General features: G+C 69.8%; 46 protein-coding genes and 1 tRNA gene (2 of these 47 running past the window's edge). 23 read left to right on the top strand and 24 right to left on the bottom strand.

The features are described from left to right. A protein-coding gene (locus M2283_RS16090; RefSeq protein ID WP_280876885.1) for a GH1 family beta-glucosidase crosses the window boundary here: on the bottom strand, positions 1-199 show its 5' end (the start). The gene continues 1,229 nt to the left of window position 1, outside the view; 199 of the gene's 1,428 nt are visible here — the first part of the coding sequence; its start codon is at positions 197-199; its stop codon lies beyond the left edge, outside the window. A 111-nt stretch (positions 200-310) separates the two neighbouring features. After that, positions 311-1,354, bottom strand: a complete 1,044-nt coding sequence (locus M2283_RS16085) for a LacI family DNA-binding transcriptional regulator (protein WP_280876884.1) — start codon at positions 1,352-1,354, stop codon at positions 311-313. Between the two features lie 493 nt (positions 1,355-1,847). On the opposite strand from M2283_RS16085, the gene M2283_RS16080 reads away from it, so the two are divergent. The 6 genes from M2283_RS16080 to M2283_RS16055 all read left to right on the top strand — a co-directional run bounded on the left by M2283_RS16080 (position 1,848) and on the right by M2283_RS16055 (position 8,678). Beyond that, complete coding sequence (locus tag M2283_RS16080; RefSeq protein WP_280876883.1) at positions 1,848-3,170, top strand: ABC transporter substrate-binding protein; 1,323 nt, start codon at positions 1,848-1,850, stop codon at positions 3,168-3,170. 277 nt (positions 3,171-3,447) lie between these two features. Continuing rightward, positions 3,448-4,440 (top strand): carbohydrate ABC transporter permease, encoded by a 993-nt coding sequence (locus tag M2283_RS16075; protein ID WP_280876882.1) that lies wholly within the window; start codon positions 3,448-3,450, stop codon positions 4,438-4,440. 14 nt (positions 4,441-4,454) lie between these two features. After that, complete coding sequence (locus M2283_RS16070) at positions 4,455-5,375, top strand: carbohydrate ABC transporter permease (RefSeq protein ID WP_280876881.1); 921 nt, start codon at positions 4,455-4,457, stop codon at positions 5,373-5,375. A gap of 171 nt (positions 5,376-5,546) precedes the next feature. After that, the gene (locus tag M2283_RS16065) at positions 5,547-7,010 is read left to right on the top strand and encodes a GH1 family beta-glucosidase (protein WP_280876880.1); all 1,464 of its coding nucleotides are present in this window, start codon (positions 5,547-5,549) and stop codon (positions 7,008-7,010) included. A 111-nt stretch (positions 7,011-7,121) separates the two neighbouring features. Further along, complete coding sequence (locus M2283_RS16060) at positions 7,122-8,177, top strand: LacI family DNA-binding transcriptional regulator (RefSeq protein WP_280876879.1); 1,056 nt, start codon at positions 7,122-7,124, stop codon at positions 8,175-8,177. Between the two features lie 45 nt (positions 8,178-8,222). Continuing rightward, positions 8,223-8,678 carry a DUF6228 family protein gene (locus M2283_RS16055; protein WP_280876878.1) on the top strand — a complete coding sequence of 152 codons (456 nt, stop codon included), beginning with the start codon at positions 8,223-8,225 and terminating at the stop codon, positions 8,676-8,678. Between the two features lie 25 nt (positions 8,679-8,703). On the opposite strand, the gene M2283_RS16050 is transcribed toward M2283_RS16055, so the two are convergent. The 5 genes from M2283_RS16050 to M2283_RS16030 form a co-directional block, all read right to left on the bottom strand. Further along, a complete protein-coding gene (locus M2283_RS16050) occupies positions 8,704-9,201 on the bottom strand; it encodes a GNAT family N-acetyltransferase (protein WP_280876877.1) in 498 nt (165 codons plus the stop codon). Positions 9,202-9,269: 68 nt separating this feature from the next. Then, a tRNA-His gene (locus tag M2283_RS16045) sits at positions 9,270-9,342 on the bottom strand. A gap of 82 nt (positions 9,343-9,424) precedes the next feature. Continuing rightward, the gene (gene orn, locus M2283_RS16040) at positions 9,425-10,027 is read right to left on the bottom strand and encodes an oligoribonuclease (protein WP_124000181.1); all 603 of its coding nucleotides are present in this window, start codon (positions 10,025-10,027) and stop codon (positions 9,425-9,427) included. 169 nt (positions 10,028-10,196) lie between these two features. Further along, positions 10,197-11,402, bottom strand: coding sequence for a helix-turn-helix domain-containing protein (locus M2283_RS16035; RefSeq protein ID WP_280876876.1), 1,206 nt, complete (start codon positions 11,400-11,402; stop codon positions 10,197-10,199). A gap of 378 nt (positions 11,403-11,780) precedes the next feature. Continuing rightward, positions 11,781-12,101 (bottom strand): hypothetical protein, encoded by a 321-nt coding sequence (locus M2283_RS16030; protein ID WP_280876875.1) that lies wholly within the window; start codon positions 12,099-12,101, stop codon positions 11,781-11,783. Positions 12,102-12,412: 311 nt separating this feature from the next. On the opposite strand from M2283_RS16030, the gene M2283_RS16025 reads away from it, so the two are divergent. Beyond that, complete coding sequence (locus tag M2283_RS16025; protein ID WP_280876874.1) at positions 12,413-12,940, top strand: universal stress protein; 528 nt, start codon at positions 12,413-12,415, stop codon at positions 12,938-12,940. 135 nt (positions 12,941-13,075) lie between these two features. Next, complete coding sequence (locus M2283_RS16020; RefSeq protein WP_280876873.1) at positions 13,076-13,639, top strand: GPR1/FUN34/YaaH family transporter; 564 nt, start codon at positions 13,076-13,078, stop codon at positions 13,637-13,639. A gap of 60 nt (positions 13,640-13,699) precedes the next feature. Here the strand turns inward: M2283_RS16020 and glmS are convergent, their stop codons facing one another. Both glmS and M2283_RS16010 read right to left on the bottom strand, forming a co-directional pair. Then, on the bottom strand, positions 13,700-15,517 hold the full coding sequence (glmS, locus tag M2283_RS16015; RefSeq protein ID WP_280876872.1) for a glutamine--fructose-6-phosphate transaminase (isomerizing): 1,818 nt from the start codon (positions 15,515-15,517) through the stop codon (positions 13,700-13,702). Positions 15,518-15,585: 68 nt separating this feature from the next. Beyond that, complete coding sequence (locus M2283_RS16010; protein ID WP_280876871.1) at positions 15,586-15,843, bottom strand: hypothetical protein; 258 nt, start codon at positions 15,841-15,843, stop codon at positions 15,586-15,588. Positions 15,844-16,029: 186 nt separating this feature from the next. Between M2283_RS16010 and M2283_RS16005 the strand changes: the two genes are divergently transcribed. Next, on the top strand, positions 16,030-17,628 hold the full coding sequence (locus tag M2283_RS16005) for a purple acid phosphatase family protein (protein ID WP_280876870.1): 1,599 nt from the start codon (positions 16,030-16,032) through the stop codon (positions 17,626-17,628). A gap of 82 nt (positions 17,629-17,710) precedes the next feature. Here M2283_RS16005 and M2283_RS16000 read toward each other — a convergent pair whose 3' ends face one another. Continuing rightward, a complete protein-coding gene (locus M2283_RS16000) occupies positions 17,711-18,598 on the bottom strand; it encodes a DUF4429 domain-containing protein (RefSeq protein WP_280876869.1) in 888 nt (295 codons plus the stop codon). Between the two features lie 85 nt (positions 18,599-18,683). Between M2283_RS16000 and M2283_RS15995 the strand changes: the two genes are divergently transcribed. Beyond that, complete coding sequence (locus M2283_RS15995; protein WP_280876868.1) at positions 18,684-20,288, top strand: beta-N-acetylhexosaminidase; 1,605 nt, start codon at positions 18,684-18,686, stop codon at positions 20,286-20,288. 80 nt (positions 20,289-20,368) lie between these two features. Here the strand turns inward: M2283_RS15995 and M2283_RS15990 are convergent, their stop codons facing one another. From M2283_RS15990 to M2283_RS15945, 10 genes are all read right to left on the bottom strand, one after another. Next, entirely contained in the window at positions 20,369-22,150 is a 1,782-nt protein-coding gene (locus M2283_RS15990; protein ID WP_280876867.1) for an IucA/IucC family protein, read from the bottom strand. Continuing rightward, positions 22,147-22,680 (bottom strand): GNAT family N-acetyltransferase, encoded by a 534-nt coding sequence (locus tag M2283_RS15985; protein ID WP_280876866.1) that lies wholly within the window; start codon positions 22,678-22,680, stop codon positions 22,147-22,149. Before M2283_RS15985 ends, M2283_RS15990 begins: the two co-directional genes overlap by 4 nt. Next, positions 22,677-23,960 (bottom strand): lysine N(6)-hydroxylase/L-ornithine N(5)-oxygenase family protein, encoded by a 1,284-nt coding sequence (locus M2283_RS15980; RefSeq protein WP_280876865.1) that lies wholly within the window; start codon positions 23,958-23,960, stop codon positions 22,677-22,679. The genes M2283_RS15985 and M2283_RS15980 overlap by 4 nt, the downstream gene beginning before the upstream one ends. Next, entirely contained in the window at positions 23,944-25,386 is a 1,443-nt protein-coding gene (desA, locus tag M2283_RS15975; protein ID WP_280876864.1) for a lysine decarboxylase DesA, read from the bottom strand. The genes M2283_RS15980 and desA overlap by 17 nt, the downstream gene beginning before the upstream one ends. A gap of 127 nt (positions 25,387-25,513) precedes the next feature. Continuing rightward, a complete protein-coding gene (locus M2283_RS15970; protein WP_280876863.1) occupies positions 25,514-26,377 on the bottom strand; it encodes a siderophore-interacting protein in 864 nt (287 codons plus the stop codon). A 70-nt stretch (positions 26,378-26,447) separates the two neighbouring features. Then, on the bottom strand, positions 26,448-27,494 hold the full coding sequence (locus M2283_RS15965) for an ABC transporter substrate-binding protein (RefSeq protein WP_280876862.1): 1,047 nt from the start codon (positions 27,492-27,494) through the stop codon (positions 26,448-26,450). A 148-nt stretch (positions 27,495-27,642) separates the two neighbouring features. Next, a complete protein-coding gene (locus M2283_RS15960) occupies positions 27,643-28,803 on the bottom strand; it encodes an acyl-CoA dehydrogenase family protein (protein WP_280876861.1) in 1,161 nt (386 codons plus the stop codon). Positions 28,804-28,809: 6 nt separating this feature from the next. Beyond that, complete coding sequence (locus M2283_RS15955) at positions 28,810-29,754, bottom strand: hydroxymethylglutaryl-CoA lyase (RefSeq protein WP_280876860.1); 945 nt, start codon at positions 29,752-29,754, stop codon at positions 28,810-28,812. Further along, on the bottom strand, positions 29,751-31,682 hold the full coding sequence (locus M2283_RS15950; protein ID WP_280876859.1) for an acetyl/propionyl/methylcrotonyl-CoA carboxylase subunit alpha: 1,932 nt from the start codon (positions 31,680-31,682) through the stop codon (positions 29,751-29,753). Before M2283_RS15950 ends, M2283_RS15955 begins: the two co-directional genes overlap by 4 nt. A 15-nt stretch (positions 31,683-31,697) precedes the next feature. Next, a complete protein-coding gene (locus tag M2283_RS15945; protein ID WP_280876858.1) occupies positions 31,698-33,314 on the bottom strand; it encodes a carboxyl transferase domain-containing protein in 1,617 nt (538 codons plus the stop codon). 95 nt (positions 33,315-33,409) lie between these two features. Between M2283_RS15945 and M2283_RS15940 the strand changes: the two genes are divergently transcribed. The 4 genes from M2283_RS15940 to M2283_RS15925 all read left to right on the top strand — a co-directional run bounded on the left by M2283_RS15940 (position 33,410) and on the right by M2283_RS15925 (position 37,202). Next, positions 33,410-34,000, top strand: a complete 591-nt coding sequence (locus M2283_RS15940; RefSeq protein ID WP_280876857.1) for an SACE_7040 family transcriptional regulator — start codon at positions 33,410-33,412, stop codon at positions 33,998-34,000. A gap of 132 nt (positions 34,001-34,132) precedes the next feature. After that, positions 34,133-35,290, top strand: a complete 1,158-nt coding sequence (locus tag M2283_RS15935; protein ID WP_280876986.1) for an acyl-CoA dehydrogenase family protein — start codon at positions 34,133-34,135, stop codon at positions 35,288-35,290. 50 nt (positions 35,291-35,340) lie between these two features. Further along, positions 35,341-36,207, top strand: a complete 867-nt coding sequence (locus M2283_RS15930) for an acyl-CoA thioesterase (protein WP_280876856.1) — start codon at positions 35,341-35,343, stop codon at positions 36,205-36,207. A gap of 11 nt (positions 36,208-36,218) precedes the next feature. Further along, positions 36,219-37,202, top strand: coding sequence for a cation diffusion facilitator family transporter (locus M2283_RS15925; protein WP_280876855.1), 984 nt, complete (start codon positions 36,219-36,221; stop codon positions 37,200-37,202). Positions 37,203-37,218: 16 nt separating this feature from the next. Here the strand turns inward: M2283_RS15925 and M2283_RS15920 are convergent, their stop codons facing one another. Next, positions 37,219-38,007, bottom strand: a complete 789-nt coding sequence (locus tag M2283_RS15920; protein ID WP_280876854.1) for a phosphatase — start codon at positions 38,005-38,007, stop codon at positions 37,219-37,221. Positions 38,008-38,139: 132 nt separating this feature from the next. Beyond that, positions 38,140-39,594 (bottom strand): helix-turn-helix domain-containing protein, encoded by a 1,455-nt coding sequence (locus tag M2283_RS15915; protein ID WP_280876853.1) that lies wholly within the window; start codon positions 39,592-39,594, stop codon positions 38,140-38,142. 121 nt (positions 39,595-39,715) lie between these two features. On the opposite strand from M2283_RS15915, the gene M2283_RS15910 reads away from it, so the two are divergent. The 9 genes from M2283_RS15910 to M2283_RS15870 all read left to right on the top strand — a co-directional run bounded on the left by M2283_RS15910 (position 39,716) and on the right by M2283_RS15870 (position 55,057). Further along, on the top strand, positions 39,716-41,179 hold the full coding sequence (locus tag M2283_RS15910; protein WP_280876852.1) for a sodium:solute symporter: 1,464 nt from the start codon (positions 39,716-39,718) through the stop codon (positions 41,177-41,179). A gap of 93 nt (positions 41,180-41,272) precedes the next feature. Next, complete coding sequence (speB, locus tag M2283_RS15905; protein ID WP_280876851.1) at positions 41,273-42,241, top strand: agmatinase; 969 nt, start codon at positions 41,273-41,275, stop codon at positions 42,239-42,241. Positions 42,242-42,319: 78 nt separating this feature from the next. Continuing rightward, positions 42,320-44,005 carry a thiamine pyrophosphate-binding protein gene (locus tag M2283_RS15900; protein WP_280876850.1) on the top strand — a complete coding sequence of 562 codons (1,686 nt, stop codon included), beginning with the start codon at positions 42,320-42,322 and terminating at the stop codon, positions 44,003-44,005. Between the two features lie 155 nt (positions 44,006-44,160). Next, entirely contained in the window at positions 44,161-47,034 is a 2,874-nt protein-coding gene (locus M2283_RS15895; RefSeq protein WP_280876849.1) for a LamG-like jellyroll fold domain-containing protein, read from the top strand. A gap of 141 nt (positions 47,035-47,175) precedes the next feature. Beyond that, complete coding sequence (locus tag M2283_RS15890) at positions 47,176-53,442, top strand: RHS repeat-associated core domain-containing protein (RefSeq protein WP_280876848.1); 6,267 nt, start codon at positions 47,176-47,178, stop codon at positions 53,440-53,442. A 2-nt stretch (positions 53,443-53,444) separates the two neighbouring features. Beyond that, positions 53,445-53,741 carry a S1 RNA-binding domain-containing protein gene (locus M2283_RS15885; RefSeq protein ID WP_280876847.1) on the top strand — a complete coding sequence of 99 codons (297 nt, stop codon included), beginning with the start codon at positions 53,445-53,447 and terminating at the stop codon, positions 53,739-53,741. Positions 53,742-53,860: 119 nt separating this feature from the next. Next, positions 53,861-54,337 carry a hypothetical protein gene (locus M2283_RS15880; RefSeq protein ID WP_280876846.1) on the top strand — a complete coding sequence of 159 codons (477 nt, stop codon included), beginning with the start codon at positions 53,861-53,863 and terminating at the stop codon, positions 54,335-54,337. Positions 54,338-54,347: 10 nt separating this feature from the next. Then, positions 54,348-54,644: a hypothetical protein gene (locus M2283_RS15875; protein WP_280876845.1), complete on the top strand. Its 297-nt coding sequence runs from the start codon at positions 54,348-54,350 to the stop codon at positions 54,642-54,644. Between the two features lie 98 nt (positions 54,645-54,742). Continuing rightward, the gene (locus tag M2283_RS15870) at positions 54,743-55,057 is read left to right on the top strand and encodes a hypothetical protein (RefSeq protein ID WP_280876844.1); all 315 of its coding nucleotides are present in this window, start codon (positions 54,743-54,745) and stop codon (positions 55,055-55,057) included. Positions 55,058-55,188: 131 nt separating this feature from the next. Here the strand turns inward: M2283_RS15870 and M2283_RS15865 are convergent, their stop codons facing one another. Beyond that, entirely contained in the window at positions 55,189-55,992 is an 804-nt protein-coding gene (locus M2283_RS15865) for an endonuclease I family protein (protein WP_280876843.1), read from the bottom strand. Positions 55,993-56,228: 236 nt separating this feature from the next. After that, positions 56,229-57,671: the 3' portion of a glycosyltransferase family 39 protein gene (locus M2283_RS15860; protein ID WP_280876842.1), read on the bottom strand. The gene runs 822 nt beyond the window's last position; 1,443 of the gene's 2,265 nt are visible here — the last part of the coding sequence; its start codon lies off the right edge, out of view — the gene reads right to left on this strand; it ends in the stop codon at positions 56,229-56,231.

Raw genomic sequence — 57,671 nt, 5'->3', positions numbered from 1 at the left:
CATCGCGGTAGCGGTGGTAGTGGTCGACAGCGATGTCACCGTGCTCGCCGCCGGCCGTCCTGCCCGGCGTATGGCTGAAGGTGTCCCAGATCGAGGGCGTACGGCCGTCCTCCCGCACCGCCCCCTCGATCTGGTACGCGGAGGTCGCGGCGCCCCAGAGGAAGGCGGGAGGAAAGGTCACGGTCGTCAGGTCGGACATGGACTCGCTCCCATGGGTCGGGTGGCGCCCATTGTGCATGGGAGCGCTCCCATGCGTAAAGGGGGTAACCGTTCCTCCCGCGACTCCGCTCGGTTCCTCCCCGGACTCCGCTCACGCGGACTCCCGCACCACCAACCGCGTCGGCAGGACCACTTCGCGGTGATCGCCCCCGCGGTGGGCGATCTCGTGCAGCAGGAGGCTCGCCATGGTCCGGCCCATCTCCTCCAGCGGCTGGCGGACGCTGGTCAGCGGGGGATCGATGTGCCGGGCCACGATCGAGTCGTCGAAGCCGACGACGGCGACGTCGTCGGGCACCCGCCGGCCCGACGTGCGCAGTTCCAGCACAGCGCCCGACGCCATCACGTCGGACGCGGCGAAGACCGCGTCGAGACCGGGCCGTCTGCGCAGCAACTGCCGCATGGCCGCCCGTCCGCCCTCCTCCCGGAAGTCGCCGTACGCGATCAGGTCCTCGTCGACGGTCATGCCCACGTGCTCCAACGCCTCGCGGTAGCCGTCGAGTCGGGCCCGGGCGGCGTCCATGTCCAGCGGGCCCGTGATGGTGCCGATGGTCCGGCGCCCCTTGGCCAGCAGATGCTCGACCGCGCTCCTGGCGCCGCCGCTGTTGTCCGCGCGGACATGCCCGAGCGGCTCCCCGGGGCCGCGCCGGCCGGCGAGCACGGTCGGTACGGCGAGTTCGTGAAGGCGGTCGGGGAGCGTGTCGCCGCCGTGGACCGAGAGCATCAGAACGCCGTCCACCCGATGCGCGGACAGGTACGTGGCGAGCCGCGCGTACTCCTTCTCGTCCGGCACCAGGACCAGCAGCAACTGCATTCCGGCGATTGCCAGTTCGGCCGACACCCCGCGGATGATCTCCGAGAAGTAGGGCTCGGAGAAGAGCCGGGCCTCGCCCTCGGGAACGACCACGGCGACCGTGTCGGTGCGGCGGCTGGCCAGGGAGCGGGCGGCCGGGTTGGGGATGTAGCCGAGTTCGGCGATCGCCTGCTCCACCGCCGCGCGGGTGGGGGCGCTCACCTTGGGAGAACCGTTGATGACCCGGGAGACCGTGCCGCGGCCGACGCCGGCGAGGGCGGCCACGGCGTTGAGGGTCGGGCGCCGGACCTCCGCGCGCGGAGGCGGCTGGTCGGCAGGGCTCATTGTTCACCTTCCGGCGATCGGTGGGGGGCTCGCCTCATTCTGGCCCAGAAATTCGGGCGACGGCCCGGACGGACGGCCGTGGCTCCCCGTCCGCGCGGCGGACCCATGAGTGACCTGCGCGAATCCTGTGCGAGGCCGGCCCGTGTCCGGCCGATGACGCCTGGTGGAGCGACACATTCACGTGACGTCCGGAACACGCTTGCGCAACAACGCCGTTTTCAAGTCTTGACACCCGGCCCGGCACGAAGGAGTCTTCCGGCATGCCGCGTGGGAGCGGTCCCACGGAACCTCGGGGGCTTCCTCCCGTGTGGAGCGAACCACCAACGGCCCGTCCCTCTATCTCGCATGGCACACCGTTGACCAGCACCTTTTCACCGCACGTCCAGTGCTGTGGGCTGGCCGCTGCTCGAAACGAGAGGGCAGGTCCGGATCGTCGAGCCTCGGCGGTCCGATTCCTGAGACCCCGTTCCCCACTGGAACAAGGAGTAGTGGAATGCGCATCACCCGTACCGGCGGCGGCCACGGCCGCAGAGCAGCGGCCCTGACCACGACGGTCCTGACGGCCTCCGCCCTGTTGCTGACCGGCTGCAGCAGCGACGACAGCTCCTCGGACGCCAAGGACTCGAACGGGAAAATCACTCTCACGGTGGACGACTTCGGGCAGTTCGGTTACAAGGAAGCCGGCCTGTTCGCCCAGTACCACAAGCTGCACCCGAACATCACGGTGAAGGAAAACACCACCGCCAACGAGCAGGACTACTACCCGAAGCTTCTTCAGCAGCTGAACACGGGCAGTGGTCTGGGAGATGTGACCGGCATCGAAGTCGGCCGCATCAAGGAGGTCGTCGACACCCAGGCGGGCAAGTTCGCCGACCTGAGCAAGACGATCGACGTGAGCGACTGGGTCTCCTGGAAGGAGAAGCAGGCCACCGCGTCGGACGGTTCGGTCATAGGCGCCGGCACCGACATCGGCCCGATGTCCCTGTGCTACCGCTCGGACCTCTTCAAGGCGGCGGGCCTGCCGAGCGACCGTGAGTCGGTCGCCAAGGCCGTCACGGGCGGCTGGGAGGACTACCTCAAGCTGGGCGAGAAGTTCCAGAAGAAGGCCGCCAAGGGCACGTACTTCATGGACTCCGCGAGCGCCATGTACAACGCGGTCGTGGGTTCCTCCGCGCAGCAGTACTACGACGCTTCCGGCAAGGCGATCTACAAGGACAGCCCGGCCGTGCAGCAGGGCTGGAACCTGGCCGCGGAAGCCGCGTCCAAGAAGCTGACCGAGGGTCTGCCCCAGTTCGGCGACGCCTGGAAGGCCGCGCTGCGCAAGGGCACCATCGCCACCGTGGCGTGCCCCGCGTGGATGGCCGGCCAGATCTCCATCAACTCCGGTGACGCCTACAAGGGCAAGTGGGACATCGCTCGTGCACCCGGCACCAGCGCGGCCAACTGGGGCGGCTCCTTCCTGGCCGTGCCCAAGACCGGCAAGCACGTCACGGAAGCCACCGCCCTGGTCAAGTGGCTGACCGCTCCCGAGCAGCAGGCCTCCGTGTTCAAGGCGATCGGTGTCTTCCCGTCGAACAAGGGCGCCTACGAACTCGCCAGCGTGAAGAACGCGACGCTGCCGTACTTCAACAACGCCCCGATCGGTCAGATCTACGCCGACGAGGCGAAGGCCATCCCCGAGGCCGTGCTCGGCGCGAAGGACGGCACGATCAAGGACACGATCTCCACGCAGATCAACAACATGGAGCAGCGGGGCACCAAGCCCGCCAAGGCGTGGAAGGCCGCGACCGACTCGATCGACAAGGTGATCGGCTGACCCAAGCCGCGGTGCGGGCGGCCCGGCGGTCGCCCGCACCGTGCTACGTGCGTGGGGCCGTGCGGCGGCTCCTGCCGTAGGCGCGGGGCCGTCCGCACCGGCCCCGGTCGTCAAGTGCCGGTCTTTTCCGCGGTGTTCGGCGCACACTCACCGGACGCCGCGGCACCGTGTCCGCCGGACCGGCGACCCGAGTACGACGACGTCTCCCGGGCCGGGTGCCCGGCCCCGCGCCGACTCCTGCCCGTACCCGGCCGAGATCCAGGGAAGGACTCCCTCCGTGGCAACCACAACCCCCACACGGGGTGCCCCCACCCCGCCACCCGGCGGGGTCGGCGCCGTGTCGAACGAACCCAGCGTGTGGCGCACGCGCCTGTGGCGCTTCGACGACAAGGCGTCGCCGTACGCGTACATCGCCCCCTTCTTCCTCATCTTCGGTGCCTTCGGCCTCTACCCGATGCTGTACACGGGCTGGATAGCCATGCACCGGGTGGAGATGACGAGCCTGAACCAGTCCGAGTGGGTCGGCTGGCACAACTTCGCCACGATCCTCCAGGACTCCGAGTTCTGGACGGCCGTCACGAACACCTTCGTGATCGGCGTCATCTCGACCGTCCCCCAGCTCCTCATGGCCCTGGGCCTGGCCCACCTGCTCAACTACAAGCTGCGCGCCAGCACCTTCTGGCGGACGGTGATCCTCACCCCGTACGCCACCTCGGTGGCGACCGCCGCCCTCGTCTTCGCCCTGGTCTTCCGGGCCGACGGAGGGCTGCTCAACTGGGTCCTGCACTTCGTCGGGATCGGCAACACCGACTGGGGCAACGGGGAGTGGACGTCCAAGTTCGCCATCTCGGCCATCGTGATCTGGCGCTGGACCGGCTACAACACCCTGATCTATCTGGCGGCCATGCAGGCCGTGCCCACGGACCTGTACGAAGCGGCCTCGATCGACGGAGCGACGCGCTGGCAGCAGTTCCGCAAGGTGACCATCCCCTCGCTGCGGCCGACGATCCTGTTCACCATCGTCATCTCGACCATCGGTTCCATGCAGCTGTTCGGTGAGCCGCTGCTGCTGCAGGGCGGCACGCTCGGCTCCACCGGAGGCAGCGAGCACCAGTACGAGACGCTCAGCATCTATCTCTTCAACTACGGCTGGAAGCTTGGGCACTTGGGCCCGGCCGCGGCCGTCGCCTGGGCCATGCTCGTCCTGCTGCTGCTCATTGCCTTGATCAACCTGATCGTCGGCCGGTTCCTGCGCAAGAGCGCGGCCTGACGGGAGCGATATCGATGACCACGACCAGTCCCACCCACACCGCGCCGGACCTCGGCCCGGCACCGCTTCCCGTCACCCCGGGCAAGGGCCGCCCACGCTTCAAGATCGGCGCCGGCCAGCAGCTCAAGGGCGGCCCGTTCACCTACGTGGCCCTGATCATCGTCGGCCTGGGCTCGGTCTTCCCGCTGTACTGGACGCTGGTGGCCGCCTCGCACGACCAGCAGCGGGTCCTCGACAGCCCGCCGCCGCTCGTGCCGGGCGGCCGGCTGTGGAGCAACCTCCAGGCGGCCTGGGACCAGGCCCACTTGGGGAAGGCCATCGTCAACACCGTCGTCGTGGCCGGCTCCATCACCGCGGCCACCCTCTTCTTCTGCACCCTCGCCGGTTACGCCTTCGCCAAGATGCGCTTCCGCGGCCGTGGGGCCCTGATGACCGCGGTCATCGCGACCCTGACGATCCCGCCCCAACTCAGCGTCGTACCACTGTTCATGATGATGGCGGACATCGGCTGGGGCGGAAAACTGGAGTCGGTGATCTTCCCGACCCTCGTCGGTGCCTTCGGCGTCTTCTTCATGCGCCAGTACCTGCTGGAGGCCCTGCCGTACGAACTCATCGAGGCGGCCAAGGTGGACGGGGCGAGCAACATCCGCGTCGTCTGGAACGTGGTCCTGCCCGCGGCCAGGCCCGCGATGATGGTGCTCGGGATGCTCACCTTCGTGCAGGCGTGGAACGACTTCTTCTGGCCCTTCCTCGCCCTGAACCAGGACAACCCCACCATCCAGGTGGCACTCGGCCAGCTCAGCGCCTCCTACACCCCCGACCAGAGCATCGTCATGGCCGGAGCGCTGATCAGCACCCTGCCGCTGCTGCTGGTGTTCGTGATCTTCGGCAAGCAGATCATCGGAGGCATCATGGCGGGCGCCGTCAAGGGCTGACGCCGACCGCCGAACTCCCGGTCGGACAGGTCCTGTTCACCCTCCCGTACGGCCCGCTCAGCACGCGGGCCGTACCCGGCCGGGCGCCCGTCGTCGTGCCCCGTCCGCTTCCCCCTCGTCGCCGGAGCACCGTCCGGCTGTCACTCACGCCACTTTGGGAGCGCTCACATCATGACCGCCGTACGACATGAGACCAAGGCCGAATCGGCCTTCGCCACCTCCTTCCCCCCGGGCTTCGTCTGGGGTGCCGCCACCGCCGCCTACCAGGTGGAGGGCGCCGCCGCCGAGGACGGCCGGACCCCCTCCATCTGGGACACCTTCAGTCACACGCCCGGGAAGGTGCGCAACGGCGACACCGGCGACATCGCCGCCGACCACTACCACCGGTACCGCGACGACGTGGCGCTGATGAAGGAGCTGGGCCTGAAGGCGTACCGGTTCTCCATCTCCTGGTCCCGGGTGCAGCCCACCGGCCGTGGACCCGCCGTGGAGCGCGGTCTCGACTTCTACCGCCGGCTCGCCGACGAACTCCTGGCAGCCGGCATCACCCCCGTCGCCACCCTCTACCACTGGGACCTGCCGCAGGAGTTGGAGGACGCGGGCGGCTGGCCGCAGCGCGACACCGCGCACCGCTTCGCCGACTACGCCGAGATCATGGGCCGGGCCCTGGGAGACCGCGTCGGTCTGTGGACCACCCTCAACGAGCCGTGGTGCAGCGCCTTCCTGGGCTACGGCTCCGGCGTGCACGCCCCCGGCCGCACCGACCCGGCGGCCACCCTGCGCGCCGCTCACCACCTCAACCTGGGGCACGGCCAGGCGATCGGGGCGCTGCGCGAGGTCCTGCCGGCCTCCGCGCAGACCTCCATCACCCTCAACCTGCACCAGGTACGCCCTCTCACCGACAGCGCCGAGGACACGGAGGCCGCTCGCCGTATCGACGCGGTCGGCAACAGGATCTTCACCGGCCCCCTGCTCGACGGCGCCTACCCCGAGGACCTGCTCGCCGACACCGGGCACCTCGTCGACTGGGCGGAGCTGGTGCGGGACGGCGACCTGGCCGAGATCTCCCGGCCCATCGACGTGTTCGGCGTCAACTACTACGCCCCGACCGTGGTTTCGGCCGGCGACGGCTCCGGCACCACCAAGAACGACGGCCACGGCGCCAGCGACCACTCCCCGTGGACCGGTTCGGAGGGCGTGAACTTCCACCTCGCCAACGACCGGCTCACCGCGATGAACTGGGCCATCGACCCCAGCGGCCTGCACACCCTGCTGACCGGCCTGGCCGCCTCGCACCCGACGCTGCCGCTGATGGTCACCGAGAACGGCGCCGCGTTCGACGACTACGTCTCACCCGAGGGCCGGGTGAACGACCCGCAGCGGATCGCCTACCTGCACTCCCACCTCGACGCCGTCCGCCGGGCCATCACCGACGGAGCGGACGTGCGCGGCTACTTCCTGTGGTCCCTCCTCGACAACTTCGAATGGTCCTACGGCTATTCGAAGCGGTTCGGCGCCGTCTACGTCGACTACTCGACCCAGCGCCGCATTCCCAAGGCGAGCGCCCACTGGTACGCCGACGTGATCCGGGGGAACGCGCTGCCGTCCGCCGGTGAAGCCGGTGAACACGGGTGAGGCCCGGCTCGGTGGACGAAAGCCCCGGTCGGCGGAGGATGATGGAGGTAAGGCGGCCGGGCCCGGCTGTTACATTCCTGGCCTGAAAGCTGCGAACGGAAGGCGGCGACCATGACGGTCAGCGGTGGGCGGAACCGGGGCGGTCGGCGGCCGACCCTGGAGGAGGTCGCCGCCCGTGCCGGTGTGGGCCGCGGCACGGTCTCCCGGGTGATCAACAGCTCGCCGCGGGTGAGCGACGCGACGCGAGCGGCCGTCGAGGCGGCCGTGGCGGAACTGGGCTACGTTCCGAATACGGCCGCACGCGCCCTGGCCGCGAACCGCACGGACGCCATCGCCCTCGTCGTACCCGAGCCGGAGACGCGCTTCTTCGCGGAACCGTACTTCTCGGACATGCTCAAGGGCGTCGGCGCCGAGCTGTCGGAGACGGAGATGCAGCTGCTGCTGATCTTCGCGGGCAACGACCGCGAGCGGCAGCGCCTGGCCCAGTACTTGGCCGCGCACCGCGTCGACGGCGTACTCCTGGTCTCGGTCCACGCGGACGACCCGCTCCCCGACCTCCTCTCGCAGCTGGAGATCCCGGCGGTGATCAGCGGCCCCCGCTCGGCCGCTGAGTCGCTGACGTCGGTGGACTCGGACAACTACGGGGGCGGCCGCTCGGCCGTGGAGCACCTGCTCGCCCGGGGCCACCGCGTGATCGCCCACATCACGGGCCGCCTCGACGTGTACGGGGCCCAGCGCCGCGTCGACGGCTACCGCGACGCCCTGCGCGACGCGGGCCACCAGGCCGACGAACAGCTCGTGGAACCAGGGGACTTCACCGAGGAGGGCGGCCGCAGGGCGATGACGACCCTGCTCGCCCGCCGCCCCGACCTGGACGCGGTCTTCGCCGGCTCGGACGTCATGGCGGCCGGCGCCCGCCAGGTGCTGCGCGAGGAGGGCCGCCGCATCCCCGACGACGTGGCCCTCGTCGGCTACGACGACTCGGCCATAGCCCGCCACATGGACCCACCCCTGACCAGCGTCCGCCAGCCCATCGAGGAAATGGGCCGCCGCATGATCGACCTCCTCCTCGAAGAGATCGCGGACCGCCGTCCGGCGGTCTCGCGGGGCCTGGAACGCCGACAGGTGGTACTGGCAACGGAGTTGGTGACGCGGGCGTCGTCGTGATCAGCCTAATGACGGCGCACGTGGCGCTGGCCTAGCCTCCCGTCCATGACCTCCCCGGACGGCGACACCAACGACAAGGCCGGCGTGACCATCCGCTGCCAGGACAACTCGTCCGTCGGCGTGGCGTTCTGCGACCGGTTCAGCTTCGACGCGGACTCCGTGCACTATGCCGTCGAGCTACGCGCTCCGGGCCTGACCGCTCGCGTCAGCGAGATCGTCGCCTGGACCGGGGCCGGTGATCTCGCCCCGTTCCTGGAAGAACTCGCCGCCGACTACCGGGGTTGGGACGGCGAACGGAGTTGGCAGACCGACGACCGGGATCTGGCGGTGTCAGCCGTCTTCCGGTCCGGCGGGCACGTCGGCCTGACCTGGACGTTGCGGCCATGGCCGAAGGCCGCCGGCGGCTGGAGCTCATCGGTGACCACCTGGCTGGAGTCCGGCGAGCAGATGACTTCCCTGGCAGCCGACATCCGGCAATTCCTGGCCGGTGAACAACGGTGACATCCGGCCCAGCCAATAGCTGACCTCAGCCGGGTAGCACCAACCGCCACCGCCGCTCCCCGTCCTGTTCCTCGTCCGTCGGCTCAAGCCCCGCCGCCCGGGCCACCGCCGCCGACGCCAAGTGCCCGGGGTGGATGTGGGCGATGACCATAGGGACGGACCGTTCTTCGAGCCAGGTGACCAGGCCGCGTACCGCCTCCGAGGCGTAGCCGTGGCCTTGCCAGGGGGTGCCGATGACCCAGGCGATCTCTGCCTCCGGGCCGGTCACCGTGGCCTGGACCGTGCCGAGGAGGTGGGTGTGGGTGCGGTGGTGCAGGACCCAGTTGAGCCAGGTCACGGTCGGGTCGGGGGAGCCGGTGGTCAGGCGTTCGTAGCGGGTGCGCAGGGCGTCGGGGGAGGCGGGGGTGCCGCCGATGAAGGTGTGGAGTGCCGGGTCGGAGAGGACTTCGGCCATCTCGGCGGCGTGGTCGACGCGGAGGGGGAGGAGGTCGAGGCGGGGGGTGTGGATCGTGGTGCCGTTCATGCGATGTCCCCTGGAAAACGAGGCGGCCGGTGGTCCCGATTCAACGGGGCCACCGGCCGACTACTCAGGGTGAGTGACGGGACTTGAACCCGCGACTTCCTGGACCACAACCAGGTGCTCTACCAGCTGAGCTACACCCACCACGTCCGGTCGTTCAATCAGGGATTTTCCGACCGGCCGAGAAAAAGTGTACAGGGTCCGAAGGGGTGCTCGTGCACGGGTTTTAACGGGCGGGCAGCACGTGCTTCGCGGCGATCGTGCGGGCCGTGTCCGAGTCGGGGCCGGGCTGCGGGACGAAGATCGCCTCGCGGTAGTAGCGCAGTTCCGCGATGGACTCGCGGATGTCGGCGAGGGCGCGGTGGTTGCCGTTCTTCTCCGGGCTGTTGAAGTACGCCCGCGGGTACCAGCGTCGGGCCAGTTCCTTCACCGAGGAGACGTCCACGATGCGGTAGTGGAGGTACTCCTCCAGCGTCGGCATGTCACGCAGCAGGAAACCGCGGTCGGTACCGACCGAGTTGCCGCACAGCGGGGCCTTGCCGGGCTCCTTGACGTGTTCTCGGACGTAGGCGAGAACCTGCTCCTCGGCGTCGGCGAGCGTCGTACCGCCGTCGAGTTCGTCGAGCAGTCCGGAGGCGGTGTGCATCTGGCGCACCACGTCCGGCATCGTCTCAAGGGCCTCGGCCGGCGGACGGATGACGATGTCCACGCCCTCGCCGAGCACGTTCAGCTCGGAGTCGGTGACCAGGGCGGCCACCTCGATGAGCGCGTCGTCGGACAACGAGAGGCCGGTCATCTCGCAGTCGATCCACACCATGCGATCGTTCATGCGACCACCCTAAAGGTGACGTCCGCTTTTAGGTGCCCCGCGTTGTCGTGGACGTCCACTGGGAGCTGCGCCCCCAGGCCCCCGCTTCGCCCTGGACGGCCTCGTCCTCGAACGCCGGACGAGCTGAGTTGATCAACTCGTCCGGCGTTCTGAGGTACAGGGCCCGAGGTCAGCTACCGGTACGCGGCCCCGGCACACTCGCCGACAGTGACGACCCCGCGCCGATCGCGCTGGCCGCCGTGCGGCGGGTCTGCATCGGGACCGGGCCCTCGGGCGGGAGCGCGGTGACCGGTCCCGACGGGAGCGACGGGCCGGTGGGGCCAGGCGTGCCCTCGGGGTCGGTCGGGCGTTCGCTCTGCGGGCGACGGGCGCGGTACGCGGCGCGGTACGCCGCCGGCGACGAGCCGAGCTGGCGGCGGAAGTGCCCGCGCAGCGCCACCGGCGAACGGAAGCCGCAGCGCCCCGCGACCTCGTCCACCGAGTAGTCCGACGTCTCCAGCAGACGCTGTGCCTGCAGGACCCGCTGCGTGATCAGCCACTGCAGCGGGGCACTGCCCGTCAGCGAGCGGAAGCGGCGGTCGAACGTACGACGGCTCATGTACGCGCGCGCGGCGAGCGTCTCCACGTCGAACTGCTCGTGGAGGTGCTCCAGCGCCCAGGCGACGACCTCGGCGAGCGGGTCGGCGCCGATCTCTTCTGGTAAAGAGCGGTCCAGGTAGCGTTCCTGACCTCCCGTCCGGCGCGGCGGGACGACCAGACGACGGGCCAGCGCGCCGGCCGCCTCGTTGCCGTGGTCGGTCCGCACGATGTGGAGACAGAGGTCGATGCCCGCGGCCGTACCGGCGGACGTCAGTACGTCGCCGTCGTCCACGAACAGTTCTCTCGGATCCACGTGCACCGACGGATAGCGCTTGGCCAGCGTCGGTGCGTACATCCAGTGTGTGGTCGCGGGGCGGCCGTCCAGCAGGCCCGCCGCGGCGAGGACGAAGGCGCCGGTGCACAGTCCGACTATGCGGGCGCCTTCTTCATGGGCCCGGCGCAGTGCGTCGAGCGCGTCCTCGGGTGGCGGTGAAGTGATCGAGCGCCAGGCCGGTACGACGACCGTGCCCGCGCGTGAGATCGCTTCCAGGCCATGTGGTGCGGTGAGTTCCAGCCCCCCTGTGGTCCGCAGCGGGCCTTCTTCGCCGCCGCACACCAGTAGTCGGTAGCGCGGCACGCCGGCGTCCTGGCGGTCGATCCCGAACACCGACAGCGGTATGGAACTCTCGAAGATGGGGCCGCCGCTGAACAGCAGCACCGCGACGATCTCCTTGCGGCGTCGCCCGGAAAGCTTCCGGGCCGCGGCTTCCGGCGCGGCAGTGGAGTCGTGGCTCATACTGCTAAGCCCCCCTCGGTGGTCGCGGCTCCTCGGTTGTGTCGCTCCTGCACGTTTCCCCTCGGTCCTGCACGAGTCCCCCGCCGTAAGACGTCAAGATCGAATCTACTGTGTCCCGTGGTGCCGGGGTGACCCAGTTCGGGAACCGGCACATTGTCGACATGGCAACTTGGCGTGAAGCATTCGATCACGAAGCGTTGCACTCGTGGGCCGTGCAGGGAAGTGCGCCTTGTCGCAGTGGCCAATCCACGTAGGGTACGCAGGGTCTCCGGGACCCTTTCCGTGCAGGTGGAACGGGGGTTGGGGGGTAGTGGGGGTAAGGAACGCGCCCTGGCCGGAAGTTGGCTGAAAAGCGTCGTGAGTGTGTGCGGAAACCGGTCAGCCGACCGGTGTACTTCCCCCAGTGTGCCGCCCACCCCTGCGGGCCCCCGCGCCGGCCCTGTGCCGGTGGCCACGGGAGGGCGCCTGCTCGGCCGCCCGCATCTGGGCGGCGCCCCGCTCGGACTGCCGCAACAGCAGGCGGCACACGGCGGTGACGGCGGCGAGTCCGAGGGCCGTACCTGCGGCGCCGGCGAGCGAGCCGCCGTACCAGAGGAGAACCACGGGGACCAGGACGCAGCTGAAGGCGGCCCAGCGGACGACGTCGGTCACGGAGTCCTGGGGCGGGGTGGTCTGGGGGGTGGCGTGCGGTCCGGACATGCGTGCTCCCTGGGGCGGTGGCTCACGGGGTTCAACGCCTGTTCGAGCGGTCGGTCACTGTACGCCCCCCTCTTACCGGCCGCACGGTAAGTGAATCCTGTGCAAACCGCCTGTACAGCGCAGCAACCATTGCGTTACGGGCGCCCCCTCGTGCATGCTCCCTGGAACCCCCACGCATGGGGGGCGGGATCTGCGCTAAGGAGGCGTGCCGCCGTACCCTTGGGGGTATGGGGTTGGGAAGATAATTCCCGGACACAGCTCCGCAGCACACTGTCGTCCCTCCCAAAAAGGATCAAAACGCCGAGACAGCCATGGCCGGTCACGAATACTTCGAACCCGCGGACCGCAAGCGGCCCGTCGCCGACCCCACGGCGGCCGAGCCCCTGGCGGCGAAAGAACCACGCCATTCCTGCGATCCAGCCTTCAAGCACGGCGTCGTCGTCGGCTTCGACGGCTCCACCTCCAGTGAGCGCGCCCTGGCGTACGCCATCGGCATGGCCCACCGCTCCGGCTCGGGCCTGATCATCGTCCACGTCGCCAACCGGCTGCCCACCACGGTGTGGGCCGGCTGCGAGCCACCGGTCTTCGTCGACGTGCCGGACCACCGCACCGAGGTGCTCGGTCTGGAGCTGGCGTGCGCCGAGTACTTGGCGGAGGTCCCCTGGATCCTCGTCGAGCGCGGCGGCGACATCTGCCACGAACTCGAAGAGGTGGGGCGGGAGTACGAGGCGGACGCGATCGTCGTCGGCTCGACCCACGGCATCGTCGGACGCATCTTCGGCTCCGTCGCGGGGCGGCTCGCCAAGCGGGCGCAGCGGCCCGTCGTCGTCATCCCCTGACTCGTCATCCCACAACTCGTAGGTCGAACTCGCCGGTCGGCTCCGAATTCACTGCTGTGCAGAGGTGTTTGTGTCCTTGTGAAGGGCATATATCGGTCACACCGCACAAACGCACATGCATGAAGGGAGCCCGCCGTGGACAATGACGTCTCTGCGGGAAGCACCACCTCGATCGTCGGCCGACTCGCCCTGGGAATCACCCTGTTGGCGTTCGGACTCGGCTACGCCGATGTGATCGACGGGGTGTCGGCGGCTGACGCCGTATCACTGGCCCACTACGTAGGCGGAGTTGCACTGTTCGTCGCCGGACTGTTCGCGTTCCGCGACGGCGACACCCTGACCGGTACGGCGTTCACGGCGTTCGGCGCGCTGTGGTTCACCTGGGCCGTGACCGCCGGTGACTCCATGTCGGACAACGCGGCGGGGCTGTTCCTGGTCCTGTTCGCCCTCGTGGCCCTGTCGGTGACCCTCGCGGGTGGGGATCAGCTGACGCAGGGTATGTACGGCCTGTTCTTCGTCTCCCTCGTGCTGCTCGCCATCGCCCAGTTCGCCGGAAGTGACGGTCTGGGCAAGGTCGGTGGGTGGTTCGGTGTCGCTGCGGGGGCTGTCGCCTGGTATTCGGCGACGGCCGCGTTGGCCCATTGGCCGACGGTGCTTCCGCGGCGGGCTGCGGGCCGGGGCGTGACGGCAACCGGCTGATCGGCAGCGGAAAGAACCCCCACGTGCAGGAGGCACACGTGGGGGTTCTTTCTGTCGGAATTACTCCACCGTCACCGACTTCGCGAGGTTCCTCGGCTTGTCGATGTCGCGGCCCAGGGCCAACGCCGTGTGGTACGCCAGGAGTTGGAGGGGGATGCCCAGGAGGATCGGGTCGAGTTCGGGCTCGTTCCTGGGGACCACGATCGTTTCGTCGGCCTTTTCCTGGGGCTGGTGGGCGACCGCCAGGATTCGGCCGCTGCGGGCCTTGATCTCCTCCAGGGCGGCGCGGTTCTTCTCCAGGAGGTCGTCGTCGGGGACGATCGCGACCGTGGGGAGGGCGGGCTCGATCAGGGCGAGGGGGCCGTGCTTCAACTCCGAGGCGGGGTAGGCCTCCGCGTGGATGTAGGAGACCTCCTTGAGCTTCAGGGAGGCCTCGCGGGCCACCGGGTAGCCCCGGACGCGGCCGATGAAGAGCATCGAGCGGGCGTCGGCGTACTGCTCGGCCAGCTTCTTGATCTCCTCCTCCCGGCTCAGGATCTCGGTGATCTGCTCCGGCAGCTTGCGCAGGCCCTCGATGATCCGCTTGCCGTCGCGGACCGAGAGGTCGCGGGTGCGGCCCAGGTGCAGGGCGAGCAGGGCGAAGGCGACCGTGGTGTTGGTGAAGCACTTCGTGGAGACCACGCAGACCTCGGGCCCCGCGTGGACGTAGATACCGGCGTCCGCCTCCCGCGCGATCGCCGAGCCGACCACGTTCACCACGCCGAAGACCCGCGCGCCCTTGCGCTTCAGCTCCTGGACGGCGGCGAGGACGTCGTAGGTCTCACCGGACTGGGAGACGGCGACGTACAGGGTGTCGGGGTCGACCACCGCGTTGCGGTACCGGAATTCGGAGGCCGGCTCGGCGTCCGCGGGGATGCGGGCCAGCTCCTCGATCATCTGGGCGCCGATCAGGCCCGCGTGGTACGAGGTGCCGCAGCCGAGGATCTTCACGCGGCGGATCTGCCGGGCCTCGCGGGCGTCCAGGTTCAGGCCGCCGAGGTGCACGGTGGAGAAGCGGTCGTCGATGCGGCCGCGCAGGACGCGGTCGACGGCCTCGGCCTGCTCGTGGATCTCCTTGTGCATGTACGTGTCGTGGCCGCCCATGTCGTAGGAGGCCGCCTCCCACTCCACGGTGGTCGGCTCCGACGTCGTACGGGTGCCCTCGGTGGTGTACGTGCGGAAGTCGTCGGCCTTGAGGGTGGCCATCTCGCCGTCGTCGAGAGTCACTATCTGCCGCGTGTGGGCGACCAGCGCGGCGATGTCCGAGGCGACGAACATCTCCTTCTCGCCGACGCCGAGGACGACCGGGGAGCCGTTTCGCGCCACCACGATGCGGTCGGGGAAGTCGGCGTGCAGCACGGCGATGCCGTACGTGCCCTCGATCACCCGGAGGGTCTCGCGGACCTTCTCCTCCAGGGTCTCGGCCTGGGCGCGGGCGATGAGGTGGACCAGGACCTCGGTGTCGGTCTCGGAGAGGAACACGACGCCGTCCGCCTCCAGCTTGCGGCGCAGGTCGGAGGCGTTGTCGATGATGCCGTTGTGGACGACGGCGACCTTGCCCTCGGCGTCCAGGTGCGGGTGGGCGTTCACGTCGGAGGGGGCGCCGTGGGTGGCCCAGCGGGTGTGGGCGATGCCGGTGGTGCCCTTGAAGCGGGCCGGGACCTTGGCCTCCAGGTCACGCACCCGGCCCTTGGCCTTGACCGTCTTCAGGCCTGCCGTCTTCGGGGAGGTGACGGCGATGCCCGCCGAGTCGTAGCCGCGGTACTCCAGTCGCTGCAGGCCCTCCAGGAGGAGGGGCGCCACATCACGCTTCCCGATGTATCCGACGATTCCGCACATGTATACGTATTCCCCTAGTCGTTAGTCATTGCCGGCTCGGCTCGGCCGTCCCAGCCGTGCCGGCCGGCTCAGCCGTAGACCATGCGGCGCAGCTGCCTGAGCGTGAGCTCCGGCGGCGCGACCGCCCGGTATTTCAGGTCCGCCTCGATCCGGTCGAAGATCTCCGCGTTCACCAGGCCCTGGGCCTGCAGCTCGCGGTGGCGGCGACGGACGTACTCCGTGGTCGTCTCGTCGAAGTAGGCGAGCACCTCCTGGATCACCCGTAGCGCCTCGCCCCGGCTCAGGGGTGAGGAGCGCGTCAGGTGATCAACGAGTTCGTCGTGCACCCGGTCGATCCTGGGGTACCGAAGAGCGTTTCGCAAGAATCCTGCCCGATATCGGGCAGAGGCCTGTTGGCAAGCTTTGGGAGAACGTTGAATCTCTCATGGACCTCTGTTCGCAGCCTGTCCATTCCGCGTCTTGCGCCTCGTTGTCTGGGGGGACGAGTTTCAGACGCCATGGACATTCCTCGTATGGGCGTACCCGAGCAGCTGGCCGAGCGCATGAGCATGGCCGAGCAGCACGAGTACCTGCGCGCCAAATTCTCGCGGCGCAACCTGATGAGAGGCGGCGCCGTGACGATCGGCGCCGTCGCCGGTGGCGCGTTCGTGCCGGGTGCGGTCGCGCAGGCCGCGGTTCCCACCCTGGGGGTACCTCCCACGCCCTTCGGGCAGTGGGGGAGCACCGCCCCCGCGACCGAGACGGTCGACGGCTCGCTCGTCTCCCCCTTCGGCCGCCACCTCGCCTTCGGCAACGACGCCAGCACCGAGATGACCGTCTCGTGGCAGGTGCCGCTCCCGGTGAAGAAGCCCTTCATCCGCATCGGCGCCCACCCCTGGGACCTCTCCCGCAAGATCGAGGCCGAGGTCCGCTCGCTCTACACGCCGGCCGGTGTGGGCGCGAGCGGCGACCACACCCAGTACTACGTGCACGCCAAGCTGACCCACCTGCGCCCCGGCAGGACCTACTACTACGGCGTCGGCCACCAGGGCTTCGACCCGGCCGAGCCGCACCTGCTGGGCACCCTGGGCACCTTCACCACCGCGCCCGACCGCAAGAAGTCCTTCACCTTCACCGCCTTCGGCGACGAGGGCGTCGGCTACCACGGCCTGGCCAACAACAGCCTGCTGCTGGGCCAGAACCCGGCCTTCCACCTGCACGCCGGCGACATCTGCTACGCCGACCCGTCCGGCGGCGGCGTGACCTCCGACACCGGCTTCGACTCGCGCGTGTGGGACCAGTTCCTCGCCCAGACCGAGTCGGTCGCCAAGTCCGTCCCGTGGATGCCGGCCTACGGCAACCACGACATGGAGGCCTGGTACTCGCCCAACGGCTACGGCGGCGAAGAGGCCCGCTGGAGCCTGCCGGACAACGGCCCCGACCCCAAGAACCTGCCGAGCGTCTACAGCTTCACCTACGGCAACACGGCGATCATCTCGCTCGACGCCAACGACATCTCCTTCGAGATCCCGGCCAACCTCGGCATCTCGGGCGGCACGCAGACCAAGTGGTTCGAGAAGCAGCTGAAGAAGTTCCGCGCCTCTCACGACATCGACTTCATCGTCGTGTTCTTCCACCACTGCGCGTACTGCACCTCCACCGCGCACGCCTCGGAGGGGGGCGTGCGCCAGGAGTGGGTGCCGCTGTTCGAGAAGTACACGGTGGACCTGGTCATCAACGGCCACAACCACCAGTACGAGCGCACCGACGTCATCAAGGGCGACAAGGTCGTCAAGAAGCTGCCGGTCGGCGAGACCGCGTACCCCGAGACCGAGGGTGTCGTCTACGTGACGGCGGGCGCGGCCGGCCGCAGCCTGTACGCGTTCAGCGCGCCGGACTCCTACGAGGGTCACGTGAAGGACGTCGAGTCCGTCGCCTCCTTCATCAACACCAAGTCCGGCAAGGTCAACGAGACCGTCACCTGGTCCCGGGTCCGCTACCTCAACTACTCGTTCCTGCGCGTGGACGTGGAGCCCGCCTCGCGCGGCCACTACGCCAAGCTGAAGGTGTCCGGCATCGCCGAGACCGGCGACCGCATCGACCACTTCACGGTGGCCCGCAAGGCCAAGTGACCGCCGTCGGGCGCCCGGAAGGCGGGGCGTACCGGTGAAGCGGTGACAGATGAAGCAGTGACCGACAGGCGGTCCTCGCGCGCTACATGCGCTTGAGGATCGCCTGTTTGGCCAGGGTGAACTCCTCGTCGGTCAGCACCCCCGTGCTCCGCAGTTCGCCCAACTCGCGCAGCCTGCGCAGCAACGCGTCGTGGCCGTCCTCAACCGGGTCGGCGGCGGGCGCGAGTTGGCGGGGGGAGGCGTCCTGCGGCGGTACGTCCGCGGGGACGGCGGCCGGGTGCGGGAGACGGGCCTGGACGGCCGCCGCGACCAGGGCCATCAGCGGGTCCTTCTTGAAGCCCCACAGCTCCACCGAATTGGGGTCGTACTTCGGCGGCGCCTTGGTCGGCGCGTGCCGCACGGTGAAGCGCAGATGCCCGTTCTCCAGACCGACCGCGGGCTGCCACTCGACGCCGACGATGTCGGCGACCGGCAGAGCGCGCACCCCGGCGGCGGCCTTGGCGTCCTCGGTCTTCCAGTTCCACTCCAGGCGTACGCGCTCACCGTCGAAGCTCGCCGTGCCGTCCCCGGCCGAGACCGACAGCGGCACGGACGGGCCGGGCAGCAGATAGCCGTCCACCGGGTCGGCCGGCACCTCGTCCAGCAGCAGCGCGTTGCGGACCTCGTCCACGAAGTACTCGGCGACGCCGTAGCGGTCGGACTCGACCAGCAGTTGGTAGGGGTCGTTCGGCTCGGCGAGCCGGCCGCCGGTCGCGTGCAGCAGCGGGTCGGCGCCGTCGCGCAGCCGCAGTCTGAGCCTCCCCGTCTTGCGGCCCTGTTCGAACGAGACGCCCGCCAACGCGCCCAGCGGCACGATGAGTTCGCCCAGGGTCCTGCGCAACAGGCTGACGTTCTTGTCTCGTCCGGGAGTCAGTCGCAGGGCGTCGCCGTCGAACGCCCAGGTGCCGTCCTTCTGGAGGATTTCCGCCATGGAGGGATTGTTTCACCGGATCTGCGGGAGAGTGGTCTTGACCAATCTTGTCCCTCCACTCTGGTCACAGTTGAAGGGAGCGCATGTGAGACGGCACCACAGAACGACTCCCCGCATGGTCCGGGTCCTCGGATCCCTGCTGCTCGTCGCCGCGGCCGGCACGTTCACCGCCGGTGCGGCACCGACCCCGACGACACCCGCCGCGACCCCGCTCGACCGGGTCGTCCCCGCGCCCGCCTCGGTCAGACCCGGCGGAGCGCCGTACCGGATCACCCGTGACACCGCCATCAAGGTCAGCGACCACCGCGAGGCCCGCCGCGTCGGTGAGTACCTGGCGGCCGTGCTGCGCCCGTCCACCGGCTATCCGCTGCCGGTGACCACCCGGGGGCGCGGCGGCATCCGGCTGCACCTCGACCCCGGACGGTACGGCGCCGAGGGCTACCGCCTGGACAGCGGAAGCGGCGGCGTCACCATCACCGCCGGCGCCCCCGCCGGCCTCTTCCACGGCGTGCAGACCCTGCGCCAACTGCTGCCCGCCACCGTCGAGATGAAGTCGGTGCAGCGCGGCCCGTGGACCGTGGCCGGCGGCACCGTCGAGGACCGCCCGCGCTACTCCTACCGCGGCGCGATGCTCGATGTCTCCCGGCACTTCTTCACCGTCGGCCAGGTCAAGCGCTACATCGACGAACTCGCCCTCTACAAGATCAACAAACTCCATCTGCACCTCAGCGACGACCAGGGCTGGCGCCTGGCGATCGACTCCTGGCCGCGCCTGGCGACCTACGGCGGTTCAACCCAGGTCGGCGGCGGCCCGGGCGGCTTCTACACCAAGGCCGAGTACAAGGAGATCGTCCGGTACGCGTCCTCCCGTTTCCTGGAGGTCGTCCCCGAGATCGACATGCCCGGCCACACCAACGCGGCCCTCGCCTCGTACGCCGATCTCAACTGCGACGGCGTGGCGCCCCCGCTCTACACGGGCACCGAGGTCGGCTTCAGTTCGCTGTGCGCGTCCAAGGAGGTCACGTACGACTTCGCGGAGGACGTGATCCGCGAGCTGGCCGCGCTCACCCCCGGCCGCTATCTGCACATCGGCGGTGACGAGGCGCACTCCACCAGCCATGAGGACTATGTGAAGTTCATGGACCGGGTGCAGCCGATCGTCGCCAAGTACGGGAAGACGGTGGTCGGTTGGCACCAGCTGACCGGCGCGCACCCGGCCAGGGGGGCGCTCGCCCAGTACTGGGGCATGGACGACGCCAGTGCCGAGGAGAAGGCCCAGGTCGTGGCGGCGGCACAGAACGGGACCGGACTGGTCCTCTCGCCGGCCGACCGGCTCTACCTCGACATGAAGTACACCGAGGACACCCCGCTCGGCCAGGACTGGGCCGGACTGGTGGAGGTGAGGCGGGCCTATGACTGGGACCCGGGCAACTACCTTGCCGGGGCGCCGAGTTCGTCCATCAAGGGCGTGGAGTCCCCGCTGTGGACCGAGACGCTTGTGACGAGCGCCGACCTTGAGTACATGGCCTTCCCGCGGCTCGCGGGCACGGCCGAACTCGGCTGGTCGCCGGCCGCCACGCACGACTGGGACGCCTACAAGGTGCGGCTCGCTGCGCAGGCTCCGCGGTGGGACGCGCTGGGGATCTCGTACTACCGCTCTCCGCAGGTGCCTTGGCCCAGTAGCGGCTGAGGAGCCCTGTGGTTCCCGGCAGTTGAGAAATAGACGGGCACCCCGGAGGACCGTACTCCGAGGTGCCCGCCGCTCTGGGGTCAGAACCCGGCGATGGGGTTCTTCAGGTTGCCGATCAGCTGCAGCGCGCCGGCCGGGTCCGCCAGGTCGACCATCTGCTTGTTGTTGCGCAGCTGGAGCCGGTTGAGGCAGGACAGCGCGAACTCGGGCGCGAACATGTCGTACTGCTCGAACTTCTCGGCGAGTTCGGGCAGCGACGCCTGGTACTCACGGGTGACGTCGGCGACCGTGCGCCAGAAGTCGTCCTCCTCCAGGATTCCCTCGGTCGCGAGGTTCGCGGCGAGGAAGCGGAAGAAGCAGTCGAAGACGTCCGTGAAGACGGACAGGAGCTTCTTCTCCTCCGGGACCTCCACGCGGATCCGCCGGACCTCGGGCGGCAGCACCGCGTCCGGGTCCATGACGGCGATCTCCTCGGCGATGTCCTTGTAGATCGCGCGCCGCACGACCCCGTCCTTCAGGACCAGGATCACGTTCTCGCCGTGCGGCATGTAGACCAGGTCGTAGGCGTAGAAGCTGTGCAGCAGCGGGGTGAAGTAGGCCCGCAGGTAGTGGCGCAGCCACTCGGTGGGCGCGAGTCCCGACTGCTCGATCAGCGCGCCCGCGAACGACGCGCCCTCGTGGTCGATGTGGACGAGGGAGGCCATGGTGGCCAGCGACTCGCCCTCCTGGAGGGAGGAGACGGGGCTCTCGCGCCACAGCGCCGCGAGCATCTTGCGGTACGGCGAGTAGCGGTCGGTCGCCTTCTCGTACTCCAGGTGCCGGTAGCCGACGGCCGCCCGCTCACGGATGATCGACAGGCCCGTCGACTTCAACACCGGGTCGCCCTCGACGAGTTGGGCGAGCCAGTCGTTGATGGCCGGGGTCGCCTCCATGTACGCGGCCGAAAGTCCGCGCATGAAGCCCATGTTGAGGACGGACAGGGCCGTCTTCACATAGTGCTTGTCGGGGTGCGAGTTGTTGAAGAAGGTCCGGATGGACTGCTGGGCCAGGTACTCGTCGTCGCCCTCGCCGAGGCAGACCAGGTGGCCGCGGGCGATCTCGGCCGCGAAGGTGACGGTGAGCTTGTTCCACCACTGCCAGGGGTGGACCGGGATCAGCAGATAGTCGTCGGCGTCGAGGCCCTGCCCGGTGAGCTGGTCACGGAACCGCTCGACGGTCGCCTCGCCCAACTCCTCGCGCACGAAGGACTCGTACTCGATGCCGACACCCGCGGTGAACGCGGCGCGGGAGCGGTGCGCGGCCAGCCAGACCAGGCGGACCGGGCTCGCGGTCTCGGGGGCGTACGAGAGGTACTCGTGGATGCCGAAGCCGAGCCTGCCGTTGTTGGCGACGAAGCAGGGGTGGCCCTCGGTCATGCCGGTCTCGATGGCCTGGAAGTCGCTCTTCACCAGTTCGGCGGAGGGCACTTGGGGCTTGGTGAGCTTGAAGCAGGTGCCGGAGAGGGTGGAGGAGATCTCCTCCAGGTAGACCGGCAGGATCTCCTCGCTCAGGCCCAGCGTCTGCTGCAGCTCGATGAAGAAGTCCAGTGCGGCGAGCGGGAGTTCGGCGTTGTCCCGGCTGCGCGTGATCGAGTCGGCGTCCACCTGCCAGTGGTCCAGGGCGTGCCGGGCGGCGGCGAAGCGGTAGCGGGTCAGCCCGTCGTCGCTGCGGACGACGTACGAGTCCCCGTCTTTGTCCCCGACCGGCTCCGGCGTGATGAGCCGCTCGTGCGCGAACTCGGCGAGGGCCTTGCGGATCAGCTGGCGGTTGGCCTGCTCCCAGCGTTCGGGGGAGAGGTGGGCCACGGCGTCGGTGAGGCTCATGCGGGCACCCCCGTCGTCGCCAGGCGGAACTGTTCGCGGGTGCAGAAGCTCAACAACGCCATTTTCTCCGGCTTTTGTATCTCACGTTCGGGCACGAACCCGACCGCTTCGTTCAGGGCGTGCACGGCCGTGTTGGACACGTCCGGCTCGACGACCACGCGTTCGGTCGCCGGGTCCTCGAAGAGGTGCGCCAGTACGGCGGTGATGACGGCCCGGGTGAACCCGTGGACGGGCGTCTCGGTCGCCGGGGTGAGGAAGTGCATGCCGACGTCACCGGGCAACGGCTCGTACAGCCCGACCAGTTCGCGGTGCGCGGGGTCGTACTTCTCCATCAGGAAGACCGGCACGCCGTCCCGCAGGCCGAGCAGCGCGTGGTGGTGCGGGTCGGCCGCGATCTCCGTGTACGCGCGCTCGACATCCTCCAGCTTGGCGTCCTGCATCATCCAGTAGGCCGCCTTGGGCTGGGTGACCCAGGAGTGCAGCAACTCGGCGTCCTGGAGCGGGTCCAGGGGGCGGAAGGTGAAGGTCATACGGCGAACTCCTGGAACGCGATGGTCTTCTCGACCGGGTAGTACTCGCTGCCGAGCAGCTCGCGGATGATGGAGCTGTTGCGGTAGGCGCCCATGCCCAGGTCGGGGCTGGTGATGCTGTGGGTGTGCGCGCCGGCGTTCTGCAGGAAGACGCCCCGGCCCGTGGCGTCGATCGCGTAGTTGCGGGCCACGTCGAAGTTGCCGTGCACGTCGTAGCACAGGCGGTTCTTGATCGGGCGCAGGAACTCGGGCTCGGCGTACCGGTAGCCGGTGGCCAGGACCAGGCCCTGCGACTGAAGGTCGTAGTCCTTGCCCTGCTCCTCCTGGCGGAACGAGAGCGTGTACGTGCCGTTCTCATGACGGGCGCTGTTCAGCGCGGAGTTGGTGAGCAGGCGCGTGGGCACGGGACCGCCGAGGTTCTTCTGGTAGAGCAGGTCGAAGATCTCGTTGATCAGGTCGCCGTCGATGCCCTTGAACAGGCCCTTCTGCTCGGCCGTCAGCCGGTAGCGGGTGGCTTCGGGCAGCTCGCGGAAGTAGTCGATGTACTCCGGGGAGGTCATCTCCAGCGTGAGCTTGGTGTATTCGAGCGGGAAGAAGCGCGGCGAGCGCGTGACCCAGTTCAGCCGGTAGCCGTGCACGTCGATCTCGCTGAGCAGGTCGTAGTAGATCTCGGCGGCGGACTGGCCGGAGCCCACCAGCGTGATCGACTCCTTCTTGACCAGCTCCTCCCGGTGCTGCACATAGCGGGAGTTGTGGATGAAGTCGCCGCCCAGACCCTCGCAGGCCTCGGGGATGTACGCCGGGGTACCGGTGCCGAGGACCAGCCTGCGGGCACGGAACACCTCGCCGGCCGCGGTCCGCACGACGTACAGCCCGTCCTCGTCCCGGTACGTCACCTCGGTCACCGTGGTGCTGAAGCGGACGCTGCTCAGTTGGTTCGCGGCCCAGCGGCAGTAGTCGTCGTACTCGACCCGCAGTGGGTAGAAGTTCTCCCGGATGTAGAACGAGTAGAGCCGGCCGCGCTCCTTGAGGTAGTTGAGGAAGGAGTACGGGGAGGTCGGGTCGGCCAGCGTGACCAGGTCCGACATGAACGGGGTCTGGAGGTGCGCGCCCTCCAGGAACATGCCCGCGTGCCACTCGAAGTCCGGCTTCGACTCCAGGAAGACGCCGTCGAGTTCGTCGATCGGCTCGGTCAGGCAGGCGAGGCCGAGGTTGAACGGGCCGAGCCCGATCCCCACGAAGTCGTGGATCGCGGACGGGGTTTCAGGACGCGCGGTCAAGGGACTCTCCCAGGTACTGCTCGGCGTGGCCGGCGATCAGGTCGAGGACGGCGGCGATGTCGGCCGCCGTGGTCTCGGGGTTGAGCAGGGTGAACTTGAGGTAGTGGCGGGCGCCCACCTTGGTGCCCGCGACCACCGCGTCGCCGGAGGCGAACAGGGCCTTGCGGGCGTACAGGTTGGCGCGGTCGATCTCGGCCGGGTCGGTGACGGCGGCCGGTATGTAGCGGAAGACGAGGGTGGAGAGCGTCGGCTCGACGACGACGTCGAAGCGCGGGTCGGCGGCGAGCAGCTTCCAGCCCTCGACGGCCAGGTCGCAGACCTCGTCGAAGAGTTCGCCGATGCCGTCGGCGCCCATCACACGCAGCGTCATCCACAGCTTGAGCGCGTCGAAACGGCGGGTGGTCTGCAGGGACTTGTCGACCTGGTTGGGGATGCGCTCGGAGACCATCCGGCGGGGGTTGAGGTACTCCGCGTGATAGGTCGCGTGGCGCAGGGTCGAGGCGTCCCGGACCAGCACGGCGGACGAACTCACCGGCTGGAAGAAGGACTTGTGGTAGTCGACGGTGACCGAGTCGGCGCGCTCGATGCCGTCGATGCGGTGCCGGTGCCTGAGCGAGGCGAGCAGCCCGCAGCCGTAGGCCGCGTCGACGTGCATCCAGACGCCGTACTGCTCGCACAGTTCGCCGATCTCGGGCAGCGGGTCGATGGAGCCGAAGTCGGTGGTGCCGGCGGTGGCGACGACGGCCATCGGGACCAGGCCGTCCTGCTTGCAGCGCTCCAACTCCCGGGCGAGGGCGACCGTCTGCATCCGCTTGTCGTGGCCGACGGGGATCGAGACGACGGAGTCCTGGCCGAGGCCCAGCAGTTTCGCGGACTTCTTCACGCTGAAGTGGCTGACCTCGGAGGCGAAGATGCGCAGTTTGGCGAGCGAGTCGGTCTTGGACTCCTCGCGGGCCAGCAGCAGGGCCTGGAGGTTGGACTGGGTGCCGCCGGAGGTGAACACGCCGTCGGCGTTCTCGCCGAGGCCGATGCGGGCGTTGGTCCAGTCGATGAGTTTGCGCTCGATCAGGGTGCCGCCGGCCGACTGGTCCCAGGTGTCCAGGGAGGAGTTGACGGCGGACAGGACGGCCTCGCCGAGCACCGCCGGGATGACGACCGGGCAGTTGAGGTGGGCGAGGTAGCGGGGGTGGTGGAAGTAGATCGCGTCCCGGAGGTAGACCTCCTCCAGTTCGTCGAGCACGGCCGCGGTGTCGAGCAGCGGGGTGTCCAGGTCGATCCGCTCGATACGGGGAGCGAGGGCGTCGACCGTGACGCCGGTGAACGGACGGTCGGTGGCAGCGAGTTTGGCGGCCACCCGCTCGACGCCGTCGGTCACGGAGCGGCGGTACTGCTCCGCGGTCGTGTCATTGAGCAGGTGCGAGCGCATGGTGCGTGGTCCTCCGGTGGGGGCGGGGAAAGGGGGCCCGGGGCGTTACTTAGGTTAGCCTAACCTAAGTAACGCGAACGAAACCCTGCCCCTGCCGTGACTGTGATCACGCGAGTCCCAGCGGTAACTACCCGGCCGCGCGCAGCTCTTCCTCGTTCATCCCGTGCCGCCAGTACCCGACGAACGTCACCCGCCGCCGGTCGATCCCGCGCTCGCGCACGAAGTGCCGCCGCAGCGCCTTCACACGCCCGGACTCGCCCGCGATCCACACGTACGGCCGCTCGGCGTCCGGGAGTTGGGCATCGCGCAGCGCGGCGAGGGCCATGGGGGACCCCTCGCCGCGGGTCTGTCGGGCCTGTTCGGCCTCGTCGGCGACCAGCCAGGTGATCTCGGCGTCCGCCTCCGTCGCCAGGTCCTGGACGTCGCCGGCGGTGGGCACCTCCAGCCAGGCGCGCACGCGCTGCCCGGCCGGGAGGGCTTCGAGGGTCGCCGAGATCGCGGGGAGTGCGGTCTCGTCACCCCACAGCACCACCAGGTCGGCGTCCTGGGGCGGCCGGAAGCGGATCGCGCGGTTGTCCGCGATCGCCGGGCCGAGCAGGACGACGCGGTCACCGGCGGCGGCTTCGGCGGCCCAGGCGGAGGCCGGTCCGGCCGGGGTGTGCAGCACGAAGTCGATGTCGATCTCGACGGTGTTCCCGCGCGCGTCGCGGCGCAGCCCCCGGAGCGTGTACGAGCGCATCACGGCCCGTACGTCGTCCGGGAGTTCACGCCACGCCTGCCACCAGCCGTCACCCAACTCGTAGGGCACGGCGGGCTCTTCCTGGCCGGGGTGCGGCAGGAAGAGGGAGAGCGACTGATCGCACCCGTCGGAGAGGAAGTGCCGCAGATCCTCCCCGGCGAAGCCGACCCGGACCAGAGACGGACCGAGCCGCCTCGTCCGTACGACCCGGAGGGAGAAGAAACGGAACGGGGCGGCTACGGCCGTCGACATGCGTACTCCTAAGGGGGCGTGCCCGGGGTCCTCTTGGGGTGTGCCCGGGCTCCTCCGGGGTGTGCCCGGGTCAGCTGACCTTCTTCGCGTTCTCGATCGCCTCGGCGAGGGCGGTGAGCTGCGGGGTGACCTTGGCGTAGGACAGGATCGGCTCGGTGGAGCGGGGGATGACCTGGCCGGCCTTGACGGCGGGCAGCTTCTTCCAGGTGGCCTCGGTGATGTCGGCCGGCTGGATGGCCGAGGAGCGGTCGTCCATCATGATGACGTCGGCCTTGTACTTGTCGACGTTCTCCCAGCTCAGGCTCTCGTACCAGCCGCCGCCCGTCTTCATGGCGCTGGCCGGCGGCTCGACGAAGTTCACGCCGAGCGCCTTGAAGTACTCCAGGTCGATGGAGAGGTTGCTGCCGGAGACGTAGAACAGGTCCTGGCTCGCGGAGCCGGCCATCACCTTGATGTCGGGGTTGGCCTTCGCGGCGGCGCGCAGCCGGGTGGCGGCCGTCTCGAAGGCGGTCTTGGACTCCTTGACCCGGGCGGCCGTCATGTCGGCGCCGAGGGACTCGGCCAGCGCCCACATGCGCTGCAGGGGCTCGGTGATCTGGCGGTCGTAGACGGAGACGCCGACGCTGGGCGCCAGCTTGGCGATCTTGTCCTTGGAGGCCTCGGGGACGTACCAGAGGGTGCCCGCGTCGTCGAACATCGTGGTGATGAGCAGCTGCGGGCCGAAGGCCGCGTACTCCTCCACGTTGAACTGGTCCCACACGTTGCCGAAGACCGTCAGCTTGCTGACGTCCATGTCGCCTGCCTGGACGTCGGCCTTGCCGTCCTTGGTCTTGGTCGGGCCGAACACGCCCTTGACGTCGATGCCGTAGTCGAACAGGGCGGCGGCGACGCCGACGAAGGCGACGATCTTCGTCGGGGCGGCGTCCAGCTTCACGGTCGTGCCGCGGTCGTCCTTGAAGGTCCAGGCACCGGACTCGGCACCCGCACTCTCCGAGCCGGAGCCGCCGCTTTTCGCGTCGTCGTCCCCGCAGGCCGCGAGCGCGGCCCCGAGGCCGAGGGCGCCACCGACGGCGAGGAGGCCGCGGCGGGTGAAGTGGCTGGCACGGGCATTGGACATGGGTATGGCTGCTTTCGAACGGGGCGGAGCGTCCGCCGGACAAGTTCGAAGGTAGGTTAGCCTAACCTCAGCTTCCGTCCAGGGGGCGGGGTGGGCCACCGCCTGCCGGGATTCCTGTGACCGGCGCCACGGCGACCCACCCTCGAAGCTATCCCGCCAGCCCCAACTCCCTGGCGATCAGCATCCGCTGCACCTCGCTCGTCCCCTCGCCGATCTCCAGGATCTTCGAGTCCCGCCACATCCGGGCCACCGGGTACTCGTTCATGAAGCCGTACCCGCCATGGATCTGTGTGGCGTCGCGTGCGTTGTCCACCGCGATCGTGGAGGAGTAGAGCTTGGCGAGGGCGGCCTCTTTCTTGAAGGGGGCGCCGGAGACCAGGCGGGCGGCGGCGTCGCGCCAGGCGAGGCGGGAGGTGTGGGACCTCATCTCCATGTCGGCGATCTTGAACTGGATGGCCTGGTTGGCGCCGATGGGGCGGCCGAAGGCGTGGCGTTCCTTGGCGTACTTGACCGACTCGTCGACGCAGCCCTGGGCCAGGCCGGTCGCCAACGCCGCGATCGCGATGCGGCCCTCGTCCAGGATGCGCAGGAACTGGGCGTAGCCGCGGCCCAGTTCGCCCAGCAGGTTGGCCGCGGGGACGCGGACGTCCGCGAAGGACAGCTCGCGGGTGTCCGAGGCGTTCCAGCCGACCTTGGAGTACGGCGCCGCGACGGTGAAGCCGGGCGTGCCGGACGGGACGATGATCGAGGAGATCAGGGGGCGGCCGTCGGGCTTGCGGCCCGTCACCGCCGTGACCGTGACCAACCCCGTGATGTCCGTGCCCGAGTTGGTGATGAAGCACTTGGTGCCGTTGATCACCCATTCGTTCGTCGACTCGTCGAGGCGGGCGGTCGTGCGCGTCGCGCCCGCGTCCGAGCCGCCGTCCGGTTCCGTCAACCCGAACGCGCCCAGCATCTCGCCCGAGCACAGGCGCGGCAGCCACTCCTGCTTCTGCGCGTCCGTGCCGAAGAGGTGGATCGGCATCGCGCCGAGTGAGACGCCCGCCTCCAGGGTGATGGCCACGGACGAGTCGACGCGGGCCAGTTCCTCCAGGGCCACGCCCAGCGCCAGATAGTCGCCGCCCATACCGCCGTACTCTTCCGGGAACGGCAGCCCGAACAGGCCCATGCGGCCCATCTCGCGGACGATCTCGTACGGGAACTCGTGCCGTTCGTAGAAGTCGCCGATCTTGGGGGCCACGACGTCGTGCGCGAACTCCTCGACGGTGCGCCGGAGTTCTTCGAGTTCGGGGGAGAGCCGGAAGTCCATGAGTGATCACTGGTCCTTGTGGGAGAGGGCCCGGACGGTGCGGGAAGGGCTGGGTCGGCCCAGTTGTTCGGCCATCCACACGCTGGTGGCGACGAGGCGGCCGAGGTCGACTCCGGTCTCGATGCCGAGACCCTGGAGCATCCAGACGAGGTCTTCGGTGGCGAGGTTCCCGGTGGCCGACTTGGCGTACGGGCAGCCACCGAGGCCTCCGGCGGAGGCGTCGACGGTGGTGACCCCGTGTTCCAGGGCCGCGTAGGTGTTGGCCAGGGCCTGCCCGTAGGTGTCGTGGAAGTGCACGCCGATGACGTTCGTCGGCACGCCCTGTTCGTTGAGTGCGGAGAGCAACTCCAGTACGTGGCCCGGGGTCGCCACGCCGATGGTGTCGCCGAGGCTCAGTTCGTCGCAGCCCATGTCCAGCAGCGCCCGGCAGACGCGGACGACTTGATGAAGGGGGACCGCGCCCTCCCAGGGGTCACCGAAGCACATGGAGACATAGCCGCGCACATGGGCGCCCTCGTCCCTGGCGCGGGTCACGACGGGGGCGAACACGGCCAGCGACTCATCCACCGTGCGGTTGAGGTTGGCCTTCGCGAAGGACTCGGTGGCGCTGGCGAAGACGGCGACACGGGTCGCCCCCAGGGAGAGGGCCCGGTCGAGTCCGCGGCCGTTCGGCACCAGCACGGGCAGCTCGACGCCCTTCAGCTCCCGCACCTGCGGGAACAGCTCCTCCGCGTCGGCCAGTTGAGGCACCCACTTGGGGTGGACGAAGCTCGTCGCCTCGATCGTCGTCAGGCCCGCGTCGGCCAGCCGGCGCACGAACTCCGCCTTCACCTCCGTCGGCACCGTCGACTTCTCGTTCTGCAGGCCGTCGCGCGCGCCGACCTCGTGGATGCGCACCCGGGCCGGCAGATCCGACGCCGGGACGGTCATCGGGAGTCCCTGAACGGTCATTCCGTCGCCTCCTCGTGCGGTGCGATCACGGCGAGCACCTGGTCCATGGCGACCGTGCCGCCCGGCGCCACGTCCAGCGCGGTGACCGTGCCGGCGTGCGGGGCGGAGACGACGTGCTCCATCTTCATCGCCTCGACCACCAACAGGCTCTGGCCCGCGCTGACTTCGTCGCCCACGGCCACCTTCACCACGGTCACCGTGCCGGGCATCGGCGCGGTCAGCGAGTCGGCGCCCGCCTGCCCCGCGCGCGTGAGGGACGCGGCCACCGGATCGTGGTCCCGCACCTGCCAGGCGTCGCCGTCCCGGCCGAGCCAGTCGGCCGCGCGGTGGAAGGTGTGGCGGACGCCATCGAGGGTGACGGAGACCTGGTCCGCGGTGACGGTGTGGCTGCCGCGCGGAACGTACTCCACGGGCTCGGTCACCCTCAGCTGGAAGCCGACCGGCTTCGGAGTACCGCCCAGCCGCCAGCCGTCCGGCACCGAGAAGGGATCGGTCCAGCCGTCGTTCTTCGGACGGAGTGCCTCCAGCCGTACGGCGGCCGCCGCCTCGTACACCTCCTCGGGCACCTCGTCCGTGATGAGGGAGTCCACCTCCCGCTCGACGAGCCCGGTGTCCAACTCGCCTGCCACGACTGCCGGATGGGCGAGCAGCCGCCGTAGAAAACCGGCGTTGGTCGGCACGCCCAGCGTGACCGTGTCCGCGAGGGCGCCCCGGAGCTTCCTGAGCGCGGTCGCGCGGTCGGGGCCGTAGGCGATGACCTTGGAGAGCATCGGGTCGTAGAGACTGCCGACCTCGGTCCCTTCGGAGAGCCCGGAGTCCGTGCGGACGCCGTCGCCGGAGGGTTCGTTCAGTTTCAGGACGGTGCCGCCGGACGGCAGGAAGCCGCGCGCGGGGTCTTCCGCGCAGATGCGTGCCTCGATGGCGTGCCCGGTGAGGGCGATGTCCTCCTGGCCGAAGGGGAGTCGCTCGCCCGCCGCCACTCTCAGCTGCCACTCCACCAGGTCGAGCCCGGTCACCAACTCCGTGACCGGGTGCTCCACTTGGAGCCGGGTGTTCATCTCCATGAAGTAGTACGAGGACGGGTCGACGCCCGGCACGATGAACTCCACCGTGCCCGCGCCCCGGTACCCGCACGACCGCGCCGCCTGCACCGCGGCCTCGCCCATCGCCGCGCGCGTGGCCTCGTCCAGCAGGACGCTCGGCGCCTCCTCGATGACCTTCTGGTGCCGCCGCTGGAGCGAGCATTCGCGCTCGCCGAGATGGACGACGTTCCCGTGGCCGTCGGCCAGGACCTGGATCTCGATGTGCCGGGGGCGGTCCACCCACCGCTCGACGAGCAGCGTGTCGTCGCCGAAGGAGGCGCGGGCCTCACGGCGGGCGGCGGCGATCTCCTCGGCCAGCATCGAGGCGTCGCGCACCAGGCGCATGCCCTTGCCGCCACCGCCGGCCGACGGCTTCAGCAGCACCGGCATCCCGATCTCCCGGGCGGCGTCGGCGAGTTGGGTGTCCCTCAGTCCGCTGCCGCTGGACCCGGGGACGACCGGCACCCCGGCCGCCCTCACCGTCTCCTTGGCATGGATCTTGTCGCCCATCAACGCGATGGACTCCGCCGCCGGCCCGATGAAGACGAGCCCCGCGTCGGTGCACGCGCGCGCGAAGGCCGCGTTCTCCGCGAGGAAGCCGTAGCCCGGGTGCACCGCCTGGGCGCCGGTGCGGGCGGCGGCCTCCAGGATCCGCTCCGCCGACAGATAGCTCTCGGCCGCCGGGGCAGGACCGATCCGTACCGCGGTGTCTGCCTCGCGCACATGGCGTGCGTCGGCGTCCGCGTCGGAGAAGACGGCCACCGAGCGTACACCGAGCGAGCGCAGCGTACGGATGACGCGGACCGCGATCTCGCCGCGGTTGGCGACGAGCACTGTGTCGAACACGATTCCCCTCCTCCTCTACATCCGGAAGACGCCGAACTGGGGGTCACCCAGGGGCGCGTTGGCACAGGCGGTCAGGGCCAGGCCCAGCACCTGGCGGGTCTCCAGCGGGTCGATGACGCCGTCGTCCCAGAGGCGGGCCGTGGCGTAGTAGGCGTTGCCCTGGCGCTCGTACTGCTGCCGGATCGGGGCCTTGAAGGACTCCTCGTCCTCGGCGGGCCACTGCTCCCCGCGCCCTTCCAACTGGTCCCGCTTGACGGTCGCGAGGACCGAGGCGGCCTGCTCGCCGCCCATGACGGAGATCTTGGCGCCGGGCCACATCCACAGGAAGCGGGGGGAGTAGGCCCGCCCGCACATCGAGTAGTTGCCCGCGCCGTACGAACCGCCGACCACGACCGTCAGCTTCGGCACGCGCGTGCAGGCCACCGCCGTGACCATCTTGGCGCCGTGCTTGGCGATGCCGCCGGCCTCGTAGTCCTTGCCGACCATGAACCCCGAGATGTTCTGCAGGAACACCAGCGGGATCCCGCGCTGGTCGCACAGCTCGATGAAGTGGGCGCCCTTCTGGGCGGACTCGGAGAACAGGATGCCGTTGTTGGCGACGATCCCCACCGGGTGGCCGTGGATCCGGGCGAAGCCGGTGACCAGGGTCTGCCCGAACTCCGACTTGAACTCGGCGAACCGGGAGCCGTCGACCACGCGCGCGATGATCTCGCGCACGTCGTAGGGGGTGCGGGAGTCGACCGGGACCGCCCCGTAGAGCCCGTACGGGTCGACCTTCGGCTCGACCGCCTCGGTGACCTCCCAAGGGAGGGGCCCGCGCGCGGGGAGCGTCGCGGCGATGTTCCGGACGATCCGCAGCGCGTGCGCGTCGTCCTCCGCGAGGTGGTCCGTCACGCCCGACACACGCGCGTGGACGTCACCGCCGCCCAGCTCCTCGGCCGTCACGACCTCGCCGGTGGCGGCCTTCACCAGGGGCGGGCCGCCCAGGAAGATAGTGCCCTGGTTGCGGACGATGACGGCCTCGTCGCTCATGGCCGGGACGTACGCGCCGCCCGCCGTGCACGAGCCCATGACGGCGGCGATCTGCGGGATGCCGGCGCCGGACATCCGGGCCTGGTTGTAGAAGATCCGCCCGAAGTGGTCGCGGTCGGGGAAGACCTCGTCCTGCATCGGCAGGAAGGCGCCGCCGGAGTCGACCAGGTAGATGCAGGGGAGGCGGTTGTCGAGGGCTACCTCCTGCGCGCGCAGGTGCTTCTTCACCGTCATCGGGTAGTACGTGCCGCCCTTGACGGTGGCGTCATTGGCGACGATCACGCACTCGCGCCCCGAGACCCGCCCGATCCCGGCGACCACCCCGGCGGCCGGCGCCTGGCCCTCGTACATCCCCTCGGCGGCCAGCGGAGCCAGCTCCAGGAACGGCGACCCAGGATCCAGCAGGGCGTCCACCCGGTCCCTGGGCAGCAGCTTCCCGCGCGCGGTGTGCCGGGCCCGCGCCTTCTCGCCGCCGCCGAGCCGGGCCGCGGCCAGCTTGCCGCGCAGCTCCTCGGCGAGCGCCCGGTGCGCCGCCTCGTTGGCCCGCCACGCCTCCGACGCGGGATCTTCCGCGCTCGTCAGCTCCGGTGCCTCTTGCATCCTGCGGTCCCCTCACCCAGCGATCTACTGTTAATGAGCGTTAACCATTTCCTTCAGGTTAACGACCGCTAACCTCCCTGTCTAGAATTGCTTCCATGGCCACCAGAACCGACGCCCCCACCCGCCGTGAGCAGATCCTCAAGGAAGCCGCGCGGCTCTTCGCCGAGCGCGGTTTCCACGGCGTCGGGGTGGACGAGATAGGCGCCGCGGTCGGCATCAGCGGCCCCGGTCTCTACCGCCACTTCCCGGGCAAGGACGCGATGCTCGCCGAACTGCTGGTCGGCATCAGCGGACAGCTCCTGACCGGCGGCAAGCGCCGGGTCGCGGAAGCCGACGACAACCCCGAGACGCTCCTGGACTCGCTCATCGAGGGCCACATCGACTTCGCCCTCGACGACCGCCCCCTCATCACCCTCCACGACCGCGAGCTCGACCGCCTCCGCGACAGCGACCGCAAGCTGGTCCGCCAGCTCCAGCGCCAGTACGTCGAACTGTGGGTGGAGACCCTGCGCAAGGTGTATCCGGACCTGGCGGAGCCCGCGGCGCGTTCAGCGGTCCACTCGGTCTTCGGCCTCCTCAACTCCACCCCGCACCTGGGCCGCCCCGGCTGCCTCCCGGGCCGCGGGACGACGGCGGAGCTGCTGCACCGGATGGCGCGGGGGGCCTTCGCGGCGGCCGGGGGATGATGGGCGTCGCTGCCGGAAGCGTGACGAGCGTTACGGGGGCGCTCCACTGGACGCTCTCCCTACCCGCCGGTACCGTTGGGTTCTGAGCAAGCGCTTAGACATTGACCCTTGAGGCAGCTGGAGGTGGCGGCGGTGCGCCGTACGGTGTTTGACGAGGACCACGAGGCGTTCCGGGAGACTCTGCGCGCCTTCATCGAGGCCGAGGTCGTCCCCGTCTACGACGAGTGGTTCGCCGCCGGCCAGGCGCCGCGCGACTTCTACTACAAGCTCGCCGAGCTCGGCATCTTCGGCATCCGCGTCGACGAGGAGTACGGCGGCGCCGGCATCGACTCGTACAAGTTCGAGGCCGTGATGTACGAGGAGACCGCGCGCGCCGGTGTCCAGTTCGGCGGCTCCGGTGTGCACGTGCTGCTCGGTCTGCCGTACATCAAGACGCTCGCCACCGACGAGCAGAAGAAGCGCTTCCTGCCGAAGTTCGTCTCCGGCGAGGAGATGTGGGCGCTGGCGATGACCGAGCCGGGCACCGGCTCCGACCTCGCGGGCATGAAGACCACCGCCAAGCTCTCCGAGGACGGCACGCACTACGTCCTCAACGGCTCCAAGACCTTCATCACCGGCGGTGTGCACGCCGACCGCGTGATCGTCTGCGCCCGCACCTCGCCGTCCACCGCCGAGGACCGCCGCTTCGGCATCTCCCTCTTCGCCGTGGACACCAAGTCCGAGGGCTACTCCATCGGCCGCAAGCTGGACAAGCTCGGCCTGAAGACCTCCGACACCGCCGAGCTGGCGTTCGTCGACGTCAAGGTGCCCGCCGAGGACCTGCTGGGCGAGGAGAACAAGGGCTTCTCCTACCTCGGCCACAACCTCGCCTCCGAGCGCTGGGGCATCGCCTTCGGCGCGTACGCGCAGGCCAAGGCCGCCGTCCGGTTCGCCAAGGAGTACGTCCAGGAGCGCACCGTCTTCGGCAAGCCGGTCGCGTCCTTCCAGAACACCAAGTTCGAACTGGCCGCCTGCCAGGCCGAGGTGGACGCCGCCGAGGCCGTCGTTGACCGCGCCCTTGAGGCCCTGGACGCGGACGAGCTGACCCCCGCCGAGGCCGCCAGCGCCAAGCTGTTCTGCACCGAGGTCGCGCACCGCGTCATCGACCGCTGCCTCCAGCTGCACGGCGGCTACGGCTTCATGAACGAGTACCCGATCGCCCGCCTGTACGCGGACAACCGCGTCAACCGCATCTACGGCGGCACCAGCGAGATCATGAAGACGATCATCGCGAAGGACATGGGTCTGTAGGACATGGACCTGTAAGGTCCCCGAAATTACTGGCCAGTAGAAATGACCTCATGAGCCAGGCACTACAGGATCTCCTCGATCTGCTCGACCTGGAGCAGATCGAGGAGAACATCTTCCGCGGCCGGTCCCGGTCCGCCGTCGTCCCGCGCGTCTTCGGCGGACAGGTCGCGGCCCAGGCGCTGGTCGCCGCCGGACGGACGGTCCCCGAGGACCGTCTCGCCCACTCCCTGCACGCGTACTTCCTGCGCACCGGCGACCCGGGCGCGCCCATCGTGTACACCGTCGACCGCATGAACGACGGCCGCTCCTTCACCGCGCGCCGCGTCCTAGCGATCCAGCACGGACAGCCGATCTTCGCCCTGTCCGCCTCCTTCCAGCGCTACGAGGAGGGCTTCGAGCACCAGGCCGCCATGCCGGCCGCCCCCGACCCGGTCACGCTGCCCACCTCCGAGGAGCGCCTGCGCGGCTACGACCACCTGGACCCGGCCGTGGTCGAGAAGTTCCTGGAGGCCCGCGAGGCGATCGACCTGCGCTACGCCGAGGAACCGCCGTACGGAAAGTTCGGCGAGCCGCGCGAGGCGCACTCCCAGGTCTGGTTCCGCACCAACGGCAAGCTCGCCGACGACCCGCTGCTGCACGTCGTACTCGCCACCTACGTCTCCGACATGACGCTGCTCGACTCGATCCTCCTCGCGCACGGCCGCGGTGGCTGGGCGGTCGGTGACGTCGTCGGCGCGTCCCTGGACCACGCGATGTGGTTCCACCGCCCCTTCCGCGCCGACGAATGGCTCCTGTACGACCAGGAGTCGCCGTCCGCGCACGGCGGCCGGGGTCTGGGCCAGGCCCGTATCTACACGCAGGACGGCCGGCTGGCGATTTCGGTGATCCAGGAAGGCGTGGTCCGCGTCCCTCGGTGAGACTGTGGGACATGGGGCAGACGGAGCAGACGGAAGAACACGAAGACGGCGGCGGCGAGAGCACGTTCACGGTGATCGTCGCCGCCGTGGCCAACCTCGGGATCGCGCTCGCCAAGGCGGTCGCCGGCGTCATCAGCGGATCCAGCGCGATGCTCTCCGAGGCCGCGCACTCGGTCGCCGACACGGTCACCGAACTCCTGCTGCTCACCGCGCTCAAGCGCAGCGAGAAGCCGGCCGACGAGGACCACCCGCTCGGCTACGGCCCCGAGCGCTACATCTGGGCCATGCTCGCCGCCGTCGCCACCTTCGTCGGCGGCGCGGTCTTCTCGCTCTACGACGGCATCCACACCCTGGTCGCGGGCGAGGACCTCGGCGACCCGCTGGTGTCGTACATCGTCCTGGCGGTCGCCTTCGTGCTGGAGGGCTACTCGCTGCGTACGGGCCTCAAGCAGGCGCGCGGTGAGGCGGCCCGGTTCCGGGCGCCGTTCAGGGTCTACTTCCGGCGCACCCCGGACACCGCCGTGAAGGCGGTCGTCATGGAGGACTCGGCCGCGCTGGTCGGCCTGGTCCTGGCGGCGGGCGGCCTGCTCGGCGGGCAACTCACGGGCTCGGGCGTCTGGGACGGCCTGGCCTCGCTGCTCATCGGCCTGCTGCTGCTCTTCGTCGCCTGGGTGCTCGGCCGCTCCAACGCGGAGTTCCTCATCGGGCGTCCGCTGCCCAAGCCGATGCGGGACCGGATCCGGGCCGAGCTGCTGGCGGTCGAGCACATCGAGGCCGTACTGGAACTGACGACCCTCGTGCAGGGCCCGCGCGAGGCGCTGGTGGCCGCCAAGGTCGACTTCCGGGACGCGTCGACGGCGGCCCAGATCGAGTGGGCCTGCGAGCGGGCGGAGGAGCGCCTGCGGGAGGCGTTCCCCGGGATCGGACGGGTGTACCTGGACCCGACGCCGGGGTATGCGCAGCGCCGTGACGAGGGGCTGAACCCGTGGCCGTGACCGTCGGTCGTGCCTACTAGGCCAGTTCCGCCGCCGCCAGCAGGAACGCCGTCATCGGGTCGTAGTGGCGCGGGCTGACCACGTGGTCGTCGAGCGGGACCGTCACCTGAAGGGTGCCCTCCGCCTCGGCGAGGAAGAGGGCCGGATCGTTGGAGTCGGCGTAACCGACGGAGTCCACGCCGTGCCGGCCGGCGTAGCCCGCCCAGCCGTGGTCGGCGACGACCAGGTCGGGCAGCGGGCGGCCCTCGCGCTCCATCGCCGTGAGGATGGCCTTCATCGGGTCGCCGGAGTGGGTGTGCCACAGGGTGGCGCCGTGCTCCAGGACCGCCACGTCCGCGAACTGCATGACGTACCCCTCCTCCGTCTGCAGCCCGTCCGGGATCACGACGATCTCGCAGCCGGCGGCGCGCAGCGCGGCGGCCGTGGCGCGGTGCACGTCCAGCAGGCCGCCCGGGTGGCCGGTCGCGAACAGCACCCGCTGCTCGCCGTCCGCCGCCTTGCGCAGCCGCGCCGCGAGCCGCTCCAGCGCGTCCACCGTCAGCTCGGCGTCGATGGTGTCCTGGCCGTAGCGGTACTCCGGGTCGTCGTTGACACCCACCCGCTCCGCCATCACCGCGAGCACGTCCTGCTCGTCGGTCCAGCGGTCGCCGAGCTCCAGGCCGAACCAGTAGTGGCGGTCGCCGTTCGCGAGCTTGCGGTAGTGGCTGAGGTTGTTCTCGCGCGGGGTGGCGACATCGCCCGCGATGCGGGTCCTGACGAGGTGCTCGACGAGCTCGGCGCGGTGGGGTGTCCCGGGTATCGGCATGATTCCCATTGTGAGGCAGGCGACTGTGCGCGTCCCTGGCGTACCGAACGCTGGGACGTGCGTCACGTACTCATGTATGAGGGGCGCCGTACTCATTGACTTCGCCCCGTTGCCCCCACCCGTTGCCTCCGCCTATTGCCGCCGCAGCGCGAACCACAGCTCCATGCGTACGTCGGGGTCGTCCAGGTCGGTGCCGAGGAGCGCGGCGCAGCGGGCGACGCGCTGGCGGACGGTGTTGCGGTGCACGGCCAGGGCGACGGCCGTACGGTCCCAACTGCCGTGCAGGGAGAGCCAGGTGCGCAGGGTCTCGGTGAGCGCGGGGGTGTCGGCGATAGGGGCGAGCACCGTCCGGGCGTGGGCGGCGGCCTCCTCCGGCGGGACCAGGTCGCCGAGCCCGGCGCGCTCGCCGTGCCGGACCAGATGCGTCCGGGTGGCGCGCGCCCGGGCCAGCGCGCGGGCCGCCTGGGTGTCGGCGGCAGGCCACGCGGGCGGGGCCGCGGGGGCGCTGACGCCGAGGGTCCAGCCGGGCTGCGGGGCCGGTTCGCGATCGGCGGGGACGAGGACCCGTACGACGTCCCGGGCCACGTCGACCAGGGGCGAGCCGAGCGCCGCGCCCAGCGCGGAGGCGGCCACCGGGTCGGGGGCCTGCGTTTCCGGGCGCGCGTGCACGACGAGCCACGCCTCGGCCCCCAGCAGCGGCGCGACCTCCTCCGCCGGTGCCCCCAGCAGCAGCCGCACCAGGGCCGAGGAGCGGGCGGCGCCCGTGCCGCTCTGGTGCTCGCCGGTGAGCAGGGAGAGCAGGACGGCGGCGACGGAGGCGATGGCCTGGTCGCCGGGTTCGCGGCCCGGCGCGGCCACCCCGAGCACGAAGCCCCGGTCGACGCCGAGGGCGTAGGCGGCGAGATGGGTGTCGGCGGCGGTGTCGCTGGCGGTGGTGGAGGAACGGCTGGTGACGACCCGGGCCAGCTCCGCCAACGCCATCCGCACCTCGTCCGCGGGCTGCCGTCCCGCCGCCGAGATCTCGGCGCCCTCGGGGCCGTACAACACCGCCCGCCCGCCCACCCGTTGGGCCAGTTGTCGCAGCACCGCAGGCACCGGGTCCGGGCGAGCTGCCGCCGCCGCCAGGCTCTGCTGGGCCTCGGAGACACGGCGCAGTTCGGCGAGGCGGGCCTGGGCCATGAGCTGCCAGACGGCACGGGCGACGCCGGAGAAGGTGGTCTGCGGCGGGACCTCGACGAGCGGCAGGTCGTACGCCTCGCAGGCCGCGACCAGCGCCCGCGGCACGGTGTCGTGCACCGGCGCCACCCCGAAGCCGAGCGCCGCCCCGCCCGCCGCCACGATCCGGGAGACGTAGTCGTCGAAGTACGTCCCCGACCCGGCCGCCTCCGGAATGTGCACCCCGGCCGTCAGCAGCAGCTCGCCGCCCAGCAGATACGGGTAGGGGTCGGCCATCTCCGAGGTGTGCGCCCAGTGGATGACGATGCCGGTGTCGGAGGGCCCCGCGATCTGCCGCAGGGCCAGGTCCTCGCGGGCCAGGAGGGCCGCGAGGGGCACCGGGGGAGTAGGGGGAACAGCGGGATCCGGCATGGTGTGCGTTCCCTCCATCCGGGTCGCCTCGAATGGATGAAACGTACACTTCGCAGCCACTTTCCGGCCACCTATGGTCGAGGAAACCTTTGGTCCGGGAACCTGCGAAGGAGGGACCTCCGTGGCTGTCGACTATGCAGTGATCGTCGTCTATCTGGCCGGCATGCTGGCCATGGGCTGGTGGGGCATGCGCCGCGCCAGGTCGAAGAGCGAGTTCCTGGTGGCCGGTCGCCGCCTCGGGCCCGCGATGTACTCCGGCACCATGGCCGCCATCGTCCTCGGCGGCGCGTCCACCATCGGCGGGGTGGGCCTGGGCTACCAGTACGGCCTCTCCGGCGCCTGGATGGTCTTCACCATCGGCCTCGGGTTGCTGGCCCTGTCGGTCTTCTTCTCGGCCCGGATCGCCCGCCTCAAGGTGTACACGGTCTCCGAGATGCTCGATCTCCGCTACGGCGGCCGAGCGGGCGTGATCTCCGGCATCGTCATGTGGGCGTACACCCTCATGCTCGCCGTCACCTCGACCATCGCCTACGCCACGATCTTCGACGTCCTCTTCGACATGAACCGGACGGTCGCGATCATCCTCGGCGGCTCGATCGTCGTCGCGTACTCGACGCTCGGCGGCATGTGGTCGATCACCCTCACCGACATGGTGCAGTTCGTGGTGAAGACGATCGGCGTACTCCTGCTCCTGCTGCCCATCGCGGTCGTCAAGGCAGGCGGCTTCAGCGAGATGAAGGCGAAGCTGCCGACCGAGTACTTCGACCCGCTGGGCATCGGCGGCGAGACGATCTTCACGTACGTCCTGATCTACACGTTCGGCATGCTCATCGGCCAGGACATCTGGCAGCGCGTTTTCACGGCGGGCAGCGACAAGACCGCCAAGTGGGGCGGCACGGTCGCCGGTACCTACTGTCTCGTCTACGCCGTCGCGGGCGCCGTCATCGGCACGGCGGCCAAGGTGCTCTACCCCAACCTCGGCAGCCCGGACGACGCCTTCGCGACCATCGTCAAGGACGAACTCCCGGTCGGCGTACGGGGATTGGTGCTCGCCGCCGCGCTTGCCGCGGTGATGTCGACGTCGTCCGGCGCGCTGATCGCGTGCGCCACGGTCGCCAACAACGACATCTGGTCGAAGCTGCGGGGAGCCATCCGGCGGGATGAGACAGAACACGACGAGGTCCGGGACAACCGTGTCTTCATCCTCGTCATGGGCGTCGGGGTGATCGTCACGGCGATCGCGCTCAACAACGTCGTCGAGGCGCTGACGGTGGCCTACAACCTCCTCGTCGGCGGTCTCCTCGTCCCGATCCTCGGCGGCCTGCTGTGGAAGCGCGGCACCGCGCAGGGCGCGCTCGCGGCCGTGATCGTCGGCGGCCTCGCGGTCGTCGGCCTGATGGCGGGCTACGGCATCCTCGCCAACGAGCCCATCTACTACGGCCTGTTGTCGTCCCTCGTCGTCTACGTCGTCGTGTCGCTGGCGACGCCGGCGACCGACGCGGCCGTACTCGCCGCCTGGCGGGAGCGGCTCGCCGGGCGCGATGCTCCCGAACTCGCGTCCGAACCGGTGGCGGCTCCGCAGTAGAGTCGGAGCCGGACGCACAAAGAATCACAGAACCTCTCAAGTCATTACAGAGAAGTATTTACGCGACGAAGCGTAGGGAAGAAGGCAGTGCCCATGACCAGCAACGAGGCGCCCCGCGGTCCCGTCGACTCCTCCCGCGTCCCGCGGTACGCCGGACCCGCGACCTTCGCCCGGCTGCCGCGCCTGGACGAGGTCGGCCGCGCCGATGTCGCCGTGGTCGGGGTGCCGTTCGACTCGGGCGTCTCGTACCGGCCGGGCGCCCGCTTCGGCGGCAACGCGATCCGCGAGGCGTCCCGGCTGCTGCGGCCCTACAACCCGGCGCAGGACGCGGCGCCGTTCGCGCTGGCGCAGGTGGCGGACGGCGGCGACATCGCCGTGAACCCGTTCAACATCAACGAGGCCGTGGACACGATCGAGGCGGCGGCGGACGAACTCCTTGGCACGGGCGCGAGGTTGATGACCCTGGGCGGCGACCACACCATCGCGCTACCGCTGCTGAGGTCCGTGGCGAAGAAGCACGGCCCGGTCGCCCTGCTCCACTTCGACGCCCATCTCGACACCTGGGACACGTACTTCGGCGCCGAGTACACGCACGGGACGCCGTTCCGGCGGGCGGTGGAGGAGGGGATCCTCGACACGTCGGCGCTGTCGCACGTCGGGACGCGCGGGCCGTTGTACGGCAAGCAGGACCTCACGGACGACGCGAAGATGGGCTTCGGGATCGTGACGTCGGCGGACGTCATGCGCCGCGGCGTCGACGAGGTCGCCGACCAGCTGCGCCAGCGCATCGGGGACCGCCCGCTCTACATCTCCATCGACATCGACTGCCTCGACCCGGCCCACGCGCCCGGCACCGGCACGCCCGAGGCCGGCGGCATGACCTCCCGCGAACTTCTGGAGATCCTGCGCGGCCTGGCATCCTGCAACCTGGTGTCGGCGGACGTCGTCGAGGTGGCACCGGCGTACGACCACGCCGAGATCACGTCGGTGGCGGCGTCGCACACGGCGTACGAACTGACCACGATCATGTCCCGGCAGATCGCGGAGGCGCGGTCCGTGTGACGCGGTCCGTGTGACGCGGTCCGCGTGAGGCACGACCGGCAACCGGCAACCGGCGATTCGCAGGGAGAAAGAGACCAAGTGACGCACGACCACGACCTGGAACTCCGCCCGACGGCCGCGCAGATCTCCGCCGCCCTGAACCCGCCCGCCGGGCGCAACGGCGGGGACCTGGTCGTGGAGACGCTGGCGGGCCTCGGCGCGACGACCGTCTTCGGGCTGCCCGGTCAGCACGCGCTGGGCATGTTCGACGCGCTGCGCCGCTCCGACCTCCGCTACATCGGTCTGCGGGTGGAGAACAACGCCGGGTTCGCGGCGGACGCGTACGGCCGGATCACGGGCGAGGCGGCACCGCTGCTGGTGTCGACGGGCCCGGGCGCGCTGACGTCACTGGCGGCGCTGCAGGAAGCGGCGGCGGCCTCGGCCCCCGTCCTGGCGATCAGCAGCCAGATCCCGACGGCGGGCCTGGGCGGCGGACGCCACGGCTATCTCCACGAACTCCCGGACCAGGCGGCCTCGTTCAGGGGTGTGGTGAAGTCCGTCCACACGGTCCGCGCCCAGTCCCAGATCCCGTCGGCGATCGCGGCGGCCTGGAAGTCGGCCCTGTCGGCTCCGCACGGCCCGGTCTGGGTGGAGATCCCACAGGACGTACTACTGGCCGAGACCTCGCTCCCGGTGGTGACGGCGGTGGACGCGACACCGGAGGACCTGATCCCGCGCCCCGAACTGACGGCGGTGGCAGCGGACTTGCTGTCGCGCGCGGCTCGCCCGGCCATCATCGCGGGGGGAGGGGTGGTCCGGGCGGACGCCTCGAAGAAACTGAGGCAGTTGGCGGAGAAGCTCCAGGCCCCGGTGGTCACGACGCCCGGAGGCAAGGGCGCGATCCCCTGGACGCACCCCCTCTCCCTCCAGTCCTGGCTGGAGGACCGCCACACGACGGACTTCCTGGAGGACGCGGACGTCCTGCTGGTGGTGGGCTCGGGCCTGGGCGAACTCTCCTCGAACTACCACACGTTCAAGCCGCGGGGCCGGGTCATCCAGATCGAGGCGGACCTCGGCAAACTGGAGTCCAACCACCCGGCACTGGGCATCCACGCGGACGCGTGGCACGCCGTGCAGGCGCTGCTGGAGACGGTGACGGAGCGGACGGACCCGACGGCGGGGGAGCGGGTACGGGAGTTGCTCGCGCGGGTGGGGGAGCGGATCGCGTCCCAGGAACTCACCCTGGAGCAGGAGGTGTTGGCGTCAGTACGCAAGGCACTCCCCGCCGACTCCCCGTCCTTCTGGGACATGACGATCCTCGCGTACTGGGCCTGGTCCGCCTTCGACGCCAAGGGCCCCAACCACATGCACTCCGCCCAGGGCGCCGGCGGCCTCGGCTACGGCTTCCCCGCGGCACTGGGAGCGGCGGCGGCGGACCCGACCCGCCCCGTCCTGGCAGTCTCGGGCGACGGCGGCGCCCTGTACTCCATCGCGGAGTTGGCGACGGCCAAGCAGTACGACCTGAACGTGACGTGGCTCATCGTCGACGACGGCGGTTACGGCATCCTCCGCGAGTACATGACGGACACGTTCGGCCAGGCGACGGCGACGGAACTGACCCGGCCGGACTATGTGGCGCTGGCGGAGTCGTTCGGGGTGACGGGGGTGCGGACGACACCGGAGACGCTGGAGACGGATCTGGCGAAGGCGTTGGGGGCGCCGGGGCCGTCCGTGGTCGTACTCCCGGCTGTGCTGCGGATGTTCGCGCCTACGCACCTTGGGTGAGGGTGTGCACGAAGTGGTCTGTGGGACAGGTCACCCTTGAAATGACCTTGAATCGGTAAAGGAAGTCCCATACGTTTCCCTTCGCCACTGCTTCACAGCATGGGCACATCAATTTCATAGCGAGCTCCGGGGGGAGCTCGGGGGGAGACAAGGGCATGACCAACCCTTGGTTCCGGCGGCTTCGTGCTGCCCGGATGCTCGGCGTGCTGCTCGGTGGCGCCGTCGTCCTGGGCGCACTGCCCGCCGTCACCAGTCCGGCCGATGCGGCCGGCAGCGCACCAACCCCGGCCGAGGCGACCGCGTTCGCCCTGGCCGCCGAAACCGGCGAACCGGTGGAGATCACCGCACGGCGCACCGAGGACGAACTCGTCTTCGCCAACCCGGACGGCAGCCTCACCAGCGAGACCAGCGTGCAGCCTCAGCGGGTGCAACGCCCCGACGGCAGTTGGGAGAAGGCCGACGCCACGCTCGAGCGGCGTGCCGACGGCACCGTCGGCCCGAAGGCCGCCGTCGTCGACCTGGCCTTCGCCAAGGGCGGCTCGTCCGACCTGATCACCCTGGGCGAGGACGGCAAGTCCTTCACCCTGCGCTGGCCGACGCCGCTGCCCGAGCCCGTCCTGGACGGCGACACCGCCGAGTACCGCGAGGTGCTGCCCGGAGTCGACCTGCTGGCGAGCGCGTCGGTCACCGGATACTCGTACGTCCTGAAGGTGAAGACCCCCGAGGCCGCTCACAACCCGGAGTTGACGCGGCTGAGCCTGCCCGTGCGGGCCGAGGGACTTGAACTGACCACCGGCCCGACCGGCGGCCTGCAGGCCGTGGACGCCTCCGGCGAGCGGCTGTTCGGCGGCCAGGCGCCCAAGATGTGGGACTCCGCCAACGACGTCGAGAACGTCCCGGCCGACGCGGTGCCGGCCGCCGGTTCCGGCGCTCCCGTCGAGGAGACTCCCGACGCCGCGGCCAAGGTCGCCGACATGGGCCTGGACGTCACCGAGTCCGCGGTGACGGTCGAGCCCGACCGCTCCGTACTGACCGCCTCCGACACCGACTTCCCGGTCTACCTCGACCCCGAGGCCGGCATGTCCAAGAGCGAGTGGCTGTACGTCTCCAGCGCTCACCCGAGCACCGAGTTCCACAAGTTCAAGAAGGACGAGGGCGTCGGCCGCTGCTCGTACAAGTCCATCGGCGGCACGTACTACGTGTGCAGCTCCTCGCCGTACACCAACCGCATGTACTTCCAGTTCTCCACCGGCGGCTGGAAGAACCGCACGATCTCCAAGGCGGTCTTCGAGGTCTACGAGACCTTCTCGTTCTCCTGCGAGAAGAGCACCGTCAACCTGCACGCGGTCGGCGAGGGAGGTGTGGACTCCGCCACCAACTGGAACAACAAGCCCAAGGACGGCGACCTGATGGTCGACCGCACGGTGGCCTACGGCCGTGGCGACAGCTGCAGCCCCGACGCCCCGCCCAGCTGGGTCGACTTCCAGGACAACGCCGACGAGAGCAACGAGAACCTCACCGCCACCGTCCGCAAGAAGGCCAAGGCCGAGGACCCGATCGCCTTCTCGCTGCGGGCGGCCGACGAGGACGACGCCAACTCCTGGAAGCGGTTCCGCGGTGACAACGCCAAGCTCGTCGTCACCTACAACACCACGCCGGGCAAGCCCTACAGCGAGCGGCTGACCAACCCGGAGGAGAAGGCCTGCACCACGGACAACACCAAGCGCCCGTGGATCCGTGACGACACCCCGGCCATGGCGGTCAACGGCACCGACGCCGACTCCTACACCGACGGCACCGGCCAGAACCTCACCGCCACCTTCCGTGTCTGGGACCAGGTCGAGGGCCGGCCCATCGTGTACGAGGGCAAGGACGGCCCGCAGAACGAGGGAGTCTTCGAGAAGACCATCCCCGTCAAGGAGCTCGCGCACGGTCACGGCTACAAGTGGCACGCCCAGTTGTACGACGGCTCCACCGGCAAGCTGAGGGACTCCGGCTACTCGGACTGGTCCGACTGGTGCGAGTTCGTGGTCGACACCGAGCGCCCCGGCACCAAGCCGCTCGTGAAACCGGCGGACGGCGAGGCCGGCCTCCCGGTAGGCGCCAAGCGGCACTTCACCGTCTCGGCGAACGGCAACTCCGACTCCGTCTTCAAGAACGATGTCGAGTACTACGAGTGGGATCTCGGCAGCGACACCCCCGGCCGCAAGGCCACGCCCGCGAGCCTCGGCGGCGACGCCACCATCGAGGTGCCGACCTCCACCTTCGGCCCCAACGTGCTCTACGTCCGCAGCGTCGACCAGGCCGGCAACCGCGGTCCGCTGGAGAAGTACATCTTCACCGCCGACCGCGCCTGCCCGGATGCCCTCGCCGACTCCTGCGCCGCCGCGGTCTACGGCCTCGACCAGGCCTCCGGCGCCACCGCTCCCGACACCTCCGGCCACGACCGCACCCTGACCGTCAAGGGCGCCGACTGGGTCGCGGGCAACCACTCCGCCACCGACCCCGCCGACAAAGCCCTGCGCTTCAACGGCGCGAGCGACTACGCCACCGCCGCGTCCGCCGTCCACACCGGGCAGGCGTTCACGGTCTCGGCATGGGTGCGGCCCACCTCGCTCACCGCCAACATCTCGGTGATCAGCCAGGCCGGCACGCACGGCAACGGCCTCAACCTCTACTACTCGACCGCGTACAAGCGTTGGATCTTCGGTCGCCACATCTCCGACACCGCCGACTCGGACCTCCTGCGCGCCATGGCGACGAGCGAGCGGCCCGCGACAGTCGGCAGGTGGACCCACCTCGCCGGCACCTACGATCCGGCGGCACGGAAGTTCACCCTCTACGTCGACGGCGAGGAGCAGGGCAGCACGGCCGTCACCGGCGTCTGGAACGCCGGCAAGGGCCTCACCATCGGCCGCGCCCAGTACAAGGGCGAGTGGGACGACTTCTTCGCAGGCGACATCGACGACGTGCGCCTGGTGCCCGGACTGCTCTCCGGCACGGAGATCTACCGGCTGGCGAACGACTAGCAGCTCCTGACCAGAGCCGTTCCGCCCGGGCGCCGGACGGGTTCCGGCGCCCGGGCACCCACATCACACGGGAGGGGAGCGCGCGTGCGCTCGATACGGAGACAATACGCCCATACATGGGCGAAACACCTGGCTGCGGCGGTGTCCGCAGCCCTGACCCTGACCCTGCTCCAGGCGGCCCCCGCGCTCGGCGACGACGACGCCCGGGAGCAGCGGCGACCCAAGACCCAGGACGTCCCCTCCACCCCCGTGGTGGAGGAGGGCGGTGAGGTCACCCCGCTCAAGCACCTTGCCGGGTACGGCACTTCGCGCATCCCGAAGGCCAACTGGCCCGAGCCGGGCAGTGCCACCGTCGCGCTGAGCGGTGCGGGTGCGCGCAGCGGCATCCGCGCCGGCGGCCTGCCTGTCAGCCTCGCCGCCCCCAAGTCACGCGCAGGAGCCCCGACCCGTGCCAAGGTCGACCTCCTCGGTCACGCCGCCGCCCGGAAGGCCGGCATCGACGGTCTGCTCCTGAAGGTCACGCGTGCGGACGGCCGTAGAGCCGCCTTTGGCAAGGTCTCCCTGCGGGTCGACTACGCCCCCTTCGCCCAGGCGTACGGCGGTGACTGGGCGCAGCGCCTGCGCCTGGTCCAACTCCCCGCCTGCGCACTGACCACGCCGAAGGCGGCCGCCTGCCGGACGGTCACGCCGGTCGCCACGAACAACGACGTCCGCTCCCAGCGGCTCACCGCCGATGTGCCGGCCGCGGTCGCCGGTGCCAAGGCCCCGCTGCTCGCGGTCGCCGCGGCGCCCTCCGGCGGTTCCGGCGCCTACACCGCGACCTCCCTCGCACCCTCCGCCTCCTGGCAGGTGGCGGCCCAGACCGGCGCGTTCACCTGGCAGTACCCGCTCCGGGTCGCGCCCGCCGTCGCGGGCCCGTCCCCGCAGCTGGGCCTGGCCTACAACTCGGCGTCCACGGACGGCCGTACCGCCAGCAGCAACAACCAGACCTCCTGGGTCGGCGAGGGCTTCGACCTCAGCGCCGGCTACATCGAGCGTGCCTACCGCTCCTGCACCGACGACGGCCACGACGAGGCCGGCGCGCAGAAGTACGACCTGTGCTGGCACTCCGACAACGCCACCATGAACTTCGGCGGCCGGGCCGGTGAGTTGGTGAAGAAGTCGTCGAACGAGTGGCGGCTGAAGCAGGACGACGGCACCCGCGTCGAGCGCAGGACCGGCGGCTTCAACTCCGACGACAACAAGGAGTACTGGGTCGTCACCACCACCGACGGCACCCGCTACTTCTTCGGCAAGGGCAAGCGGGAGTCCGAGGCGGCCGACGCCGAGAACACCGGCTCCTCCTGGGAGGTCCCGGTCTTCGGCGACGACAAGGACGAGCCCTGCCACAAGGACACGTTCAAGGACTCCCGCTGCCAGCAGACGTGGCGCTGGAACCTCGACTACGTCGTCGACGTCCACGGCAACTCGATGACGTACTACTACGGCACCGAGACCAACAAGTACGACACGGTCCGCGGCGACAAGGTGGTCTCGTACGACCGCGGCGGCTACCTCAAGCGCGTCGAGTACGGCGAGCAGGAGGGCAAGGAGAACTCCACCACCGCCCCCGCCCAGGTCGTCTTCACCACCGCCGAACGCTGCACCGGTGCCGCCGCGGACTGCGAGCCCGGCGACCTGAAGGAGTCCACCGCCACCCGCTGGCCGGACGTGCCGTTCGACCAGATCTGCACCTCCGACACGGAGTGCAAGGACCAGTGGTCGCCGACCTTCTTCACCCGCAAGCGCCTGTCGAAGGTCACCACGCAGGCGCTGGGCTCCGACGGCAAGTACGCGGACGTCGACGTGTGGGACCTGGCGCACAAGTACCAGAGCGCCGACACCACCCACTCCCCGGCGATGTGGCTGGAGTCCGTCACCCACTCCGGCAAGAGCGGCGCGAACAAGCTCCCGAAGGTCACCTTCTACGAGCGCCAGGACGCCAACCGCGTGGACACGGGAGCCGACGACCGGCTCCCGATGTACAAGTGGCGCATCCGCGCGATCCAGTCGGAGACGGGCGGCACGATCTCGGTCAACTACAAGCCGACCGAGTGCACCCCGTCGAGCCTCCCCACCCCCGAGACCAACACCAAGCGCTGCATGCCCTCCTTCTGGTCGAAGGAGGGAACGATCGGGGAGAAGGAGGACTGGTTCCACAAGTTCGTCGTCGACACGGTGATCGAGGACGAGGTCACGATCACGGGCCCCAACAAGGTCACGTCGTACGACTATTCGGGCGCGGCCTGGGCCTTCGACGACAGCGAGCTCGTCAAGACGAAGAAGAAGACCTGGAACCAGTGGCGTGGCTTCCGCAAGGTGACGGTGCGGACCGGTGACGCGGACAGCAAGCAGCTGCGCGCCGAGACCACCTACCTCCAGGGGATGGACGGAGACCGCGAGAAGGAGTCCGGCGGCACGAAGTCCGTGACGGTGACGGCCTCCGACGGCACCAAGGTCCGCGACGACGCCCGCCACCAGGGCTTCCAGCTGGAGCAGCGCACCTTCAACGCCGGCGAGGAGATCTCCGGGACCGTCAGCACGCCCTGGAAGTCGGCCGCGACGGCGACGGAGGGTGCGGACGAGGCGACGTACGCCGCGGTCAAGTCCACGAAGACCCGCACCGCCCTGGACGACGGCAAGGTCCGCCAGGCTTCGATCGAGCACTTCTACGACGCGTACGGCATGCTGGAGCGCTCGTCGGACTCGGGCGACCTGTCGGACCCGGACGACGACACCTGCACGACGAACACGTACAACCGGAACACGGACGCGAACCTGCTGACGCTGCTGAAGCGCGTGACGGTGGTTCCGGTGGGCTGCGACGACGGCCCGCCGTCGTACAAGGGCGAGGCGATCTCCGACGTCCGCACCTGGTACGACGACCGCGACACCTACGGCACCACGCCCACCGAGGGCGACGTGGTGCGCAGCGAGAAGGTCAAGGGCTACGCCGCCGACGGCACCCCGCAGTACGTGACGACCTCGACGGCCAAGTACGACGTGCACGGCCGTGTCGTGGAGTCCGCCGACCAGGCGGGCAACGCGACGAAGACCTCCTACACGCCCACCACCGGCGGCCCGGTCACCGGCATGAAGGTCGAGGACCCCGCCGGCAACACCACCACTTCCACCGTCGACCCCCGTTGGGGCCTGGTCACCGCCACGGTCGACGCCAACAAGCAGCGCACCGACCTGGAGTACGACGCCCTCGGCCGTCTGCTGAAGGTCTGGCTGCCGGGCCGCGCGAAGGCCTCCGACACCCCGAGCCTCGAATACACCTACCTGGTCCGCAACAACGGCCCGGTCGTCACGACCACCAAGTCCCTCCTCCCGAACGGCTCCGTGGCCACCAGCCACCAGCTGAGCGACGGGTTGCTGCGCGAGCGTCAGACGCAGACGCCGGCCGCCAACTCCGGCCGTGTTGTCACGACGACCGAGTACGACTCCCGCGGCTTGGCCCTCAAGGAGATCGGCCCGTTCTACAACTCGGCCGCCGTGAGCACGACGTTCGTGGGCGTCGCAGACGCTTCCGAGGGGACGCCTCGGGAGACGGAGACGGTGTACGACGGGGCGGGGCGGCCTACGGATGAGATCTTCCGGGTGGCGGGCGCGGAGAAGTGGCGGACGAAGACCGGCTACCACGGTGACCACACGACCGTCGACCCGCCGACCGGTGGCACGCCCACCGCGACGTACACCAACGCGCAGGGACAGACGACCAAGGTCCTCGAATTCAAGGCGTCGTCACCCACAGGCACGGCGGACACGACGTCCTACGAATATGACGCCGCGGGCCGCGTCGCCGAGGCCAAGGACGAGTCGGGCAATCTCTGGTCGTACGAGTACGACGTGCGCGGCCGTCAGACCAAGGCCGTCGACCCGGACGCCGGTACGTCCTGGATGACGTACAACGACCTCGACCAGCTGAAGACGGTCCGCAACCAGCGCGAGACCACCCTCACCTTCACCTACGACAAGCTGGGCCGTCAGCGTTCGCTGTACAACGGCGACAAGAAGCTGACGACCTGGGAGTACGACAGCGCCACCGTCCCGAACGGCAAGGGGCGTCTGGCCTCGGCCACGAAGTGGGTGGGCGACGACGCCTACACGAGTTCGGTCGACGCCTATGACGTGGCGGGCCGTCCCACGAAGACCTCGGTGGCCATCCCCGCCGCCGAGGGCAAGCTGGCCGGCACCTACACCTCGACGGCGTCGTACAAGCCGGACGGGTCGATCGACGACGTCGGTCTCCCGGCGGCCGGCGGTCTCCCGGCGGAGACGGTCACCACCGGATACACGGCGACCGGACTGCCGTCCTTCACCTTGGGCGACACGACCGACTACGCCCGCGAGTCCCGCTACTCCAACTACGGCGAACTCCTCCAGCTCACGCTGGGCACCGCCAGCGCCGACAAGTACACCTGGCTCACCAACACCTACGAGGAGGGCACCCGGCGCCTGGAGCGCGCCCGCATCGACCGGGAGATCGTCAAGACCCCCGACTCCGACATCACCTACGGCTACGACGCCACCGGCAACATCCTCAAGATCGCGGACACGCCCGAGGGCAAGAGCGCGGACGTCCAGTGCTTCACCTACGACTACCTGCGCCGTTTCACCGAGGCGTGGGCCCAGACGACCAGCGCCTGCGCGGCGAGTGCCGGTGAGGCGACGGTCGGCGGCGCGGCCCCGTACTGGCACTCCTACGCGTACGACGCGGCGGGCAACCGCACCGGCGAGGTCCGCCACGCCACCGGCACGACCGGCGACGCGGCGATCACGCAGTCGACGACGTACGTACCGAAGGCCCAGGACGCCAAGGGCGGCACGCACGCCCACGCCCTGAAATCGGCCGAGGTGCGGACTGCCACGTCGGGGTCGTCGACGAACGAGGTGACCGCGGCCCAGTCCTTCGTGTACGACGAGGCGGGCAACACCGTCCGCCGTACGAAGGCGGCGACGGACCTCTCTCCGGCGGTCGACCAGAAGCTGGACTGGGACGAGGAAGGGCGCCTCGGCGCCGTCACCCCGTACCTGTCCGGCGATGCCCTGGACGAGGCGAAGAAGACCTCGTTCGTGTACGGCGCCGACGGAAAACGCCTGCTCCGCAAGGAGAAGGGTGCCGTCACGCTGTACCTGGGCAGCCAGGAGATCCGCCTCGACACGGCGAAGAACTCCCTGTCGGGCACGCGCTACTACTCCCACGGCGGCCGGCAGATCGCCGTGCGCACGTCCGCGGGCGTGACCTGGCTGGTCGGCGGCCAGAACGGCACCGCCGAGATCGCCGTCAAGGCGTCCGACTCGGCTATCGCCCAGCGCCGCACCCTCCCCTTCGGCGAGGTACGCGGTGCCAGGCCGGCGGCGGGTGCGTGGCCCGGTGACAAGTCGTTCGTGGGCGGCACGGCCGACGCGACGACCGGCCTGATCCAGCTCGGGGCACGCGGCTACGACCCGGCCGCGGGCCGCTTCGTGTCCGTGGACCCGATGCTCAACCTCGCGGACCCGCAGCACCTCAACGCCTACGCCTACGGCCGCAACAACCCGTTGGTCTTCCCGGACCCGACGGGCTTGTACTGGGGCGAGTCCTGGATCAGCCCGATCGGCCACGGAGCCCTCGACGTCGTCGGCCTGGTTCCTGGCTTCGGCGAGCCCGCCGACCTGATCAACGGCCTCTGGTACACCGCCGAGGGCAACTACATCGACGCGGGTCTGTCCTACGCCTCGGCGATCCCGATCGCGGGGTACGGCGCGACCGCCGCGAAGGGCGCTCGGTACGTCGACAAGGCCGTGAACGCGGTCGATGCCGCGACGGACACCGTCAAGGCGGCCGACAAGACGAAGGACGCCGTCAAGAACGCCGAGAACGTCACACCGCCGTCCACCCCCAAGCCCAAGCCACCGCCGAAGCCGGCGCCCCCGGCCAAGGCCAAGGAGGCGCCGCCGGCCAAGAAGGGAGACTCCGGCGGCAAGAAGACCGAGAAGGCGGACGCCGACAAGCCCAAGAGGTCGAAGAAGGACGACGATCCGGACAACGTCTACATCTACAAGGCTCCGTACAAGGGAAAGACCAAGAAGATCCAGGAGGAGGGCTTCAAGCCCGAGGACTACCCGGGCCGCAAGGGCCAGAACCCGGACGGCGCCGCCTACTTCGGCCTGGGCGACAAGGGGCTGGACATCGCGGAGGACTACGCGAGGCGTGGTGTCTACGATGGGAAAGTCGTGGAGATCAAGATCCCCAGGGCCGACTTCGACCAGCACTTCGAGAAGTACGTCGGCAGGTACGACGGCGTTCCACGCGGCGAGGTCGGAATCCCCAAGGAGATGTTCGGTCTCCTCAACTCATATCCGCTGAGAGTGATGGACTAGCTATGACCAACCCCGAGGTACCCGAGGCCGAGATGCGCCTCGTGGGGAGCATCGTCGAGGGAGAGGCCACGGCCGTCTTCCCCTGGGGGGTCATCGTGGACCTGGGCCTGTCACGGGACGGCCTCATCGATGTCCTCTACATCGACGACGATGACAACTACCAGGTGGGAGACCGTGTGTCCTGCTGTCTGAGTGACTTCGACGAGATGAAGAACAAGTTCATCCTGAGGCCCCCGGGGCAGGTACCGGTCGCGGAACGCCTGCGCAGGCTCGAGGAGCAGCGAGGTCTCTCCTCCTGACCTTCCGGACAACTGCGATCGCCGGGGAGCGCGTGTGACGAGCCCCGGCGATCGCTCCTGGACCGGTGGACCCAGGCGCTTTCCCATACGGACCACTGTCACCGTCGGAGAGTGCCGCCGTGACCTTTACCGAGCAGCGGTTCGCCGGCTTCCTGCTGTCGCTGGACCGGTTCCAGAAGCAGTTGGCCGAGTTCATGCTCGGCCGCTATCTGGAATACGGCTTCGGCAGCAATTCCGGCGGCGAGGACGAGACGACCGTCGTCCCGCAGGTACTGCTCGATGTCGTGGACGGCACACCGCAGGTGACGCTCCATCACGGCATCACCTGGATGGTCCTCGCCCGGGACCCCGAGCCGAACGAGTACCGGCTCGCCGTGGTCCTCGCCTTCACCGAGGCGGGGATCACGGTGGAGGCGTACGTCCGGCTCGCCCTGGAGCGGGACACGGGCGAGTGGCCGGCCGGGGTCCCCACCCCGTACCGGCGCCACGGCGAGGGCCTCGACATCGATGAGGCACTCGCCTTCGCCGTGGCCCGGGTGGAGGAACGGTGCTGGCGCCACGAGGACGCGGCCCGAGGGGGCCTCGCTGCGCGGTGACGGCGGACTGATGGACCTCGATCCGTGTCTCGCGGAAATCGTCGATCAGCTCCGGCGGGTCTTCCCCGCCGGTGTTCGCGAGGGCGACGCGGACTACGGTGCCTTGCTCGTGGTCCTCTCCGACCTGTTGTCCGAGCGGAATCTCGGCGTGGTGGTGGAGACGGCGTTCGGTCTCGACCGGCATGTGGTGCGCAACCGGGCGGCAGGGGCCCTGTCCAGTCGGAAGCCGCCCGCCGAAGAGGCGGAGCGGCTCAAGGAACGCATGACCGGGGGCGGTTGGTACCTGGAGGACGACGAGGAAGGTTGAACTCCGGGCGCGACCGACGATCGTGGAGGGCGACGGAACATGACCGACGCCGAGGGGTGGCGAGGTCCGTACCGACTGACATTGAGGGCGGAGGGGCGATGGGGGCGTTCAACACGGCGGTCGTGCCGCGGTTGCACGGCTGCCTCGGGTGTGGCGACGAGGAGCCGATGACCCTTCAGTTCCACTTCGGGCACGCGTGGCAGGACACCTATCGCATCGGCGAGCGTCTGCGATGGGGCGGCAACGACAAGGGGACGCCCGGGCAGGAGCGTGCGGAGGCCATCGGCTACCAGGAGCCCTGCGCTACGTGCGGACTGGACGAGGACCGGGAGTACGTCCTGGTCTTCGAGCACGACGTGCTGACCGGCGGCTACCGCTACGCGTTGCCCGAGGACCTCGTGCGTCTCGAGTAGGGCCGAGACTCTTCTCGGAGGGCGGCGGCTCGGGTTGCATCCCGATCAGCCGGCCTCGGTCGTGCGTGGCCCCGTACCGCCCGCCTGGTGGCATGCGGCAGGCGAGCGGTACGCGGCTCAGCGGTCTCCGTCTACCAGATCGACTCGACCCACTCCGGGTGGTCGATGAACGGGTTGCGGTTGTGCTGGTACGTGTCGTAGATGACCTGGTTGCGCTTTTCCTCGAAGGCGCTCGGCGGGTCCGCCGCGCTCCAGGCCTTGAGGACGGAGAGCTTGCCCATGTAGGGGTTGCTGCCGTTGCCGACCTTCTCGTTGGGCTCCAGGTCGGCGAAGCCGTCGTCACCCTCGTAGCGCACGGCCATGTAGAGGATCATGCGGGCCACGTCGCCCCGGTCCGCCGCGCGCGGCGCGAAGGAGTCGGAGTCGACGGTGCTGCCGCCGCCGTTGGCGACCGCGCTGCCGCCGTTGTCGAAGTCCAGGTTGCCGCGGATGCTGTTGACCTGGACGTCCGCGGGACGCAGGTGGTGCAGGTCGGTGCCGGGACCGGTCACCTCGCCGAAGTCGCCGTGGCTCTTGGCCCACGTGTGCTCGCGGTTCCAGTCGCCGACGTCGCCGCCGTTGAGGGACTTGGCGCGGGAGACACCGCTGTACAGCAGGATCACGTTGTTGCTGTTGTTCGGGTCCTGGTCGGTCGCCTTCAGCGCGTCCCAGACCGCGGAGTACGAGATCTTGGTCTGGCTGCTGATGATCGTGTGCAGCGCGGACTTGAGGCTGGTGCCCGTCTTGCCGACCGCGTTCTTGTAGTACGTCGTGTCGTACGCGGTGGTGGTGGCCGCTGCCGGGGTCGCCGTCAGCGCGGGGGCGCTGAAGCCGACCAGGACGGCTGCCGTCGTGAGGGCCACTGTCTTCCAGCGGCGGATGCGTGTCGCCAGCATAAAGGGGGTCCCATCTACGCGGGTTGAATGGAGGCGGCAGACGGGAGCGTGGCACGGGCGTGCGGCCTTGTAAATGACCTGTACATGTCGATCCGATGACCGGATCCGGCAATTTGCCCCTTGTCTACGCGAGTTGACATAGCAAAACGGCCCCCGACCGGAAGGTCGGGGGCCGTTGGGGGCCTAGGGGAGGCCGTTGGGGTGCTCTTTACTCGGCCGATTTCTCAGCCGGTTACTCAGCTGACGTCCGACGGGTCCAGACGGTAGATCGTCGACGTGTTCGTCTGAGTCGTGGACGAGCCGGACGAGTTGGAGGAAGAGCTCGACGACGAAGAGTCCGACGACGAACTCTTGCTGTACTCGCTCTCCTTCACCGCCGTCCCGTTCTTCTCCACCCAGCTGGTGACCTCCTGGTTCAGGCTGCTGTTGCCGCCCATGCCGCCGCCACCGAGCTGGATGTAGTGCAACTCGCCCTTCTTCACCAGTTCCTTGAGCTTGGCGAGGGTCATCGCCTTGTCGGAGCCGGTGAAGCCCCACATGGAGATGACGGGCTTGCCGGTGCTGAGGATCAGCTGGCCCGCGGACTGTGAATTGGACACCGCGAGCAGCCACTTGGCGCCGTTCTGGTGCTTCTCCAGGTACGAGACGAGCTCGGTGGAGGCGCCGCCCCCGCCCATCCCGCCGCCGCCGAAGCCGCCGCCGGTGCCGCCGGGTGCGTCGCCGGTACTGGTGCCGCCGGGAGCCGTACCGCCGGTTCCGCCCGGAGTCGTACCGCTGCCACTTGGAGCCCCACTTGGAGCCCCGCTCGGCGCCCCGCCGCCCTGCGGCAGCTCACCGTTGCCACCCCCCGGCGTCATCTGGCCCTGGCCGCCGCCGCCCTGCTGCGTGCCGCCCGGCATCTCGCCGCGCTGGCCGCCGAAGCCGCCCCGGCCGCCGCCGGGACCGCCGCCTCCGCCGGGGCCGCCGTTGCCGGTGGAGGGGCCGGCCGTGGGGTTGGTGCCGCCCATGCCGCCGGAGGCGGAGGAGAGTGCGGGTGAGGCGGCGTAGGCCGTCGGGCCCGCCAGCGCCGCCATGATCGCCGCCGCGATGGACACGGCGAGGAGCCGGGCGCGGTTGCCCGAGCGGAAGACGAACAGGCCGACGATCGCGAGGACCATCACCACGCCGACGGCCGGCCACAGCCAGGTGTTCCAGTCGGTGGCCCGGCGCAGCAGCACGATCGCCCAGCTGCCGGTGACCGCGAGCCCGGCGGGCAGCACCCACGACCAGCGGGCGTCACCGCTGCGGAAGGCGCGCCACATCATGACGCCGCCACCACCCGTGAGCGCCGCGATGCCCGGGGCGAGCGCGGTCGTGTAGTACGGGTGCATGGTGCCCTCGGCCATGGCGAAGGTCAGGTAGTGCAGCACCAGCCAGCCGCCCCACAGCACCAGCGCGGCGCGCGTGGGGTCGGTGCGCGGGGCGCGCCCGCGCAGCACCAGGCCGGCGACGAGCGCGATGCCCGCGAAGGGGATCAGCCAGGAGATCTGGCCGCCGAGGATGTCGTTGAACATCCGGCCCAGGCCCGCGGTACCGGCGAAGGTGCCGCCTCCGCCGCCCCCACCGGCCCCGCCACCGCCGCCTCCGCCGTTGCCCTCGCCGCCGAGGACGCGGCCCAGGCCGTTGTAGCCCATGATCAG

Source organism: Streptomyces pseudovenezuelae (genome assembly GCF_029892565.1).
GTDB lineage: Bacteria > Actinomycetota > Actinomycetes > Streptomycetales > Streptomycetaceae > Streptomyces > Streptomyces pseudovenezuelae_A.
This window is presented reverse-complemented; position numbering and strand designations above follow the sequence as displayed.

Coding starts and splice junctions, on each gene's coding strand:
- M2283_RS16085 (WP_280876884.1), bottom strand. CDS start 1,354: ATGAGCCCTGCCGACCAGCCGCCTCCGCGCGCGGAGGTCCGGCGCCCG.
- M2283_RS16080 (WP_280876883.1), top strand. CDS start 1,848: ATGCGCATCACCCGTACCGGCGGCGGCCACGGCCGCAGAGCAGCGGCC.
- M2283_RS16070 (WP_280876881.1), top strand. CDS start 4,455: ATGACCACGACCAGTCCCACCCACACCGCGCCGGACCTCGGCCCGGCA.
- M2283_RS16065 (WP_280876880.1), top strand. CDS start 5,547: ATGACCGCCGTACGACATGAGACCAAGGCCGAATCGGCCTTCGCCACC.
- M2283_RS16060 (WP_280876879.1), top strand. CDS start 7,122: ATGACGGTCAGCGGTGGGCGGAACCGGGGCGGTCGGCGGCCGACCCTG.
- M2283_RS16055 (WP_280876878.1), top strand. CDS start 8,223: ATGACCTCCCCGGACGGCGACACCAACGACAAGGCCGGCGTGACCATC.
- M2283_RS16050 (WP_280876877.1), bottom strand. CDS start 9,201: ATGAACGGCACCACGATCCACACCCCCCGCCTCGACCTCCTCCCCCTC.
- orn (WP_124000181.1), bottom strand. CDS start 10,027: ATGAACGATCGCATGGTGTGGATCGACTGCGAGATGACCGGCCTCTCG.
- M2283_RS16035 (WP_280876876.1), bottom strand. CDS start 11,402: ATGAGCCACGACTCCACTGCCGCGCCGGAAGCCGCGGCCCGGAAGCTT.
- M2283_RS16030 (WP_280876875.1), bottom strand. CDS start 12,101: ATGTCCGGACCGCACGCCACCCCCCAGACCACCCCGCCCCAGGACTCC.
- M2283_RS16025 (WP_280876874.1), top strand. CDS start 12,413: ATGGCCGGTCACGAATACTTCGAACCCGCGGACCGCAAGCGGCCCGTC.
- glmS (WP_280876872.1), bottom strand. CDS start 15,517: ATGTGCGGAATCGTCGGATACATCGGGAAGCGTGATGTGGCGCCCCTC.
- M2283_RS16005 (WP_280876870.1), top strand. CDS start 16,030: ATGGGCGTACCCGAGCAGCTGGCCGAGCGCATGAGCATGGCCGAGCAG.
- M2283_RS16000 (WP_280876869.1), bottom strand. CDS start 18,598: ATGGCGGAAATCCTCCAGAAGGACGGCACCTGGGCGTTCGACGGCGAC.
- M2283_RS15990 (WP_280876867.1), bottom strand. CDS start 22,150: ATGAGCCTCACCGACGCCGTGGCCCACCTCTCCCCCGAACGCTGGGAG.
- M2283_RS15985 (WP_280876866.1), bottom strand. CDS start 22,680: ATGACCTTCACCTTCCGCCCCCTGGACCCGCTCCAGGACGCCGAGTTG.
- desA (WP_280876864.1), bottom strand. CDS start 25,386: ATGCGCTCGCACCTGCTCAATGACACGACCGCGGAGCAGTACCGCCGC.
- M2283_RS15970 (WP_280876863.1), bottom strand. CDS start 26,377: ATGTCGACGGCCGTAGCCGCCCCGTTCCGTTTCTTCTCCCTCCGGGTC.
- M2283_RS15965 (WP_280876862.1), bottom strand. CDS start 27,494: ATGTCCAATGCCCGTGCCAGCCACTTCACCCGCCGCGGCCTCCTCGCC.
- M2283_RS15960 (WP_280876861.1), bottom strand. CDS start 28,803: ATGGACTTCCGGCTCTCCCCCGAACTCGAAGAACTCCGGCGCACCGTC.
- M2283_RS15955 (WP_280876860.1), bottom strand. CDS start 29,754: ATGACCGTTCAGGGACTCCCGATGACCGTCCCGGCGTCGGATCTGCCG.
- M2283_RS15945 (WP_280876858.1), bottom strand. CDS start 33,314: ATGCAAGAGGCACCGGAGCTGACGAGCGCGGAAGATCCCGCGTCGGAG.
- M2283_RS15940 (WP_280876857.1), top strand. CDS start 33,410: ATGGCCACCAGAACCGACGCCCCCACCCGCCGTGAGCAGATCCTCAAG.
- M2283_RS15930 (WP_280876856.1), top strand. CDS start 35,341: ATGAGCCAGGCACTACAGGATCTCCTCGATCTGCTCGACCTGGAGCAG.
- M2283_RS15925 (WP_280876855.1), top strand. CDS start 36,219: ATGGGGCAGACGGAGCAGACGGAAGAACACGAAGACGGCGGCGGCGAG.
- M2283_RS15920 (WP_280876854.1), bottom strand. CDS start 38,007: ATGCCGATACCCGGGACACCCCACCGCGCCGAGCTCGTCGAGCACCTC.
- M2283_RS15915 (WP_280876853.1), bottom strand. CDS start 39,594: ATGCCGGATCCCGCTGTTCCCCCTACTCCCCCGGTGCCCCTCGCGGCC.
- speB (WP_280876851.1), top strand. CDS start 41,273: ATGACCAGCAACGAGGCGCCCCGCGGTCCCGTCGACTCCTCCCGCGTC.
- M2283_RS15895 (WP_280876849.1), top strand. CDS start 44,161: ATGACCAACCCTTGGTTCCGGCGGCTTCGTGCTGCCCGGATGCTCGGC.
- M2283_RS15885 (WP_280876847.1), top strand. CDS start 53,445: ATGACCAACCCCGAGGTACCCGAGGCCGAGATGCGCCTCGTGGGGAGC.
- M2283_RS15875 (WP_280876845.1), top strand. CDS start 54,348: ATGGACCTCGATCCGTGTCTCGCGGAAATCGTCGATCAGCTCCGGCGG.
- M2283_RS15870 (WP_280876844.1), top strand. CDS start 54,743: ATGGGGGCGTTCAACACGGCGGTCGTGCCGCGGTTGCACGGCTGCCTC.
- M2283_RS15865 (WP_280876843.1), bottom strand. CDS start 55,992: ATGCTGGCGACACGCATCCGCCGCTGGAAGACAGTGGCCCTCACGACG.